The sequence below is a fragment of the Alteromonas sp. ABV4_150 genome (assembly GCF_056311745.1).
The window spans coordinates 3,632,787-3,690,457 of sequence record NZ_CM149971.1 but is presented as its reverse complement, the minus strand read 5'-3'; the positions used below and the strand labels follow the sequence as shown (position 1 = coordinate 3,690,457).

The window sequence follows — 57,671 nt, the reverse complement described above, 5'->3', positions numbered from 1 at the left end:
AAAATCATGCTCTTCAAATGACTGGTAAACATCCTTGTATTCATCAAGTATACTAGCTGTCAACGAATAGCTTCTATTGATAATCCGTTCTATATGCGAATAACATTTTTCAGCGTCTTCATTTTCTAGTAGCACATTTGTTTCTATATTTTCATAAATTCCACCGCGTGTAAGGTTTGAGGACCCAATAGAGCATTTGAATTGAGTTCCCTTTTTAAAAGCATAGATTTTTGAGTGTAACTCTTTACCTAAGAAGCGAACATCTACGTTCTTAAGAGCGCTTACTCGTAAAAGTGCTTCATATGAAGTTGGTGGTCTAAGCGAAACCACTAAAGTTACATTAACGTCGTTGTTATTCATAATGCTGATAAGTGAATCATCAGTAAAAAATGCGGTTACGATTTTAGCTTCTTCACACCACTCACTATTTTTAGTAATGTTTCTCGAGAATTCTAAGTTATCGAAAATTGAATTTGTGACTATCTTCATACCACCTCATTAAGTAAAGGCTTTTCTTAAGTCATTCAAACTACTGAAAAGGCAAGCAGCAAAGACAACCTAGAGAAACGACCTTAATGCAGAAATGTTACTTAACATGAAATGTTGGCTCTATCTCCTTTAAGTTGGAAGAGCGAAAAACTAGGTAAATAAATACGCAACGATGCCTGTCTTGTTAAGTAAGCTTAATTAGAGAGTTCATAAACATGCCTGTCTTGTTAAGTATTGTGCAATGTTCTAATGAAACCTAAAGCCATAAGCAGCGGCGCCATTAGCGACCGCTGCCTTTTTTGTTACGCCATTAGCTCCTGTGCTATCGATTCAAGCAACTTTGCTCTTTTAGCTAAAAATTCATGGTAGTCGACTTTATCAAAATCACTCGGAATCAAAGCACTTTTTAAATATTCTTCCCTTTTAGTGGTATCTATTTCAGCTCCATACTTTTTAGGGTCTTTATCTTTGATTGAGTTATTATCTGATCTTGTTAGAAAGCATATATTCGCAAGCGTATTAACTTTCTTCTTTTCTTCTCCTGAGCGCTCTAAATGTTTTTTCGGAAATATATGATGATATTCGTGTTTACTTCCTTTCTTTAGAACTTTATCCAAATCAATATTTGCCCCGCTAAGTAACGATTTTGGCTTTTGAGAGTTTAGTAAGAGAATGTGAATCTTTGAATTCGCATTGCCTGAGGAAAAATTTGAGTTTAAAAAGTCAAAACGGATTTCGTCTTTAGGAAATTTAAAGTCAAAATTCTCATCCGCCTTCAAACCTAACATATTTACGATATCTGTCGCCTGCCTCTCATTTACGTCAGATGAGAACCTACGGCTAAATAAGCATCGCCAAAACCATTTAATCAAGACATCTTTTTGTTTATTGGTATAGGAAACCCCATCAGCTTTTTCTGTTGCAAAAAATGTACTCAGAGGAACCAATAATCCTGGGAACGGAATCATCTTATAATGCTTTACTCCAATTTCTCTTTTCAAAAAATCAAGAGCTCCTAGAATCCCCCTCTCGATTTCATCAAAACGGGAACGTATTTCCTCCCCCTGTAAATCCAGTATATTTTTCGGAGTGGTCTCGCCAGTTATGACTCCAGAGCATATTCTTAGTTGGAGATCACGCTCTTTGCAGAAGTCTTCAAAACCATGATCTGCAATATTATCTTGAAGATCCTCAAATTTATTAACCAAATCGAAATCATCCGACCAACTCCAAGCCGCCAGTAACTCGAAAATATTCAGTTCTGTACCAGCTCTATTGATCCTTTCAAATACGATCGCCACCTTATTTCTGTCGTCAGTTTCGAAAATTTCGTTTGGTATCAAATACGTCCTAAATTTATCTTGGACTTCATCTAGCCTAACCACATCATCATCTGAAAGATTGGAAGTGGCTTTCCTATATGCCACAGAGTCAAAAAAGGTCTTTACAGGAAAATGTCTAGCTAAGTCTACCTCTGTATCATCTAGAGCTAAGAATAGCGACTCCTGAACGTTATCTTCTGCACGAATATCAAAATAGATATCGACCCATTCATCTGAGACAGGCTCTAATTCGGTTTGGAACACACTAAATAAGCTAGTAAGTCTCTGCTGACCATCAAGCACATAATTTACAGGATAGTTTTTTTGAGGTTCAGGAAGGTCAAAAAAGCCTAGTCTTTTTTCGGAATCGAGACGATTGTCGGTCTTCCACAATATAACAGTACCTATTGGAAATTCCTTGTAAATACTGTCAAGTAAAAAAGACACTTGATCAGGCTCCCAGACATAATCACGCTGGAAAGCCGGAATTCTAATATCTCCACTAGAAATTCGCTCTATGAGCTTTTTTATAGTAATTGGTTCACTCATTTCTAATCCTTAATTGGAGCTTAAACTCTGAGGCGGTAACGCCCCAAGCAGGGGCAATAACACGTAGGCTAAGATACAGAACGAAGTGACGGGAGCCTGCATGTTAGTGTCCCGCTGACTTGTTTTGTTAGGTTTTTGCTACAACTGTTTCTGCGTCTTTAACTTGCCTATAATCATCAGGTAAATCGAATATTTTATTGACTTCCTTTGAGGTGAGGCAATCACAAAATGACGTAATTCTAGCAAGTCGCTTCTTAAGATGGGCAATGTTTGCGTTTGTGATGTTTTCACCATCTCTCTCCCAAATCCCAATTGTGGTGGCTAATCCATTAACGGATACATCGAGTTGCCAAATCGCTTGATAGAATTTAATAACTCTAACAAGCTCCTCCTTAGTTAGATAGCTAGGCAACTCCTTTTGAACAGATGAATAGAAATTGTACGAGTCTATAAAATAGGAAATAGGAAAAGGAACTTTTTTCCCAACTTCAATAGTTTCTTCAACTAAAACTTTAGTTGCTCCCTTCTGTTCCTTTGCTCCCTCCAAATGAGATTTAATATCAACTAAAAGAGCAGCTCTAAAGCGAGTTCTCTTTATCCAGTGTGATACTGTAGATTTGACAACCCAAAGTAATAGACCGGCTACTAAAGCTAATAATAATTTCTCTGTCATAAATCCTCCTTGAAAACCTAACAGTTAATTTACTCGTGCCCAAGTTATCATACTAATCTAAACCACTTTCGGGTTCTTAACACTACTGTAAACCATAATCACCAAAAAGATAAAGAAATAATCGTAATGTCGTTTTTCATCCATTTATTAAAAACACCAAATCGGCATATAGATGCTTATGGTGTATTTCACGCAAGCCAAGCACAAAAAAGCCAGCTTGCGCTGGCTCTTCAATTAAAAAACAACAGTTACTTTTTCTGCCTAGCAGCCAACTTTTCCAACTGCTCATCGGTTGCAGCAATATGGAGCGCATTAAGATTGGCTAATATTAGCGAAAAATGAGCGTGAGCCAAACTTAATACGTCCCACACATAATTATCTTGTTAGCAATTGCTTTTGACTTTACCTGCAACTGATGACATTAAATCAGGCACAAACCTTTCACTAAACCCTGCAATAAAAGCAAAACAAACCAAAGCATATATATCATCTTTGAACGGCGCTAAAGCCAACTCAGAGTTAGCACAAAAAATAATAAACAAACCAAACACAATACCAATAAATATCCTCGATATCCCCTCACTATATAGGCCTAAAGGACTGGTGTAAGGGTCGATAGAAATTTTATTGTTTCTTTGCAACGATGAAACCATCGTACCTAAAATGCCGGCACTAGCTCCAGCAAAATACACAAGCCCACTATTGAAGTACAAATATCCAGATAAAAGTAAAATCAGCATGCTAATGGTAGTAAATAGACTGACATAGAATATTTTTATTTTAAGGTGGCTTTCTATTTTTGAGCTTATAAATTTTCTAGGCTTTTCAAATAGGTCGACATTGTCAGGTACTGTTTCTTGTCTAAAAGCACTAGATAGCGACGCGCTGAGCAACCTAGAAACTGATTTGCGTTGAGATTTAGGTAAAACAGATGTAGCAAGAGACTGTAATGCATTGAAATCTTCAACAGGCTTTCTCAAAGATTCAGGAAGTTTAGAGTGACTCCATTGAATTAGATCGTCCTTAACTCTGTATATCGTAAAACGAGGTCCTGTTGAAACAATCGATATTATTTCATCTTTGTGTTTTTCAATATAGCCTTCAACTTCATCAAATAAATCATCAGTGGGTTCATAATCCTTAGTGCTTAAAGATGTAGAAATTATGTCTGCCAACATTCGATTAACAACTGAAACTCTGTTAGAAGTTAGTGTACTCATAGCAAGGGTCATTATGCGTTTAGCTTCGGAAAGCACGTTATTTGCACTGTGACTTAATTTATCTATTTCCCAGCCAATTCCACCATTTTCACCCCAGAATAGTATATAATGGACTGAACTGGCATATATACCAAAAATCTCGGAACCACTTTTTGTAGTATCTCCAATACTGTAAAGGCGTTTGTCCTCAATTTTTTCTTCTAATGTATTTTTATCACTTTTTTGAGAGGTCAATTGAAACTCCTGAATTGACGTATGGCTGACGCCCTATTAACAGGCTATAAAATAGTTGGCTAAAATTAGCGACGAAGGAGTAAAAGCCAACTCTTACATGTCCGCTATTTAATGGCCTTGTTATGACGAAAATTTGTCAACAATAGCCTTACCAATAGCATTCGTTGTTGCAGAAATGCCAGCTTTAACTCCGTCTTCTTTATATGCTTCAACTGAATTTTTAGGGCGATTTAGTCCTTTCTCAGTTAATACTAAATCTAAGCGAGGAATACGATCTGGTTCCGATGAAAAAGTAATTAATCTATCTTTTTCTAATTGATTAAATGCTTCGGACATTATCTTTGCTCTAATATTTCTAGCATCGGAAGTATCTTCCCGCTCATAAAACCCTAGCTCATAGTCGTATAGCTTTATTTTATCCGGTTATGATTCATCAAGTTTACTTAGAATTAAGCCTACAGCTTGATTGTATAATTCTTTTTGATTCACAAAATATCCATTTTATCATCGAGTCAGAACACTCTGGGGCACTTCTCCTTTTTACTTCTCACTACTCTAAACCACAACCAACAGAAAAATAAAGAAAAACCGTACTGCCGTTTATCACCCACATATTAAAAATACCAAGTCTGCGCACAAAAGCTAATACTGCACTCCCCCCTCCAATAACAAAAAAGCCAGCATAAGCTGGCTTTCAAAACACAAAAACAAATTTCGTCCTAACTAAAAACTACTTCCCCTGCCTAGCAGCCAGCTTTTCCAACTGCTCATCAGTAGCAGGAAGCTGGTGCTTCTCTTTCCACTCTGAATACGGCATTTTGTATACCACTTCACGTGCGGCTTCGTAGTCAATATCAGCGCCCTGCTCGCTTGCAGCTGCTGAATACCATTTTGCCAAGCAGTTACGGCAGAAATCCGCCAAAATCATCAGGTCGATGTTCTGAACGTCTTTATTTGCGTCTAGGTGTTCTACTAAGCGGCGGAATACCGCGGCTTCTACTTCGGTCTGCGTTTGCTTATCCATTATCTAATACCTCTAAAAAAGCGTTTTTCGTTATGGCCTAAATGTATGGCTTAAACGTGTGGGTTAACAAGTAAAAATCCAACCCGTTATTACTTTTAAAACCTAAAACGAAAAAAGGGAGCCAAGCTCCCTTTCTACTTAAACATAACTAACTAGGTTTAAAACCTAATCGATATTACTCTGCGTCGTCAGACTTAGGCGCAGGCTTTTCTAGAAGCTCTTTAATGCTTAAACGTACACGGTTCTGGCGGTCGATTTCCATAACCTTAACGTCAACCATTTCACCTTCTTTAAGGTAGTCAGTAACCTTGTTTACACGCTCGTGAGCGATTTGTGAAATGTGAACAAGACCTTCTTTACCTGGAAGTACTTCTACGAACGCACCGAAGTCTACAATACGTGTAATCTTACCGTTGTAAGTCTTACCAACTTCAATTTCAGCCGTTACTTGCTCAATCTTGCCAATAGCGATGTCTGCTTTCGCACGCTCTGTCGCGAAGATTTTGATAGTACCGTCGTCTTCAATCTCGATGTTAGTGTCAGACTCTTCAGTAATTTGACGAATCATTGCGCCGCCTTTACCGATAACGTCACGAATCTTGTCTTGGTCAACCTTCATTGTGTAAATGCGTGGAGCAAATTCACTTAGCTCTTCACGGTGACCGCCAATTGCTTCGTCCATTACGTTAAGAATGTGCAAACGTGCTTCTTTTGCTTGTTTAAGCGCAATTTGCATGATTTCTTTAGTAATACCTTCAATCTTAATGTCCATTTGAAGTGCAGTAATACCGTCGGTAGTACCCGCTACTTTAAAGTCCATGTCACCAAGGTGATCTTCGTCACCAAGGATGTCTGAAAGTACAACAAAGTTGTCGTCGCTCTTAACTAGGCCCATTGCGATACCCGCAACAGACGCTTTAATTGGAACACCTGCATCCATAAGCGCTAGTGAAGTACCACATACAGACGCCATTGAAGATGAACCGTTTGATTCTGTGATTTCAGAAACCACACGTACAACGTACGGGAATTCTTCTTCACTTGGCATTACTGCTTGAATACCACGCTTCGCTAGACGACCGTGACCAATTTCACGACGCTTAGGCGAACCAATCATACCGGTTTCACCAACACAGTATGGAGGGAAGTTGTAGTGAAGCATGAAACGGCTGTCGCGCTTACCTTGAAGCTCGTCAATCATCTGTGCGTCACGCTCTGTACCTAAAGTAGCAGCAACAATTGCCTGCGTTTCACCACGGGTGAATAGTGCAGAACCGTGAGTACGGGGAAGAATGCCTGTTGCTACGTCTAGAGCACGAATCATTGCAGGCTCACGACCGTCGATACGTGGCGCGCCAGAAAGGATGCGTGAACGTACTACGTCAGACTCAAGATCGTGAAGAAGGTCTAGTACTTCTTTCTTGTCTTGCTCTTCGTCTTCAGCAAGGATAGCTTCTAGTGCTTTGTCAGTTGCTGCAGTTACTGCGTCTTTACGCTCTAACTTGTCAGAAATCTGGTAAGCCGCAGTCATTTCTGCTTCAGCTAGTGCTTTAACTTTATCTTTAAGTGCAGTGTTTTCTGCTTCTGGTGCCCAGTCCCACTTCTCAGTGCCAACTTCAGCAGCAAATTCATTAACTGCGTTAACCACAGTTTGAAGTTGCTCGTGACCGAACATAACCGCACCTAGCATAGTATCTTCAGAAAGCACGTCAGCTTCTGATTCAACCATAAGTACTGCACCTTCAGTACCCGCAACAACAAGGTCAAGCTGGCTTTCAGCTTGCTCTTCTGCGCGTGTATTTAGAATGTATTCGCCGTTGCTATAACCAACACGAGCCGCACCGATTGGGCCGTTGAAAGGAATACCTGAGATAGCAAGCGCTGCAGAAGTACCAATCATAGAGATGATGTCTGTAGGGATATCTGGGTTAGCAGACATTACAGTAACAACAACTTGTACTTCGTTTTTGAAGCCTTCTGGGAATAATGGGCGAATTGGGCGGTCGATAAGACGCGCTGTTAATGTTTCGCCTTCAGATGGACGACCTTCACGCTTGAAGAAACCACCTGGGATTTTACCCGCAGCATATGCTTTTTCTTGGTAGTTTACTGTTAGAGGGAAGAAGTCTTGATCTGGCTTGGCTTCTTTTTTACCAACTACTGTTACCAGTACAGACGTGTCGTCCATGCTCGCAAGAACCGCAGCTGTCGCCTGACGAGCAATTACACCCGTCTCTAGAGTTACAGTATGCTGTCCATACTGAAATGATTTAGTAATAGGAGTCACTATTTGTCCTTTAATTTCAATCTTTATTTTATCGCTTTTAAACGCGGCGCATAGTATAGCTTTGAAGTAGATGTAATGCCATTGCCAAATACAGCCCCGCGTGGAATTTATTTAGTGAATTTGCGAAAAATCGCTATCACCAATAGCACCATGACTATATGAAATATCTGTGAAATTTCAATTATTGACTATATTTTCATCATACTGACACAAAACAGCGTATGCTAGAACAAAAAGCGAACAAAGAAACAACCCGTAGATAATGCTATGAGCGATATACGGGCAATAAAGATTATTCATAACAAGAACGTCTAATATTAGTGTGCTAAGGAGATAACCATGTTGGTACTTCGACTTAATAAAGCAGGCATGCCACAAGAGTGGATAGATGTTGAACAAGCCGCAAAGCTTTACAGTCAGGACAAGGTGCTATTCGAGCTAGGCAGTGATGCCATAACCCTTAAAGGCGGCTGGAATCACGAAGGGCTGCAAAGCGAACTTACGCTATCAAGTATTATCGCTTGCGACGGCAAGGTAACAGATTTATCTGGCAAAGTTGCCCTTACCAACCGCTATTTATTTAGGCGCGACAGCTATTTGTGTATGTATTGCGGCAACAAGTTTACGCCTAAACAACTTACCCGAGACCATATTATCCCCCGTTCTCGCGGCGGAAAAGATATCTGGACGAATGTAGCCACCGCTTGTCAGCGATGTAATCATGCTAAAGCCGCTAAAACACCTGAAGAAGCGAATATGCCTTTGCTTGCTGTGCCGTTTAGGCCCAATGTTTACGAGCGCTTTTATTTAATGAACAGACGCATACTCGCAGATCAGATGGCATTTTTAGAAGGGCATTTTTCCCACCAGCGAGAATGGACGTGTAACGAATGAAATGTGGCGGATAAAGTACAACGAATGAATGGTAACAAATAGCATTGAGCGACCGGTAAATTCGAAAACAGGTCGCTCCTTTGTTGAGTGTTACAACCCTGTACTCGTTGTCGCTTGCTGTTCTGTAGTAGCTTGCGCTTGGAGATTGCTGTTACCAATCTCGCTTTGCTGTTGCATTAACATCGTCTGCTCTTCTTTTTGCGCTCTAAACCACAAGCTTAACCAGTCAGAGCACATCTTGTGTTCTAGCTCATGGGCTTCCGCTGTTGGGCAGAAAAGACTTACCTTTACCACTACTTTCGCCAGTTCATTAGTTTTAATCTCAACTTCTGGGTCTATACGAATAAATTCTTGTTCTAAATGCCGTTCAATTAAGCCTTTGTAACGCTCAGCTACATCGCGAAAGTATTCACAGTGCGCTTGAGCGCGGGCGTGAAAAGCGGGTATTAAGCTATAGGCATTTACCGTAGGTTCGTTAACAATTTCAAACGAGTGCAAACGGTAGCGGCGCATAAAGTTAAGGTTACGCACGGTTTGGGTAACTAGCTGACTGTTAGGTACGTAAACGTGCTTACCCGTGTAGTTGAAGCTTTCTGGGTCAACTTCTAGAAGCGCAGTTTTTGCCCAGTCCATTTCTACCACTTCACCAATGATATTATTCATTTGGATCCAGTCCCCTACCCTAAACGGCCTTGCGCCTAGGTAGTAAATAAAACCCATAAAGCATTGAATAAATTCTCGGGTGGCAAGCACTATGGCAACCATAAATGCGGCAATGGATATAGCGAGAGTTTGTATTTCAGAGCTCCACACCATCATCAATACAATGATGATAAAAGCGTTCCCTAACTGCTCTAAAATATTAATCTGGTTTCTTCTATCTTCCCCGCGCTGAGAACTGATCCGTCTTATCAGCAACAACACACCTTTTTTAGAGAAGTGCAATACAATTAAAAGTAGTAGTGATGTCAGCAGTTTATACTCATTGGCAAACGCAATAAGCTGATTCCATAACTGCGTGGGGTCTATCACAATCTCCATGTATGCTCCGTCTGTACTGGCGAGGGTAAATCTTTGAATAAAAATAAAAAAGCGCCGACGAATGTCAGCGCTTTTCATTATGAAGCATGTAAACCTGCGGCACAATGCCGACCAGTTGCAACAAGTATTATTTAGTCGCGAATTTGGCCTTCACCGTTCACTAAGTATTTCTCCGAAGTCAAAGACTCTAAGCCCATTGGACCGTACGCATGAAGCTTGGTTGTAGCGATACCAATTTCAGCACCTAGGCCAAGCTGGCTGCCGTCAGAGAAGCGTGAAGAAGCGTTAACCATTACCACACTTGCATCTACTGCGCGTTGGAATAGCTTACCTTTCTCAGCATCTTCAGTAACGATAACTTCTGTGTGGTTACTACCGAATTGAGCAATATGGTCTACCGCACCCTCGAAGTCATCAACAACGCGAATGGCGATTTCTAAACCAAGATACTCTTCACCGTAAGCGTCTTCTGAAATTACGTCAGCGCCGTCGAAATACTGGCTACCTTTTTCGTTTACGTGAACCGTTACACCTTTTTCTTTAAAGGCATCGGCCACTTTAGGTAAGAAATCACCCGCCACGGCTTGATGTACAACCAACCCTTCAAGTGCATTACACACACCAGTACGCTGAGTTTTACCGTTTAGAAGTATAGCCATGGCTTTTTCTAAATCAGCATCCTTATCTACATAAAGGTGGCACACACCTTTGAAGTGCTGGATAACCGGTACCTTAGCGTTATCAGTTACGTAGTTGATAAGGCCTTCACCACCACGTGGAATAATAACGTCGATGTAGTCGCGTTGTTCCATTAGCTCTTGCATTAATGCGCGGTCTGGGTTTGGTACAACGGTAACTAGCGCTTTAGGCAAGTTATGCTTTTCAAGCACGTCTTGCATAAGTTCAGCAATGGCTAAACTTGTATCAAGGGCTTCTTTACCGCCTCGTAAAATTACGGCATTGCCCGATTTGAAGCACAGCGCGCCTGCGTCGGCGGTAACATTAGGTCGTGCTTCATAAATCATGCACACAACGCCTAGCGGTATACGCATTTTTTTAATTTCAATTCCGTTAGGACGCGTACCAATAACACGCTCTTTGCCTACCGGATCGTCAAGCTCAACAATAACCTCAATGCCTTCAGCCATTGACTCGATGCGCTCATCGTTAAGGATTAAGCGGTCTATCATGGCTGCATCTAGATTATTTTCTTTAGCGCGCGCAACTTCCTTTTCGTTTACTTCAATAATTTTGCTTTTATTGGCACGAATTGCCGCGGCCATATCAGTTAACACCGCGTTTTTCTGGCTCTCACTTAGAATTGCCAGTGTACGTGCAGCTTTTTTCGCCTGTTGTGCTAACTCTGTAATAATACTCATTCTTTCTCCAGATTTGCTATGTGCTGATCAGAAATAATTGGCCCTGTTTTTTCCTCAAACTCGTGGGCGAATTCTTCACTTTCCTGATTCGCAATAAAATTCAATAAACAGCTACTGTAGTTCGACTTGGCTTTCACCAATTTAGTGCCGTCTTCTTTACGTACCAATATGGTGTCGCCTACCGAGAACTCACCTTTCACGTCTATAATTTCGCTACTTGTTAGTTGCTCTGCGTCAGTATGTAAAGAGTCGTCGAAGTCGCCTTCTACTATCACCTCACCTTGCGCATTTGACGTATGGCGCATCCAATGCACATTCTCTTGCATTGGCTTGGCGTGAGGTTTGAAATGCGTACCCGGGTTTTCACCTGCTAGCAGCATATTAAACGACAGTTCAGTAAAGCCGTTAATAATATATGTATCTATACCATGCGAAACAGCTTTCTCGGCCGCTTCAATTTTGGTGCGCATACCACCGGTGCCAACACCGCCTTTAACCGCACCACCAGCCATGTCATAAACGCTCTGATCGATGGTATCAACCGATTTAAGCAGTTTTGCGTCGTCATGTTCATGTGGGTTCTTGTCGTACAACCCATCAATGTCTGAACAGATGATCAGTGCATCAGCTTCAGCCGCCGACGCTACCATGGCCGATAAATTATCGTTGTCACCAACCTTCAATTTGTCGGTAGTTACAGTATCGTTTTCGTTCACGATAGGCAGAATGTTGTTGTCTAACAAACTGAATATAGTTTCACGAATACTTACGTAACGCTCTCTGTCTCTCAAATCAGCATGGGTAAGTAGCATCTGGGCAGACGGAAAATCGAACAGTCTGTCCCACGTGGCAATCATCTCGGTTTGACCCGCCGCTGCCATGGCTTTCTTAACCGCGATATCTGACTTTTCTTGCTCTGGAAACAGGTGCGCACCCGCTGCGACAGAACCGGAAGACACGAGTACAACCTGCGTACCGTTAGCTCTGCATCGCACGATAAATTGCGCAATGCTCAAAAGATAATGACTGCTACAACCTTGCTGGTTGGGCGATATTAGTGCACTACCTACTTTGATGACTACGCGTTTCCAATTAGGATGACTCATAATAAACTTTTTAACCTTAAGATTGTTGATTCGCTAATTCTTCACTGGCTTGCACAAACGTTTCTTGTACATTCGACGATGGGTTTTCGCTAAGGCGACTTACCATGTATAGCGTTAACGTACTCACCGCAAACCCTGGAATAATTTCATAAATAACGCTGCTTAACGTTTTACCGTCAGCTAAAACGGGCGCATAAATCCAAAACAGTACGGTTACCGCACCACTTATCATGCCCGCCATTGCCGCTTTCGCTGTCAGGTCCTTCTTATACAGACAAAACAGTACTAATGGACCAAATGCGGCGCCAAAACCGGCCCAAGCGTTACTTACTAAAGATAAAATTGTGTTCGACGCATCCATGGCTAACAGCAATGCAACTACAGCCACACCTGCTACACCATATCGCCCAATTGTTACCGTTTGCTTTTCACTTAACGATTTTTCAGGCGACTTTTTATTTACCATTACGCGGTAAATGTCTTCTGTTAACGAACTTGCGCTAACTAATAACTGCGACGAAATTGTACTCATGATGGCCGCCAAAATTGCCGCCATCAAAAATCCACTAATTAATGGGTGGAAAAGCAGCTGCGAGAAAATAATAAATATCGTCTCTGGGTCGTCGACTGCAAGGCCAAACTGGTTAGCATAAGCAATGCCTACAAAGCCCGTAGCCAATGCACCAATAATTGTCACTGTCATCCACGACATACCAATATTTCTTGCAGTTCCAATAGCTTTAACAGAGCGAATTGCCATAAACCGCACGATAATGTGTGGCTGGCCAAAATAACCTAAGCCCCATCCTAAACTTGAAAGCAAACCGACTATCGTTAGCGTTTCTAACGATTCTGAAAAATTCGGTACAGATTGATAAGCGGCGCTTGTCATTTGCGATACGCTATCAAACTCGGTAAATGCGACAATTGGCACTAAAACCAATGCCACAAACATAATGCACCCTTGCACAAAGTCTGTAAGGCTCACTGCTAAGAACCCACCCAAGAGTGTGTAAGACACCACAACACCTAGAGTGATAAACAAGCCCAGTTGATAATCGACCGAAAATGCACTTTCGAACAGCTTGCCGCCTGCTACTAAGCCTGCAGACGTATATAGCGTAAAGAACAGTACAATGATTACCGCCGAAACGATTCGTAAGCTTGAATTTGGCTTATTGAAGCGCTTGGCAAAGAATTCAGGCACAGTAAGTGAGTCATTAGCCACTTCGGTATAAACGCGAAGTTTAGGCGCTACTAGTAAATAGTTAGCTAAAGCACCAGCAACCAAGCCTATCGCGATATATACCGCGTCAAAACCGGTTAAATACATGGCGCCAGGAAGACCCATTAACATCCAACCTGACATGTCAGATGCACCCGCAGACAGTGCGGTAACTTGAGGGCTTACTTGTCGCCCTCCCAAAATGTAACCAGAAATATCACTGGTAGATTGTCGGTAAGCAAACAACCCTATCCCCAACATCGCTGTAAAATAGACGGCGAGTGATAGGTAACTTTCCATTGGCATAACGTTAGTTATTTCCTCTATTGCTCTTCGAAAACTCGTCAATGATTACGTGCTCTACACTCTTGCAGTAACCGAAGTTAGTACAATTATTTAAATCGAACAATAATCATTAGAGTTCTAACAATATAAGGATTTGATAAAAAATTTCAAGTTTAATTTTTAAACAACTTAGTTTAAACAGCATTAACGACCAAATTAACACCAATCATGTTTCACGGCAGTTTAAACAAAGAGATATAGATATTACCTATAAATATCAAACCCTTAAAAACCTAGCAAAAATCATGAAACAATTTAACTTGGTGCTAAATGCCGATTAAAACAACAACTTTACTATCAACTAAAACATTTTCATCAAAAATGCTTTGTTAGGCACACTCAGCTGAAATAACATCCAAAAGAAGCTTTTCTACAGGCAATAAGTTAGTTAATTGCGTGCAATCTTCTTTATTCAATAAACGCACTTTGTCGATAAGCTTTTCACATGCCTTTTTATCTTTTTGAACGGCAAATAGCTTCGGATGAATATAATATTTTCGACATACACTGGGAGTGTTACCAAGCTCTGCTGCCACAACCTTGCTTAATGTACTTTCCCATTTTTTGGTTTTCGAACTATTAACTTGATCGTAGACCTGGGGAAGGTTAGCCAGTGCAAAACGACTAGAGGCCCAGGTTCTAAAGTCTTTACAACTGAATTGCTCGCTAAGCTCTTTATGAATAAACTCATTGACGTCTTCACTGGTTACATCGTGCCAATGTCTATTATTATCCTGATAGCGAAACAGGCAATAACCTTGTTGTTGAGCGCAATCACAAATCAGCGAGGCAAGTTCAGGATCATTGACTCTTAAAGTTCTCGGCTTGCCGTGCTTCCCCGTGTAGGCTAGCTCAACGCTATCGTCATATTGCATTTGAATATGCTTGCGCCGCAAGGTCGTTAACCCGTACGTGTCATTTTCTTTACTGTATTGGGCGTTACCTACCCTGGCGCCTGTGTAATCGAGCAGAAGGCACACAAGCGCGCACGCTCTCTCCTGGGTCCAGGAAGGCTGTGAAATCAAAGAAAGGCAGTGCTCTCGAAATTTAGACAGTGCCTGGCCGAAGGCAAGCAGTCGCTCAAATTTTTCGACTTGCTGCTGTTCGTGCCATCTGTCATGGTAAATATACTGTTTACGTCCTTTTTCATCATAGCCAACGGCTTGAATACTCGCCTTGCTATCTCGGCTGATGAGTGTGTCTCGCCAATTCGGCGGAATAACAAGCTTTTTGATACGTTTAATCACGCGTTCGCCCGTTACTTTTTTGCCGCTGCTATAACGATAGTAAAACCGTTTGTTCCCGCAAGGTATACGCTTTATTGTCAGGTGACTATCGTCGGAATACATGTTGCAATAGCCTTTAGTCCTTTTCATTTTTACTTACTCCTTTCCCGTACTTTGCTTAAACGCTATCAGTTAGATAGCTTTAAGGGCACGCGTTGAGGGCGGCTTCGCTTCAATACTGACATGTCGCGGTGGTCCATTCCCCTCGAACGACAGCGTTTGTGTATAGGTAGAATTTACAGCTGAAATGATGGATTTGATCACTTCGCCCGATAACCTTTTATCGGCTCATTTTTCCATCAGCAGTAGCGTCCAACCTACCCTGTAACAATTTTTCACATCCTGTGTAAAATAATCGCAGTATTAACGAGAGTCCTTGCCAGAAAAGGCGGAAGAAGCTCCGTCGCTCTCGATATTTGTCATAGATAGCCCCACCTTTTATTAACTAAACCATATGTAAAAAACGTGAAATATACATATTAAACAGTCAGTTAATAAGCTCATTTTACAAATTAAACTAAAGTACTGGCTATTCTCATACACCAGCGGAATACAAATTGAATAGATAAATTTAAATAGCATTTACCTACAGATATTTGTGACAGGCATCTTCAAACAGTTTCTTGAGAGGTTTATGTGAAGCCGATTGCCGGTAAGCACTTAGTTTAGCTAATGACGTGGATTTAATTAGAGAGTCCAAGAAAGAAGTCGAGGATCTAAAAATGAGTATTCAGAAATCAAACAAAGTTGATTCAGAAAGCGCTAAAAGTAATGAGCATGAGAACTTCAGGGCCAATGTCGTCTCTAACGACAAGCTACAAGTAGCCGCAGTATTCAGTTCAAAGAAAGAAATGGAAGAAGCGTTAGTAATGGTGCAAGACCAAACTTCAGTTGAGTCATCTCAAATCGAGATAATTGAAGCAGGTGACCCGAATATGAGCGAAAAACTTGAACGTAGCAGTGCGTCGATAGGAAAAAGTATGTGGTCTTCACACCTTCTACTTGGCTCAGTAGGGCTTATTATGGGCTTAGTTGCCGCTTTTTTATTAACGCAGTTCGGCCCTGCTCTTACGCAGCAAAACCCTTTATTTACTTATATTGCGCTAATAAGCCCGGGTCTTTTTATTGGGCTATTTATCGCCGGACTAATAGGCTTGCGCCCAGATAGAAATGAAGTGATACAAACTGTACGCCATGCGATTCGCTACGGCAAAGTAGCCTTGGTGATCAATCTTAAGAAGTCTCAATCTTCGTCAACAGTGTCGCAAGTGTTGATACAACATAGTGATAGTGTGGTTGAATCAATTCGATAGTAAGATTAATTACATTACATGCAGCATTGCATAAACACATAATGTGTTAGAGTGGTGAGCTATCGAGCTAACTGCTCCAATAAGAATCAAGGGCAATACGTCACATTTTGTGTCTATTGCCCTTTGGTATTTGGTCAGTGGTAATTTGAAAGAGAGACTAGGCACCAATTGTATGGATTTGATATTTTTTGATTTAGACGGGACCTTGTTAAACAAGTCTTCAGAAATTTCTTCTTTCACAAGAGATACCTTGAACTTATTGAGCGAGAGGGACATTGCCTTCACAGTAGCAACAGGGCGTACCATGCATTCAGCACAATTTGTGCTACAGGGTCAATCCTTTGTACTTCCGCATATTTACAATAATGGCGTAGCCATTTGGGACCCAAGCGGAAATGCGCTAACACTGGAAAACCTACTCGCGCCTAGTGAAGCCAATCTTATTATTGAGTACGCGGTTAAGAATAACATTACGCCTTTCATTAACACGGTAAATTTGGATAGCCCTGACCACGAACACGTGATCTATCACTCTGCGCCAAAGCATCAGGTGGAATTTGATTTAATCGAAAAATACTTTTCGCGCACAAAAGCGCGCTTAGCTTCCATTGAAGCATTACCTGCCAATGCACACATAACTAATATCAGTATGATCGGCGATGCGGCACTTGTCTATGATATGTACCAGCAACTAAATATGCATGAGCAATTAATAGCGTATTCAGGGCCTGCGATTGAGGGTGATGAATATCGTTGGATGGATGTTCACCATAATCTCGCCAACAAAGGCAGCGCTGTTGAGTTATTGCGAAATCAATTAGACGCGAGCAACGTCATTGTTTTTGGTGATAGCGACAACGACTTGAGCATGTTTAAGCTTGCTGATGAAGCCTATGCACCTTCAAACGCCAAACCTTATATTAAAGATGCTGCTACTTCTGTAATAGGGCATCATGATGAAGATGGAATCGCCCGCTTCTTGAGAGAGCGATTCTCGCTTTAATCATACCGCTATTCGCGTTCCACAAATTATTGGTGGCCCGATATATGTTGACCGGCTAACGGGCTACCAATCAATGGGCTCTCTGTCTTTCAAAAATTTGCCGTTCGGGCCGCCCTCTTCCATTGTTGCAAGCCAAATTACCGTATCTGCACCCTCTTCAGGTGTTTTTGGTGCGTCGCTGCCTCCCATTCGGGTATGTACCCAGCCTGGCGTCATACTGTTTATCGTTACATCAATCTTTTTGCCCTCTGCAGCTTTATCGACTTCGGCAGCCATTTTCACGGTTAGGGCGTTAATGGCGGCTTTGGTTACTGCGTAGCATAAAGGACCTTTTAAACCTTCGGCAAAGCTACCGTAACTAGAACTTACGTTGATAATGCGCCCAAAACCTCGCTCAATCATTTGCGGTAAGGTTTGTTGAATAAGCGTTAATGGCGCGTTCACGTTTACCTGTACGGATTTTGCTAAGCTCTCACTATTTACCTCTTTCCAATCGGTGTCATCTAATATGCCTGCATTGTTTATTAGAATATCGATAGGGCCATAAACAGCTTCCGCTCGAACAAACGCATCTACGATCGCCGTTTCATTATCAAGGGGCATTTCAATAACATGTAAATCCCCTCCTACTAAATCCTTTTTAGCTTCAAGACCTGACTCTTCATCTCGACATCCCATCAATACCTTATAACCTTTAGACAGCATTCCTTTTATTATTTCAAGGCCGATACCTCGATTGCCACCAGTTACTAATACGTTTTTCGTCATGCCAATACACTCCTTGCATTTACGCTTGGGCTTGTTTTGCCTCAAAACGATTGGATAAATAAAAACACAGCGGGAAAATTACGCTCCACACTAACGCGATGAAAATATAAGAAAGCATCATGCTGGCCCCTAACTCTACAGCACCAAAATTGGCACCGGCGATATAGCTAAGTGGGGCAAAAATTGCACCAGCAATTGCAGCAATAACCATTCGGCCATTAAAGGCGGTTAAACTGTGATACAAAGTACCTGCAAACGCAGCCCAAAGAAGACTAAGCCAAATGGGAATCGGCCAAAAGCCCACCAACACATCTGTTTGATTGAAAATGAATAGACCGCTTAATGTAAGTAAGGCATCGACTACAGTGCCTAGTAGAAAAACTGCACTCATAAGCTTTATGTCTTCGACGCGTTTAGGAGAAAAAGCAATCCAAACCAAAAGCAGGCCTAATACCGGAAGCACTGCACTGTTTTGAAACAGAATCACCAACCACCATATCGCTTGAAACCAAACGAAATTAGCAACTTTGAGTACTACCGTTTTATTCATTACATACACTCATATTTTCCATACAAAAATATACGCTTACTGCCTAGCGATAGTTCAAATTACAGGCCTTAAAAGTAAACGAAAACAAATGGGTGTAAGTATAAATGCCTAAGCTATTTGCTTTTTCTAATTACAAAGGATGTGTTCGTCGTGAAAATGGTAAAGTATTACATACTTGCAGCATTGTTAGCGCTGGTGTTAACGGTAACAGTGCCTGTGCTATTGCTCAAAATTGTATTTGGATGGATTGCTTTTTCGCTTATTGCGGTAAGCAGTGCCTATTTGCTCAATTACCCAAGTTTATTTCGCAAACGGGAAGATGGATCGATTCCATTCTACATTCGCTGGATTTTTGTTCCATTTCTGCTGGGCTCGTGGCTTTATAACGAGTATGCACGTAGAACAGACAAAGTACCTCCACTTCAAAAAATTGAATCAAACCTTTTTCTCGCTTGCCGCATGTCTGGGCAGCATGTTGATTTACTTAACGAGAATAATATTGATGCGATCCTCGACGTAACTGCAGAATTTGACGGCTTGGATTGGACAGCGTATCAAGAAGATTTTAGATACCTAAACGTGCCTGTCTTAGACCATACCAGCCCTACTCCAGAGCAACTTGTTCTTGCTATCAATTGGCTCAATCAACAGATATCTGAAAACAAAAATGTTGTTGTGCATTGCGCACTTGGTCGAGGACGTTCGGTGCTAGTGGTGGCAGCTTATCTTCTGGCAAAAAACCCAGATTTAAGTGTAGATGATGCTATGCGACAGATTAATCAAATACGTCAAACGGCAAGGCTGAATAAACGCCAGTTAGCATCACTGCAAAAGGTCAGAGATGGCGGCCTACTCTCTTTACAGAAGAACTTAACGTTAATTGTCAACCCGGTTGCCGGCGGCGGTAAGTGGGAACAGTACCGTGGTGAGGTACTTGCAAGGCTAAATGAAAAATTCAAGGTAACGGTAAAAGAAACCACACCAGAAATAGACGGCAAGGCACTTGCTGAACAGGCTAAAGATGAGAAGGCACAAATCGTCATTGCCTGCGGTGGAGATGGTACGTTAACTGAGGTGGCATCAGCGCTAGTTGATACTGACATCACAATGGGAATTATCCCATTTGGTACGGCAAATGCGCTGAGTCAAGTACTCCACGGATATATTAGCAAAGTTATGCCTATTAGCACGGCATGCGACATTATAATAAATGGCGACACGTTAAAGATTGATACCGCAACTTGTAACGACAAAGTCATGTTGCTAGTAGCAGCTGTCGGATTTGAAGAGAAAATGATTTCTGCCGCTGACAGAGAAGAAAAAAACGTGGGGGGTCAATTCGCCTATTTAAAAGGACTGTGGAATGCCATCTCTAACAACGAAAATATGACTTTTGAAGTAGCTAAGGATGACGCCCCCTCTGAAACATTGGAAACACCTAGCTTTGTTATAGCCAATGCTGCACCCATGACAACCGCATTGGCACAGGGAGCAGAGGAGCCAGATATTACTGATGGAAAGCTAGATCTTACCTGGTTATTACCCCAGCCAAGCTCTGACAGACAGTTTGCATCACTCGCGGAACTGGTTTTAAGCCCCGCAGAAGCGAAAAAGCAATCAGACTCCATACGCCACGAGCGAGCAGCTCGTATCACATTAACATTTGATAAGCCCACTGCTTATGCTGTGGATGGTGAAATCTATGAAGGGAGTAAACTTGTTATAGAAACCGTCCCAAGGAGTCTTACCGTACTCACCAACTTTGAAAATAAGGATTAATTGAGACATGGCTCAAACAAGTAATTTTGAAGAAATTTTTACGTTTCTAAATGAGAAGTTTTCAAATGAAACCGAGTACCTTCAAGCTGTACGTGAAGTCCTGGAAGATATTGTTCCCATCTACAATGCAAATGAAGACTACAAAACCTTCGATATAGTCAGACGCATTTGTATGCCCGAGCGAGTGATTTATTTCACTATCTCGTGGATGAACAGCGAAGGAAATATTGAGGTTAACCAAGGGTGGCGTGTGCAGCACAACTCGGCAATGGGGCCGTACAAAGGTGGCCTGCGTTTTCACCCTACCGTGAACCTGTCGGTGTTAAAGTTTCTAGCCTTCGAGCAATGTTTTAAAAATGCACTAACTGGCCTTCCTATGGGTGGCGGTAAAGGCGGTTCAGACTTCAATCCTAAAGGCCGAACAAACCGAGACATTATGCTGTTTTGCCAAGCATTTATGCGGGAACTACAGCGGCATATAGGAGCTAACACCGATGTACCCGCTGGCGATATCAACGTGGGTGCCCGTGAAATTGGTTATCTATATGGAGAATACCGCAGGTTAAACAATAGGTTTGAGGGCGTATTAACTGGCAAAGGCCTAGAGTTTGGCGGCAGCTATGTACGCACAGAAGCGACAGGTTTTGGTTTAATATACTTTCTAGAAGCCGTCTGTCAGCACCAAGACACGCAAATTGAAGGTCAGACTATAGCTGTATCAGGCGCAGGTAATGTCGCGCTGCACGCTGCACTCAAAGCGGTGGAAAAAGGGGGTAAGGTTATCTCCCTTTCCAATAGTCGAGGACTTCTACACAACGAAGATGGGCTAACTGATACAGCTATAAAATGGGCAATAGATAACCACGCAAATCGTGATAATATCCTTGAAGATATGGCTGACGAGAACCTGGGCAAGTGGGTAGCCAATAAAAAACCATGGCATTTAGCGTGTGATATTGCCCTTCCTTGCGCAACTCAGAACGAGCTGCTTGAAGAAGATGCGAAGGCATTGCTCGATAATGGCTGCCAAATGGTACTAGAGGGTGCAAATATGCCATGTACAAACGATGCTCAAGCACGCTTTTTAGATGCCAAAATAGTTTATGTACCGGGTAAAGCATCAAACGCTGGCGGTGTTGCTTTATCAGGCTTAGAAATGAGCCAAAATGCAATGTTCAATCAACGGGACGCTAGTACGCTGGATGATCAATTGTTTTCTATTATGGAGAGTATCCATCAGCGCTGTGTTGCAGAAGGACAAGCCAACAGTGGTGATACTAACTACGTTAACTATATGAAAGGCGCTAACATAGCATCGTTTAGGCGACTTGCTGACGCCATGGTCGCGCAAGGCGTATAACCCTCCCTTTATTACAGCTTGTCGATAAGTTTACGGTAACGCCGCCGTGAATTTATCGGCAACCTCAGTGTAAAACTTGCTCTCCACTTTTGGCAAAACTTGCCTACTTTGCATCCTCAACACCAATAAAGTAAGTAAATTCATTAAGTTAGATACGTAAGATTCATGGAATAAAATTCGCATTGCTAAAAGCCTCATACACTTTTAAATTTACAAAAGGAATTTCCCATGAAAATTTTTGAAGCACTACGTCAAGACCATGAAAAGCAACGTTTACTGTTAAAGATTTTGGCTGAAACTAGCGGTAACACTGCTGCCCGTCGTGAATACTATGAAGAGTTAAAAACACAGCTTGAAAGTCATGCTATTGCAGAAGAGCGTCATTTCTATACCCATCTTTTAAAGAAAGATTCGACAGTAGATTTAACCCGTCACGGTATTGCAGAACACCATGAAATTGACGAGTTACTTGAAAAGCTAGATGAAACTGACATGAGTTCACCCGCTTGGTTGCGTCATTTAAAAAGCCTGCAAGAAAAAGTTGAGCACCACCTTGCCGACGAAGAACAGGAGTTTTTCCAAGTTGCAGGCAGTGTTCTAAATGAACGCCAAAAAACACAGCTTGCTGATGAATATCAAAAAGAGATGAAACAAGAATTAGATGAAGAAAAAGTTACTGCATAGTTTACAAAAATGAAGCGCGCTCTGCGCTTCATTCATTTTTTAACAAAGCATAAAAAAACCAGCTTATAACGCTGGTTTTTTTGTATCCGATTTCTCTTAGTTACAACGCCTTACGCACTTTAGCCGTCCAGCTAAAGTGCCTAGATTAACTACTTTTTAGCAATGATATAAATAGCGTGGATAACACCCGGGAAATAACCAAGAATAGTTAGCAGAATATTAATCCAGAAATGTGCTCCTAGGCCAACTTGTAAAAATACGCCGAGTGGTGGAAGTAAAATTGATAAAAGTATACGAATGATGTCCATAATAAATTCCTTGTTTTTGAAGTAATTTCACAACTCATTAGGCAAAATACTCACACACGGTGATAAATTTAGGCCTGCGGAGCGTTTTTTAACGTCTCACTATTGTTTTTTGCATGAACAATGCCAAGCTGCGTGAACAAGGCCAAGTCAGCGAGGTATGTCTATATGCACAACACTAAAGCATTGCGTACACTAAAAAATAAACTTTTCCATATGATAAAGCTATTCACCGAAAGGCGTATTTTGAAGCCAATCTTCAAGGTCTGAACGGTTCAGCGGACGGCTTATATAATAGCCTTGTGCAATATCGCATCCCCAATCTTTCAAGATCTTTAGAGACGCAACGTCTTCCACGCCTTCAGCCACCACTTTCAAATTGAAAACGCTTGCTAAACTAAGCACGGTGTGAACAATTTGCTGATCGTTCTCATCGCTAGCCAGAGCAAGTATAAAGCTTTTATCAATTTTGATAGTTTTAACAGGTAGGTTTTTTAAATAGGCCAATGACGAATAGCCAGTACCAAAATCATCAATAGCGAAGTGAAAGCCTCGAGCAGTCAATTCGCTCAGGTTTTCAATTGCCAGCGACGCATCAGCAACTAAATCGCTTTCGGTAATTTCGAGTTCTAAAGCTTCAGGTGATAGTCCCTTTTGAGTAAGCAATGCCACGAGCTTGCTCAGTAACACCTTATTTTGAATGTCTTGCGTAGACAGATTCATTGCAACGGTAAACTGATAACCTTTCGACCTAAAGTAAGATAAGTCAGTAATGGTTTGCTTCATTACCCACATCGTTACCTGTTCAATCAAACCTGCCTGCTCAGCGATGGTAATGAACTCGTCTGGTGGAACAAAACCAAGAGTACTGCTATTCCAGCGGATCAACGCCTCCATGCTACAAACTTTCATAGTTTGTAAGTCAACCTTTGGCTGATAGACCATAGACAGTTCGTTTTGCTGACTAGCAAGTACCCGTTTCAACTCCGTTGTAATTGAAAGGCGACGGTTATACTTGTCTTCTAGGTCGGTTCGATACCGTACAAACCAACTACCGCTATGAATCGCTTCATCGGTTACTATATTCATCTTTCTGAAAAGCTCTTCAGACGAAGAAGCATCTTGAGGGCACTCAATAATTGCCATGGCTACTTTTACGGGAATAGCAATAAGGTTACTCTCGACAGGTTGTTCGAGTATATGTTTTAGGGTTTCTAGCTGGTCATCATTCAGCGACTCATGTGAAATATACAGTATCTCGCCGCCTGCTAGTCGTGCAGATATTCCGGGCCAGCGCTGCAAACGTTGAGCAAGAGCCTTCAACGTATTATCACCATTTGAGTAACCATATAAGTCGTTTATGGTTCTAAACCCAATAACGGTTATCGCTACAACTTGAACGGCTCGCCCTTGGCTAAGCTCAGACTCAAAATAAGTTTCAACATAGTTACGATTAAAAAGCCCAGTTAACACATCGTGCTCTGCTTGGTAGCGTATGTGCTTTTCACGGCTTTTAATACTCGCTTGCATGCTGTCTACCGCATTAGCAAGCTCAGTTATTTCTTTAAGTTTAGCCGGTGCTTCAAGAGTTGCCCCATAGCTTCCTGATGCCACCCTGTTTACTGCTTTTACCAATTTAGATACAGGCTCGCTTACATTTCTTGCCAATAACAGAGAAAGGCCCATGGCGATAAGAATTGCTAACAGGCAAAAAGCCAATATGGTTATTTGAATACGCGTGAATGCGTTGAAATAAGAGGTTGTATCTACAGCTAATGTAATGGCAACAGGCAAATTCTGCTCAGACCCGATACTGACTTGGCGAGCAAAATAAGTTAATTCGTTTTTGAAGGTTACGTCTATCCAAGATGGATCTTGTTCAGATGATAGTATTCTTTGCGCTTCGGTCTTATCTAATGTCGCTTTTATTACCTCGCCTGTACCTATCTCAGAAATGATGATTTCTGCATCGACAAGTTGCTTAAACTGCTCAAGTAGCGCGGTGTCAAATTCGACACCAATCAACATGTAATATCTAAGTGTAGGAATTTCTACACGAAGTAGGTTCAGCTGAACTAGATTATTATTTACAACAAAAAAGCCGCTGTCTCGCCCTTGTGCGACAAGCGACAAACTGCTTTCTACATCCTGACCAACTTCGAATAAGTCTGTGTGGGTTGCAACAACCTTATGGTCCAGGCTTACTAAGGCGATAATTTGTGTATTGAGGCGATCAGCATAACTCGTAAATGCAGCTTCAATAGATGGAATATTCTCGGTTCCAACGGCACGTCTGAAATCAAAGGAACGAGATAGAACTTTTGAAACACTTTTAATGACAGCTTGCCTGTCGGCAACGACTTTATCAAAAACTTTTTCAGCTAAAAGAATATCGTGATCAATATTTTGGACAACAAGAGTGTTCGCGGAACGCCAAACAGCGCCAATAATCAGAAGTGATGCTATTACAATCCCTATTAACAAGGTTTGGAATAAAGTCTGACTTAGTGTCTTTTGCACTATAGTGCCCCGTAAAGATCGTTATAATTTTAACGCAGTCGAAATAAATGTCGAAGTTAAGAATAGCTGATTAATAATAATAGGGACAGGTATAACATGCTGTAAATTTTAGATTTTAACGCTTTGTTACAAATACTCTGTACTCGACACATATTCGCTAAACATTGATTGGCACAATGGGCAGACTACAAAAAGCAAAAAGCCAGCATAACGCTGGCTTTTATTATTAATTGGTGCGGAAAGCGGGACTTGAACCCGCACGAGCTATGCTCACCACCCCCTCAAGATGGCGTGTCTACCAATTCCACCACTTCCGCGAAATTTTTATATTATTAGTTTGAACCTTCAGAGCCATCAGCTGCTGGAACATCAGAAGCATCAACTGCTGGCACATCAGAAGCATCTGCTTCAACCGCTGGTACGTCGCTTTGCGCCGCGTCTTCAATAACAGGCACATCTTGGTCAGCCGGAAGCTGTACTGGCTCTTCAACAGCCGCTGGAACTTCTAGGTTGTTCCACTCGTCTTCAACACTTTCACGATTTGCAGTCATTGCGCCTAAGCTGAGGCTAATAAAGAAAAACAGACCAGCTAAAATACCGGTGGTACGCGTCATAAAGTTACCTGAACCCGATGAACCAAATACTGTATTTGAACCACCTGAGCCAAATGAAGCGCCCATATCTGCACCTTTACCCTGTTGGATCAACACGAAACCAATAAGTAAAAGCGCTACAATTAGGTATGCTACTAAAAGCACTTCGTAAATCATAAATACCTCGTCAGTTTGCCGCTTGGCAAATTGAAATAAAATCTTCAGCTTTTAAACTGGCTCCGCCAATTAAACCGCCATCTACATCTTTCTGTGCAAATAGGGTTTCAGCATTATCTGGCTTTACACTACCACCGTACAAAATACGAAGGCCTTGAGCCAATTGTGCGTCCACTTTATTAAAGTAGCCGCGAATAAATTCGTGTACTTCTTGTGCTTGCTCAGGGCTGGCTGTTTTACCAGTTCCAATTGCCCAAATCGGCTCGTAAGCTATAACTGTTTTGCTTAGTTCATCCACAGACATTGCATTAACAAGAGCGTCTAACTGTTCACCGACAAACGAATCTACGTTATCAGCCTCTCTCACTTCAAGTGGCTCACCAACACAAATGATGGGTACGACACCTGAAGAAACACATTGCTTTGCCTTTAATGCAACAAGTTCGCTTGACTCGCCTTGGTCTTCACGTCTTTCAGAGTGCCCAACAATTGCGTATTCACAAGCTGCTTCTTTAAGCATTTCAACTGACAACTCACCAGTGTGAGCGCCGTTATTAAGATGACTTACGTTTTGAGCACCAATGGCAAACGAATGGGTTTCAAATGCGTGTAAAAGAAGTGAAGGAGCGCAAATTACGATTTCCGAATCAGCTTTTACATTCGCCAGCTTTTGATTAAATTCAGCAACTAATGCCAAATTTCCGTTCATTTTCCAGTTGCCAGCCACGAATGGCTTTCTTACATTTTCACTCACAACGCAGACCTTAGCCCTGTCTTTAAAGCGGGCGTGATATTAACTATTTAATTGAAAAGATACAAGCACAAAAAGCAAAATTTCCTGCTACGCCAACTAATTGGCGAGATTACGAACAGTTTCTGCAATATGCTCAGCCCATTTATGAGATTGTGCATCGTCGTTGGACTCTACCATTACTCGAATTAACGGTTCAGTACCACTCTTACGCAGAAGTACCCTACCCGTCTTGCCCAACGCAGACTCTGCTTCTTTCTTTGCGTTTTGTACGTCTTGGTGTGAGAGGTAATCCACCTCTTGGTTGGCGTAACGCACGTTAACCAATGTTTGTGGATACATATCAAAACCGCTCGATAAATCATGCAGATCCATATGCGAACGCAGCATTGCGGCAAGCACCTGAAGTCCGGCTACTATACCATCTCCAGTAGAGCTCATATTTAGGTTAAGAACGTGCCCTGAATTTTCACCGCCAATGGACCAGCCTTTTTGCTGAAGAAGTTCCATTACGTATCGGTCACCGACGTTACTTCTAGCAAATGGAACGCCCAACTTCGATAGTGCGTTTTCAAGGCCAAGATTACTCATCAATGTACCCACTACGCCGCCCTGCATCTTGCCATTTTTAAGCGCGTCTCGAGCAATAATGTAAACAATCTGGTCTCCGTCTAAAACATTACCAAGGTGGTCTACCATCATAATGCGATCGCCGTCGCCATCTAGGGCAAAGCCAAGGTCAGCGCCAGTTTCTTTAACTTTATTGACTATCGCATCCATTGAGGTTGCGCCAACACCGTCATTAATATTTAAACCATTCGGCGTGGTACCCAGTTCAACTACTGTTGCTCCTAACTCGCGAAGTACGTTTGGCGCTATGTGGTACGTAGCACCGTGTGCGCAATCTACTACTATTTTAATACCCGTTAACGATAACTCTGACGGGAATGTGCCTTTACAAAATTCAATGTAACGGCCAGCTGCATCATCAATTCTGGTTGCCTTACCTAGCTTGTCAGACGCTACGCAGGTCATTGGGCGCTCTAACATGTCTTCAATAGCAAGCTCAATATCGTCATCAAGCTTAAAACCTTGTGCAGAGAAAAACTTAATTCCGTTATCGTAAAAAGGATTATGAGAGGCACTGATTACAATACCCGCTTCAGAGCGAAACGTTTTAGTTAGATACGCAATGGCTGGTGTAGGCATAGGACCTAGCAAGCCAATGTTGATGCCTGCTGCCGATAAACCTGCTTCTAGAGAGGACTCTAACATGTAGCCAGAAATTCGTGTGTCCTTACCGATAAGTACCTTATTCGTGCCACGGCCCGCCAGTACTTTACCCGCTGCCCACCCTAATTTGGTTACAAACTCAGGGTTGATATTACTCTCGCCGACTTTTCCACGTATACCATCGGTACCAAAATATTTGCGCTGGGTCATTATTATTCCTTATTTAATCGTATTCAGCATTTTCACGATATTGACAGCATCCGCTGTTTCTTTAACGTCGTGAACGCGAATAATCTGTGCGCCCATTTGTGCGACAATTGTAGCGAGGCTTATGCTTCCCGCCAAGCGCTCATCAACTTTTCTGTTAAGCAAATTTCCTATCATCGATTTACGCGACATTCCAACCAACACGGGATAACCTAACGACATGATACGTGGAAGATGTTTAACCAAGGCATAATTGTGCTCTAGTGATTTACCAAATCCGTAGCCTGGGTCGAACAATATGGTTTCTTTAGGAATGCCGGCCTGCTCACATGCCCCAGCGCGTTCCATTAAGAAGTGACCTACTTCCTTAATTAAATCGTTATATTCAGGGTTGTTTTGCATAGTTCGAGGCTGTCCTTTCATATGCATTAAGCACACAGGGACATTAGTACTGGCGGCGGCCTCAAGTGCACCTGGCTCTTGCAAAGCACGTACATCGTTTATCAACCCTGCTCCGGCTTTTACCGCTTCGCGCATTACCTCTGCTTTACTAGTATCAATGGATATTACGCACTCGCTCCTTTTAGCGACAGCTTCAATAACAGGTATTGTACGGTCAAGCTCTTCTTGCAGTGACACATCCGGGGCGCCAGGTCGCGTTGATTCACCGCCGATGTCGATAAAGGTTGCGCCCTCTTCAAGCATACCAAGCGCGTGTTCAACGGCCTGCGTCACACCGGCATGTTTGCCGCCGTCAGAGAATGAGTCAGGTGTTACATTTAATATGCCCATCACATGTGACTGTGATAAATCGATGAAGTGCTTTCCAAACTGCATGAATTACTCGCATTATTGTTCTTTAAAGATGAAGCTATAAAGCAAACTGATTTTAACCCACGGAGATAGCAATAAGAATTAGGTTAAAATCAACCTGCTCTAACAAAAAACGCCAGCTGAACTGGCGTTTTTTAATTAGTGTAGAGGCTTAGCTTGGAATATCGCCCGGCTTGCCTACAGACGGTTTATCAACACCATCGTTTTTAATTTCACCTTCGCGAACTGGTGCACCACCGCTTGGCTTATCGCCACCAGACGGCTTGCTATCATCCCAGTCGGCAGGTGGACGAACATCAGTGCGGTTCATCAGATCATCGATTTGCTTAGCATCAATGGTTTCGTACTTCATCAGTGCGTCTTTCATTGAGTGTAAGATATCAATGTTGTCTTCAAGGATTTTTTGAGCGCGTTCGTAGTTGCTGTCAATCAATGACTTGATTTCGGCATCAATAGCACGTGCTGTGTCATCAGACATATTCGTTGCCTTAGACATAGACTTACCTAGGAACACTTCACCTTCGTCTTCAGCATAAAGCATTGGACCCATTTTGCTCGACAAGCCCCACTGAGTCACCATCTTACGTGCAATTTCAGTTGCGCGCTCGATGTCGTTAGACGCACCCGTTGTTACTTTGTCGTCGCCGTAAATGATGGCTTCAGCAATACGCCCACCAAACAAGCTAGAAATCATGCTTTCTAAGTGTTGTTTAGAATGACTTACACGGTCTTGTTCAGGCAAATACATGGTCACACCCAACGCGCGACCGCGTGGAATGATCGATACTTTGTAAACCGGATCGTGCTCTGGCACTAAGCGACCAACAATGGCGTGACCTGCTTCGTGATACGCTGTCATTTCTTTTTCAGGCTCAGACATCACCATAGACTTACGTTCAGAGCCCATCATGATTTTGTCTTTCGCTTTTTCAAACTCTTCCATTGAAACCAAACGTTTGTTACCACGAGCAGCAAACAATGCAGCTTCATTTACTAGGTTCGCCAAATCGGCACCTGAGAAACCTGGTGTACCACGAGCAATGACAGAAGGTTCTACGTTGTCGGCAACAGGTACTTTGCGAATGTGAACCTTAAGAATTTGTTCACGACCGCGGATGTCAGGAAGACCAACCACTACTTGACGGTCAAAGCGACCTGGACGAAGTAACGCAGGATCTAGTACGTCAGGGCGGTTAGTTGCCGCAATAACGATAATACCTTCATGACCTTCAAAACCGTCCATTTCAACTAGCATTTGGTTAAGTGTTTGTTCACGCTCATCGTGACCACCACCTAAACCTGCACCACGTTGACGGCCTACCGCGTCAATTTCGTCGATAAAGATGATGCACGGCGCTGCTTTCTTGGCTTGTTCGAACATATCACGAACACGCGATGCACCCACACCCACAAACATTTCAACGAAGTCAGAACCCGATATGGTGAAAAACGGCACTTTTGCTTCGCCGGCAATCGCCTTCGCTAATAGTGTTTTACCTGTACCTGGAGGACCTACCATTAGTACGCCCTTCGGGATCTTACCACCAAGTTTCTGAAACTTAGATGGGTCGCGAAGGAAGTCTACCAGTTCAGACACGTCTTCTTTAGCTTCATCACAGCCTGCTACGTCAGCAAATGTTGTCTTGATTTGGTCTTCACCAAGTAAGCGAGCTTTGCTCTTACCAAAAGACATAGCGCCACGGCCGCCACCACCTTGCATTTGACGCATGAAGAATATCCACACACCGATAAGCAACAACATGGGGAACCATGAAATGAAAATTGACGTTAGAAGAGACTGCTCTTCCGGTGGTTCACCGTACACTCTTACGTCGTTCTTAACTAAGTCAGATACTAACTTGTCATCGAAGTAAGGTACGAATGTTTGGAAAGTTTCGCCTGAACGCTTTGTACCGCGAATTTCGCCACTATTATTAATGCGAACTTCACGAATATTTCCCTGTTCTGCTTCTCTCAAAAACGTTGTGTAGTCAGTTTGTGAACGAGACGATTCACTCGGTGAAAAGCTCTGAAAAACCGACATTAAAACAACGGCGATGACTAACCATAAGATTAAATTTTTTGCCATATCGCTCAATGCTACTAACCTCTATAAACCCGAATTGCTTGTATATTCAACAAGTTGTTTATTGAATAAACGCCACAACTCGCAACGAAAACCGCTTAACCCAAAGCGTACTACACTTTATACCCACAAGCCACCAAATACACCTCACGAGAACGTGATCTGGACGAGTCAGGCTTACGCGTCTTTATGGTTGTGAAAGATTGTTTAAGTGCGTTCATGAACTCAACAAAACCTTCACCTTGGAACACCTTAATGACAAAAGAACCTCCAGGCTTCAAAACTTGGTGACACATATCTAGCGCTAGTTCGCAAAGGTACATAGAGCGAGATTGGTCGACCGAAGCATTACCTGCAAGGTTCGGTGCCATATCAGACAACACAATATCTACGGTGTTCCCACCGATTCTGTTCAATAGTGCGTCGAGAACCGCGTCCTCTCTGAAATCACCTTGCAGAAAGTCTACGCCAACTATTGGGTCCATGGGCAAAATATCGCACGCGATAACTTGACCATTGTCGCCAACAAGCTGTGCAGCAAGCTGAGACCAGCCCCCTGGCGCAGCACCAAGGTCTACAAGTGTCATTCCTGGCTTTATAAGCTTATCTTTTTTCTGGATTTCTTCCAGTTTATAAATAGCTCGCGAACGCCAACCTTCCTTATTTGCTTTTTGCACATAATGGTCGTTAACGTGTTCTTGTAGCCAGCGTTTACTGCTGGCGGAGTGTTTCTTTTTTGTCATTCCAGTACAATGTCATTAGGATTGTAGAGAAGATGGCGTTAGAATACGTTATTTCAAGCTTAAACTAACAGATTAATTGTAAGAAATATTACTAGATGAAACTTTCAAATAAACAGAAACAATTCCTTAAAGGTCTTGCACACCCGTTAAAACCTGTTGTGCAACTAGGTGGGAATGGCCTAACGGAAGGTGTGGTTGCGGAAATTGACAACGCACTTAGTCACCATGAATTAATTAAAGTTAAGGTGCCAACTGATGATCGCGAAGAAAAAGCGCTTATCATGGACGCCATTGTACGTGAAACCAACTCAGTTAAGCTTCAGGTAATTGGCCACACGCTTATTATTTATCGCCAAAGCGAAGACTGTAAAATTCAGTTGCCAAAATAACTGAATTAAAGGTGCCGTTCCCTTTCGGCACCATAGTTTTTCTTCTTACTTCCCGTTAACATCACGTTAATAACAGTGAACAAATAGGGTTTAAGGGAAAACTATGACGCTAAACAATCTTACCGCCATTGTTACTGGTGGTTGCTCTGGACTTGGTCATGCTACCGCGATTGCGCTTCGCGAAGCGGGTGCCAACGTCAGCCTTTTCGACCTAAATGACGAACTTGGCGCGCAACGCGTTGAAGAATTAGGTAACGACAACACACTTTTCACCAAAACCGATGTTCGTGATGAAGCCTCTGTTCAAGCGGCTATCGACGCAACCACTGACAGGTTTGGTGTTATTTCACTGGTGGTCAACTGCGCAGGTATTGCTCCCGCAAAGCGTTTACTTGATAGAGAAGGCAACCCTGCCCCACTTGGCGATTTCCAGAAAACTATCGATATTAACTTAGTGGGAAGCTTTAATGTGTCTCGTTTAGTGGCTGCCACTATGGCTAAACAGTCGCCGATAACTGAAGAAGGTGAACGCGGTCTTATTATCAATACTGCTTCAGTCGCAGGTTACGAAGGTCAAATAGGTCAAACTGCCTATGCCGCTAGTAAAGCCGGAATTATTGGCCTAACCCTACCAATGGCTAGAGATTTAGCCCCCTTAGGCATTCGCGTAAATACCATAGCGCCTGGTGTAATGGGTACGCCAATGCTGCTTGCTATGCCAGAAAAGGTGCAAGATGCGCTGTCTGCCAACGTACAGTTTCCTAAGCGATTAGGGCTGCCCGAAGAGTTTGCTAAGTTGGTTATACATATGGCAAATAACAGCTATTTAAATGGTGAAACAATCCGCTTGGATGGCGGTTTGCGTATGCCGCCTAAATAAATACTGGGCGTATTATCAATTGGGGAGCGCATGCTCCCTTTTTTGTATTTTATAACCAAAAGGAAGACAAAGAATTAAAGACGTTTAGAGCCTTATAAAACCTTTCTCTTTATCAAATATCCGCGTGTGCGCTCTTTGATTGTCTTTTGCTGAATATAGTGCTTTATCGGCTTTTAATAATTGCGCAGCAATAACGTCTGACTCTTTCAGTTCATCTTGCTCTAGTACCGCACCACCAATGCTTACAGTTAATGGATTACCATTTGGAAGTACAATGGTCTCGATTGCATTGTGTAGCCTGTCGCTGAAAGACTTGATGGATTCAACATTCGCGTTATATAGAACAATCAAAAACTCTTCTCCGCCCCATCTAGCAACCACATCCGTTTCACGCACTTGTTCAAGGAGTAGTTTGGAAAGCGCTACCAATACCTTATCTCCCTCATCATGCCCGAAAGTGTCGTTAATATTTTTAAAAAAATCGATATCTAAGAGCAAAAATGATAAGGGTAAAAAAGCCTGGGAAGATTGCTTTATTAGTACGTTTATGTCGTCTTTCGCTGCTCGCCGATTCAGTAGTGGCGTTAGCGAGTCTTTGCGACTAACTGCTGTTAATTCTTCCGTCTTTTTTTCAAGCAGATCTCTTGCTTCTAGCAATTCCTGATAAAGTTTATCTCGCTCTTCGGCTACATAAATAGCCCAGTACACAATGTTGTCTGACAACGTTAAATTCGCCACTGCGGGAACACGCCTTTTCCCTTCAGAAATCAACGTAATTTGAACTTCTAAGTACTTTCCGTTAGCGAGAATGATGGGTTTTATATAGCTTTCATAAAAAATTAAGCTGGCTTTAGACACAATATTGGCAATTTTCGCCTCAACGGGCTTTTTCAAACCAAGGTAGTCGTACGCAAACGGGTTCAACCAGATAATTTTAGTAGTTTCAATATCTGACTTTATTAGTAAACAGGGAAAATCTTCCCCTACCCCCTCCTTCAACTGACAAACTCCCTTACGATTGAAGATACAATGGCGGGATTCGTCATATGCAAACAATGTCCGTGTGCATCAACAATTTTTAGCTGGGAGCTTGGAATTATTTGATTCATGTAGTCTCCCACTGCGGTGGAAGCTAAATTGTCGTGTTTGCTTTGTACGATGAGTGTGGGAAGGGTAAGCTTAGAAAGCATAGCCCTGTCGTCAGCGAAAAACGTAGCTTTAGCAAACGGTTTTGCAAACTTGGGATCAGTGGAGCAGAAACTGGTCTCGAGTTCTTGCGTTAGTGCTGCATCGCTGTCTTGCCCCATCACAAGAGGTGCCAAGTAGTTCGCCCACCCTACATAGTTTTTGTCCATTAAATTAATTAATTCTTCTAAATCTTCCTTGTCGAAGCCACCTTCATATTCAGGAGGAAAATTAAGAAAACAGGGAGAGGGGCATATCATAGCAAGCTTTGAAAAAATATGAGGAGACTGAATGGCCGCATGCATGCCAATCATGCTGCTTACAGAGTGACCAACAAAGATTACATCTTCTAAGCTAAGTTCCTCGCAGATATCTAGTACGTCTTGCGCGTAACCTTTCAGCGTTGAATAACGCTGTTTGTTATAAGCTGAATAGTCAGAAGAACCGCACCCCACATAATCGAATAGAATCACTTTATATTGATTATCGAGATACGGCAGCAGGTGACGCCACATTTTCTGATCACAGCCAAAACCGTGAGCCAGCAATATTACCTTATCGCCAGAACCATGAATCGTGACATTATTTCTTGCCTCTACACTATGAGAAGGTTGCATAGTATCGCCTCAAAATCTTTTACGTTTGCGAAATAAGTATAGCGAACAAGGCGACAATTATGGTCGCCGTTACTCATTTAGTTGTTGTAAACGTAGTACGATTATCTGAAAGGAAAGGTTATTATTTCATTTATTCTCCATCACCACCGTTCACGATAAGCGCGATATTGTATAAACGGTTCACAGCGTAATAGTTGATAGAGTTTTTCGGGTAGCGTCCTTTGCTGCTGATTTTACCCGCTTCTTGCTCCATCAATATAGTAAGCGCGTCATCGACGGTTTCAACGGTGTAAATGTGAAACAGCCCCTTTTTCACCGCATCGATAACAGTGGCGTCTAACACCAAATTAATCGCATTCGATTTAGGAATAATCACACCCTGAGTTCCAGTGAGGCCGCGATGCTGGCACAAGTCAAAGAAGCCTTCTATCTTCTCGTTCACACCGCCCACCGCTTGCACTTCACCATATTGGTTTATGGAACCCGTGATGGCCAAGGTTTGTAAGCAAGGGATTTCAGTCAGCGCAGAGATAAGCGCAACGAGTTCTCCAAGGGATGCACTATCGCCGTCTATGTGACCGTATGACTGCTCCAGCGCGATATTCGCTGAGAGCGTTAGCGGGAAATGCTGCGCATACTTGTTGCCTAAATAACCGTTGAGCAACATAACGCCTTTGGAATGTATAGGTTGTCCAAGCTCTACTTCCCGCTCAATATCAACCACACCACTAGCCCCCGCAAAAACAGTAGACGTAATGCGAGCAGGTGTACCAAATGCGGTATCGCCAATGTCTAACACCGTTAATCCGTTTACTTTGCCCACCGCTTTACCTTCAGTGGCAATGAGCACGTGCCCTTCTTTAATATCGTTTAGAAGGGTTTGACTAACGCGGCCAGTACGACGCTTCTTGGCACTTAATGCTGTTTTTAAATGATCAAGTTCTAGCGTGTCGGCATTAGATTTCTGACAGAAATAATAGGCTTCATTAACTAGTTCGATGACTTCAGCGAAGTGCGCAGATAGCTTTTCTTTGTGTTCAGCCATTCTTAACGAGTACTCAACTAGCCTGCACATCGCGTTAGCGGTAATGCCTTTAAGTCCTAACTGAATGAGGTGCGCACGTACTTTGCCCACGAAATCAAAAAGCGCCTGTCTGGTGACGGGAATTTCCAAATCAAAATCCACCAACACTCTAAACAGTTCATCAAACTCATCATCATAATCTTGCAGCGTGTAATATAAATCGCGCGAACCTAACAAAACGATTTTCACATTTAAGTCGATAGGCTGCGGGTTTAGCGTGATGTTATTTACCATACCCACGTCTTGCTGCGGTAAGTCCATACGTAAGCGCTGAGATTTAATAGCAAGCTTCAGAGTATCCCACACGAACGGCTGTTCTATTAACTGGTCTACATCTAATAAAAGGTAGCCGCCATTTGCACGGTGCAGCGCACCGGATTGTATCATTCGATAATTGGTAAAAACGCTTCCGTGAACGTTGGTGTATTCGATTTTACCAAACAAGTTTTGATAGGTAGGGTTTGGCTCGTAGATAACGGGGGCCGCATCGTCCAGTTTGTTCGATACAAGAACATTAGGAAGAAACTGCTCTTCTAAGAATATCTTCTTATCGAAATCGTCACTCTTTTCCTCTTTCTGCTCTTCGCCACGAATAACCAAGATAGCGTTAACCAAAGCCGGTTTAAGCTGCTTTAGATATTTAATGACTCCAAGCTCAGACGCGTATTTATGCTCAAGTACTTTAATAAGTGGCTTAATAACGTGCTCTGCGGTCATTTTGTCAAGCTCACGCAGACGCTCTGAGTTTTCGCGCTTCCATGTAGGTAAACTCAACAAACTTTCACTCAGCCTGTTTTCTAAATCGTCGATAAGCGTGTAGAAGCCTTCACGTTGCTCATCTGTAAGCGATGCAAAATCAGTATCTCTAATTGGCTTGCCGTTAATGATAGGTGAAAACGAAATTGAGCCACCCTCTTCATAAAGCGCAACGTCGTTGGCTTGTGCATAACGCTCTACAGCATCAATAGCTGCATCGTACTTTTGCTCAAACTCTCTGGAGATAGAGGTACGGCGGCGCTGGTAGCCAGGGTTGTCAAATGCGATAGGCAGTGAATCCAAGACATCATCGATAAGTGCAGCCATATCTTTTTGAAACGCCTTGCCACCACTTGGCGGAAATTTTAGCGCTACGGGTTGGCGTTCATCGTCGAAATTATTGATATAACACCAATCGTCGGGTGCACAAAGCTGTGCAACTTGACGCTCAATGTAATCTTTTACCAGAGTAAATCGGCCTGTGGCAGGTTCACCCATCACGTATAGGTTATAACCTTTGGTGTTAATTCCTAAACCAAATGTGAGCGCTTCCCGTGCTCGCTCTTGCCCAATAAAAGTCGCATTTAGCGCTTCACTGTCTTTCAAGGCACTATTTATCGCACGGCGATTTATGGTGGGTGATAGCGCGTCTACATTTAACGCATAAATATTAGTGTCTACAGACATGCTTGTTCTATTTTCGTTTCTTTACTTAAGTGAAACCCTAATTAACAGCACTGTCAAACGGTTAACTCTTATAACCTAGCTTTACGCTGTTAATTGCACAACAAACAACCAGCTTGGCGACTTAATGTATTAATTAGCATATAACGAGCAGGCGCTAAGGCTTCTAATCATATTGATACATGGGGAAACAAGGTGTAGCTTTTTAATGGCAGTAAGTGCGATAGATAGTGAAATTAAGATTTCCTAGCAGCCAACACGAATAATAAAAACCAAAGGTTAGAACAATGACGACAATAACGAGAGCTAGTAAAGCCGTTCTTTTTTCGAGTCTAGTGGGCGCTATATTTTCTCCATCTTGTCTCGCTAAGATAAACTATGCAGACAATTCTGGGTTTTCTATCACTAACGAAAGTGAAAGCGCGGCCCCTATCGAAGCCGTGTATTCTCACTTTGTTCAACGCGTTGATATGTGGTGGCCAAAAGATCATACCTGGTGGAAGGGTACGCTTAGCATTGATGAACAAGCCGGAGGTTGCTTTTGCGAAGTCAAGGGAGCAGCAAGTGCAGCACACATGCAAATAAGCTATGTTGTGCCTAACGAAAAAGTAGTAATGACAGGCGGATTAGGACCGCTTCAAGAAATGGGCTTAACGGGTGCGCTCACTTGGGAATTCAGCGCGTTAGAAGAAAGTGAGCCCAAAAATGAAAATACAAAACGCGAATTCTCACCGAAGACAAAAGTTACCCTTACCTATCACGCCTCTGGAAATATCCACTTCAACGGTAAAAGAGCATCTAGCGAGGACGCAGCCAATTTGGTTAAGGTCGTCGACAAAGTGCAGGCACAGCAGCTAAATGCATTAACTGCTTTTAGTGACAGACAGCTTAACGAAATGGTAAAAGACAATGCCAAGCGATAATAGAGGACTTATATAGGTCACTATGTATATTTTACGCGAGAGTTTAGGCAGTTCATCATTGTTATCTAGCTCAAACTGTTTCATTAATGCTCACTTTTCATGCAAGCAGAAATAAATATTGCCTAGTTCAGTGTTAAGCTATTGAGGCATGGCTTAGCGCTGGGTTATTCTATTGGGCTATATGTATGTAAAGTGGGAACATCCCACGTGCGGTTAAATGGCAATAATGCAAGAAAAATTACAAACACTCTTGCAACTCGTTTGCCTTATGCCGCCCCATAAACGTTTTAACTTTTTAATGCGGAAGCCTAAGTTTCATGGCCGATAATCAGTACAATCCGAAAGACATTGAACAGCGTGTTCAGCAATACTGGGAAGATAACCAATCTTTTAAAGCAAACGACGATGTAGACAAAGAAAAATTCTACTGCCTGTCGATGTTCCCCTATCCTAGTGGCCGACTTCACATGGGTCACGTGCGCAATTACACCATTGGAGACGTAATTAGCCGTTTCCAGCGCATGCAGGGTAAAAATGTATTGCAGCCTATGGGTTGGGATGCTTTTGGTCTTCCGGCTGAAAATGCAGCAATTAACAACAACACTGCACCGGCTAAATGGACATACTCAAATATTGATTACATGAAAAACCAGCTTCGCTCGTTGGGTTTTGGTTACGACTGGGATCGCGAAGTAACAACGTGTAAATCAGATTACTATCGCTGGGAGCAATGGTTCTTCACACGTCTTTACGAAAAAGGTCTTGTTTACAAGAAAAACTCTACTGTGAACTGGGACCCGGTAGACCAAACTGTTTTAGCTAACGAGCAGGTAATAGACGGTCGTGGATGGCGCTCTGGTGCACTGGTTGAGCAAAAAGAGATCCCACAGTGGTTTATTAAAATTACTGACTACGCTGAAGAGCTTTTACAAGATTTAGAACAGCTTGAAGAATGGCCGGATCAAGTACGCGCCATGCAAGCGAACTGGATTGGCCGTTCTGAAGGCGTGGAAATTACGTTTGACCTAGCATCAGCGGTTAACGATATTGCCGATTTAACGGTATACACCACCCGTCCGGATACCTTCTACGGCGTAACTTACGTAGCAGTAGCGGCGCAGCACCCATTAGCTGAGTTTGCAGCGCAGTCTAATCCAGATTTAGCAGCTTTTATTGAAGAGTGTAAGAACACCAAGGTTGCAGAAGCTGAATTAGCGACTATGGAGAAGAAAGGCTTTGCCACTGGCTTTGAAGTTATCCATCCTTTAACTGGTGAAAAGCTTCCAATTTGGGTCGCTAACTTTGTATTGATGGACTACGGTTCAGGCGCAGTTATGGCGGTACCAGGACACGACCAACGCGATTGGGAATTTGCGACTAAATACAACTTACCTATTCAACAAGTTATTGCGCCAAACGCAGGTGATGAAGATAAGTGCGACCTTAGCGCCTCGGCATTTACTGAAAAAGGCAGCTTGATCAATTCAGATAAGTTCGACGGTCTTGAGTTCGATGCCGCATTTAATGGTATTGCTGATGAACTTGAAGGCAAAGGCTGTGGTAAGCGAAAAGTTAACTACCGTCTACGTGACTGGGGCGTAAGCCGTCAGCGTTACTGGGGCGCACCTATTCCAATGCTTAATTTGGAAAACGGTGAGTCTGTTCCGGTTCCTGCTGACCAACTACCGGTTGTATTACCTGAAGACGTAGAAATGAATGGCGTAACCTCGCCAATTAAAGCTGACCCTGAGTGGGCTAAGACCACATACAATGGTGAAGCTGCGTTACGTGAAACTGACACCTTTGATACCTTTATGGAGTCATCTTGGTATTACGCACGTTACGCAAGTGCTACCAACAACGATGCCATGCTTGACCCGACTTCAGCCAACTACTGGCTACCGGTAGACCAATATATCGGTGGGATCGAGCACGCCATCTTGCACTTGCTTTACTCGCGTTTCTTCCACAAATTACTGCGCGACGAAGGCTTGGTGAACTCTGACGAGCCATTTAAGCGGTTGCTGTGTCAGGGCATGGTATTAGCCGACTCTTACTACCGTGAAGACGCGTCTGGTAAGAAAACTTGGTTCTCGCCTACTGAAGTAAGCACAGAGAAAGATGACAAAGGCCGCATTGTTAAAGCGTGGCTGACAGCCGATGGCGAAGAAGTTATTCATGGCGGCATGACCAAAATGTCTAAGTCGAAGAATAACGGTATCGATCCGCAAGAAGTTATCGACTTATACGGTGCCGATACAGTCCGTCTATTCACTATGTTTGCAGCGCCACCAGAGCAGACCCTAGAGTGGGTTGATTCTGGCGTTGAAGGTGCAAACCGTTTCCTACGTCGTATTTGGAAGCTTGTTACCGAGCATGTGGAAAAAGGCGCGCCAGAAGCTATTGACGTTAAATCACTGTCGAAAGACCAGCAGGCACTTCGCCGTGAAGTACACAAGACTATTGAAAAAGTGTCTGATGACTTGGGTCGTCGCCAAACCTTCAATACTGCGGTTGCTGCAGTGATGGAGCTACTGAACCACCTGCAAAAAGCGCCACAAGAAAACGCTCAGGACATCGCTATTATGCGCGAAGCCTGTGAGTCTATCTTATTGCTGCTTAACCCTATTACTCCGCACATCGCTCACGAGCTTTGGAAAGTACTAGGCCACAGTGAAGATATCGATTCAGCACCATGGCCAGAGGCAGATAAAGCGGCTTTGGTTGAAGACGAGAAGCTTATTATTGTTCAGGTGAACGGTAAAGTTCGCGCGAAAATGACTATTGCAGCTGATGCAAGCAAAGAAACAATTGAAGCGTCAGCGAAAGAGCAGCCTAACGTTCAACAATTCATCGAAGGTAAAACCATTCGCAAAGTGATTGTTGTTCCTGGCAAGCTTGTCAACATTGTAGCTAACTAGGTCAGATGGTGATGAAAAAGCACTTACAATTTGTAGTCGCTGTGTTGGCTACCGTTTGGGTAACAGGCTGTGGTTTTCATTTGCGGAGCAGCCCTAGCCTACCTGACGACATTAACACGGTTGCCATTGAAAGTGCCCGAGCACACGCGCCCCTTGCGCGTGCGCTCGATAAACGCCTTAACGTTTATGGTTTATCCAGTGTTAACGTGGATGAAACAACCCGCTCTAATCAACACGTAAATATTTACTTGCTACCTGAGAAATTAGAGCGTCAATTGCTATCAGTTTACCCTTCGGGACAAGTTGCCGAGTACGAGCTTATATATGTCGTTCGTTATCGTGTTCAATTTCCCGGTAAAGAAGCGGTAATGGCCCAATTTGAAGTCGTACGTGACTATCAAGACGATCCGGACCAAGTGTTAGCAAAGTCTCGTGAGCTTGAACTAATGTTAAGCGAAATGCGCAACGAGGCGGCAGATATTATGATTCGACGTCTTTCTAGTCAGGCAGCGGCTGCGCCGAACACTTCATCAATATAAACCCAATAGATATCAGAATTTTTAATGCAAATTTATCCAAACCAATTTAGCCAAGATATTTCGAAGGCATTAAGGCCATGCTACTTGGTGTTTGGAGACGAACCTCAGCAAAAGTTTGATGTTATTGAGCAAGTTCGCGCTAAAGCAAAAGCCAATGGTTTTGAAGAACGCACTGTGCTTGTTGCTGAAACAGGTTTCAACTGGAACCAGTTAATTGAAGCCACACAAAGCATGTCGCTTTTTTCTAGCCAGCAGTTTATTGAATTAGAGCTACCCACAGGAAAGCCCGGTACTGAAGGCAGTAAAATGCTGCAAGAAGTGGCGGCGTCTTTAAACCCCGATATTCTGTTGCTCGTTCACGGTCCTAAAATAGGTAAAGACGTACAGCGCGGCAAATGGTTTAAAGTACTTGATGAACTGGGTGTATCGGTACTTTGCTATCCACTGGAAGGCAAGCAGCTAAACGCATGGTTGAATCAACAGCTTAAAGCCCACCAGCTTTCCGTGACCGCGACAGGCGCCAAAATGATTGCCGATTTTTGTGAAGGCAACATGCTGGCAGCCAAGCAAGAGATTGACAAACTCGCTCTGCTCTATCCGCAACAGTCTATCTCAGATGAGCAAATTGAGCAGGCTATGGTGGACCAATCGCGCTTTAACGTGTTCCAGTTGGTTGACGTGATGCTTAGCGGTGACAGCACTCGCTGTATCAAAATGCTGTATCGATTAGAAAGCGAAGGTCTAGAGCCAAACATTATTATCTGGGCGCTTGTGCGTGAATGGGAACAGCTATGGAAGCTAAAACTAGCTCAGCAAAGCGGCACGCCTATACAGTGGCAAAAGTTTGGTATATGGCGCAATAGGCAAGGCTTTTATCAAAGTGCATTAAATCGTTTGAGCCTTGCACAGCTCGAAGACATACAAAACGCGCTTACGCAAGCTGACCATGCATTTAAACAAAATGTAATTGCCCGGCCCTATGTTGAAATGTGTCACCTTTGCATGATGTTCATGGGCATAGATCTTCGCGAAATTCCGCTGTTGCAAGCTTAAAGCCCCAATTAAGATATGGACAAGGTAAATAAACAAGTGAGTCAATCACGCTCTTCTCAATCAAACCAACATGTAAAAGCTATCCTAGGCGGCACTTTTAATCCCCCTCATAAAGGTCATATTGGTGCTGCACTGAAAGCAGCTGATGAAGTGGGTATTGAGCATGTTCACCTAATGCCGTGCAAATTAGCCCCCCATAAGTCGGTAGGCGTTTCAGAAACCCACCGGGTAAGAATGATTGAACTTTGTGCCCAAAACAATGACAGACTTATTCCAGAGTTAATTGAACTGATGCTTCCGTCACCCTCTTATACGGTAAAAACACTGCGAGCGTTGAAAGAAAAAAGCAATGATACAATCTGTTTTTTCATTGGCGCAGATTCACTGTATAATCTGGATAAATGGTACGAGTGGGATGACCTGCTCGATTACTGTCACTTAGTGGTTATGCGCAGAGACGACGAAGAATTTTCGCCTCCCCCTGCGATACAAGCTTGGTTAGATCGTCATGTGACTAACGATAAAAGTGTTATTCACACGAAGCCTTCAGGCCATGTAGTGTTGACCAACACACCACTGTATAGTGTTTCATCTACTGAAATTCGTGACGTATTAGCAGATGCTGCCACGTCTGACGAAGCGAATGCGCCAAACGCTTTAAAGGCTACTTCTGCCGAGCCTTGGCTAGAAGAAAGCGTATTAGCCTACATAAACGAACATCAGTTATATAAAAGTTAAGTAAGTGAGGAAAGCTCTTGGAGAGTCAACAGCTCAAACAGTTTGTTAAAGATAAAATTGACGACATGAAAGGCCGTGATGTTATCGAACTAGACGTTCGCGGCAAATCAACAATTACAGATACCATGATCATTTGTTCGGGTAACTCTAAACGCCACGTATCTTCTATTGCTGAAAACGTAATGGTTGAAGCAAAAAATGCCGGCCATGCTCCTGGGAGTGTAGAAGGTAAAGAAACAGGTGAATGGGTTCTAGTGGATTTTGGTGATGTTATCTTGCACGTTATGCAGGACGAAACCCGTGACTTCTATCAGTTAGAAAAACTGTGGGCGCAATAATTTAAGCGCCGGCTAGAAATACATAGCTACACGGTCGATAAAGGCCATACCTCATTAGCGTATGGCCTTTATTGTATAAAAGAAAAACTCATTCCTGCGGTAAGGGTATATCAAGTGCGTATACAAATTGTGGCGGTCGGAACAAAGATGCCAGCCTGGGTTAACACAGGCGTTGAAGAATTTATTCGTCGGTTCCCCAGCGATATGCCGGTGTCATTTACTGAAATTCCTGCAGGTAAACGGGGTAAGAACGCCGATATAAAGCGTATTTTAGAGAAAGAAGGCGAGCAAATGCTGGCTGCTATTCCTAAAGGAAACCGCATTGTTACCTTAGAAGTAACGGGTAAGCCTTGGGACACCCCTACACTGGCTAAACAACTCGACAATTGGAAAATGGACGGGCGCGATGTAAGCCTTCTTATCGGCGGGCCTGAAGGATTGGCGCCTGAGTGTATTGCGGCGTCTGAGCAAAAATGGTCCTTATCGGCCCTCACGCTTCCCCACCCTCTTGTTCGAATTATCCTTACCGAAAGCCTGTACCGCGCATGGTCGGTCACGCAAAATCACCCGTACCACCGTGAATAAGAAATCGCTACACTAATGCAAAGGAAGTCAATGCCTCGAAAACGACAAGCAATTCGCGATCATTCAGCTGAGGCGAACTTGTTCGCTCGCCGCGCGACTATCGCTTTTATTATCGTTGTAGCCATGCTGGGCATTGTGCTAAACAACCTTTACTCTTTACAGGTTACCCAATTTGAAGATTACCAAACCCGCTCTAACGGTAATCGAATAAAAGTTTTACCCATAGCGCCCAACCGCGGTCTTATTTACGACCGAAATGGTGTACTTTTAGCGGAAAACCGCCCGGTTTTTAGCTTAGAAGTCATTCCCGAACAGGTCGATGATATTGACCAGACCCTTGCTGACCTTACCAAATTAATGGACATCACAAGCGATGAGTTAGAACGCTTTCAGTCCACGCTTAAGGGTACCCGCAGATTTAAACCCGTTGCCCTTCGCACACAATTAAGTGAAGAGGAAGTGGCGCTTTTTTCTGCCAGTAAGCACAAGTTTCCTGGCGTACAAATTGAAGCCCGTCTAGCTAGACATTATCCGTACAAAGAAACCCTTACCCACGCGCTCGGTTACGTAGCACGTATTAATAAACGCGACTTGCAAAAGCTTGTTGAAGCAGGACAAGAAGATAATTATGCAGCGACTCATGATATTGGCAAGTTAGGCATTGAGAAATACCACGAAGAACTACTGCACGGCAAAGTTGGTTATCAGCAGGTTGAAGTAAACAATCAGGGCCGCATCATTCGGGTGTTGAGTGTTGAACCGCCAACGCCGGGCAAAGATATAGTGCTTAACCTAGACCTTGAGCTTCAGTTAGAGGCTCAGCGAATAATAGAAGGTATGCGCGGCGCAGTAGTTGTAACCGATGTTAAAACCGGTGGTGTTCTAGCCCTATATTCTAACCCTAGCTATGACCCAAATTTATTCGTGCACGGTATCAGCAGTAAAAATTATTCTGCGCTGTTGAATTCTCCAGACCGGCCACTCATTAACCGCGCAACTCAAGGACAGTATCCCCCGGCCTCTACCGTTAAACCCCACTTAGGTTTGATCGGTCTCGAAGAAGGCGTCATCACGAAAGACTACACTATAAACGATACAGGTCGCTATAAACTACCTAATGTTTCCCATGTGTGGCGTGATTGGCGTCGTTGGGGTCACGGCAAAGTCAATGTATCAAAAGCCATAGAAGTCTCTTGTGACACCTACTATTACGAATTGGCTTATAAATTAGGCATCGATAAAATTAGCGAGTCCATGTATGAATTTGGCTTCGGCGATTTTACCGGCATTGATTTGTACGAAGAGTCTGACGCAAATATGCCAAGCCGCGGCTGGAAACGCGCTCGGTTTAATCAACCCTGGTACATTGGCGACACCATACCTGTTGGTATAGGCCAAAGTTACTGGACCACTACCCCAGTGCAGTTAAACACATCAGTCAACACTCTGATTAATGCTGGCGAACGCTATATACCGCAGATAATTCGCGGCTATATGAACCCGGATAGTTCTGTCGACTTGATCCCGCTAAAATCACTTCGGCCTATAGAGATTAAAAACCGTGAAAATTTAGACGTGGTATTAAACGCTATGCGTGATGTGGTAAGCGGCGAAGAAGGCGGAGCGCGTCACGCGTTTGCCGATACGCCATACGATTCTGCGGGTAAAACAGGAACCGCACAGCTATTTACTGTTGGGCAAAATGAAAAATACGACGCCAGTAAGATAGATGAACGCCTTCGCGATAACGCTATGTATGTGGGCTTTGCCCCTTTTGACGACCCAGAGATATCGGTAACCGTTGTTCTTGAAAATGTAGGCGGTGGTAGTAAGAACGCTGCCCCAGTTGCACGTCAAATTATGGATTTCTATTTCAGAGACCGTGTCTTTGAAGCTGTAAAAGCTGACTCGGCAAAGAGTGACAATAAATTAGGGACAAACTAGTGAAACGAACCACCATAAACCCTAATAAAATAAGTTTTCTTCAACGCATTCATATTGACGGCTGGCTGTTCGTCGGCTTACTTGTATTGAGTTGTGTTGGACTGTTTACGCTATATTCAGCATCCGGCCAAGACATGGAGCAAATGGAGCGTCAGTTTATCAGACTGGGGTTTAGCTTTATCGTTATGTTCGGTTTAGCCCAAGTTCCCTTGGGCGTGTTCAGGTTTTTCTCGACCTATGCATTTGGAGCAGGTCTGCTCATGCTTGTTGCCGTATTGCTATTTGGTGATATGGGTAAAGGCGCACAGCGCTGGCTCGATTTAGGGTTTATTCGATTTCAGCCTTCTGAATTAATGAAGCTTGCCGTACCTATGATGGTAGCGTGGTATATCAGTAAATTCACTATGCCACCTCGCACGACTCACATTATTGTTGGATTTGGCCTAGTGGTGGTGCCTACCATTCTTATTGCTAAACAGCCCGATTTAGGCACTTCACTGCTCATTGCGAGTTCGGGAATCTTTGCCATATTTCTAGCAGGTATGAGCTGGCGACTTATTTCAATAGTAGGCGGGCTTATTGGCGCGTTCGCACCTGTCATGTGGTTTTTCTTAATGAAAGATTATCAAAAACAACGAGTTCTTACCTTTTTGAACCCAGAAAGCGATCCCCTCGGTTCTGGCTACCACATTATCCAATCTAAAATTGCCATTGGTTCTGGCGGTGTCGACGGTAAAGGCTGGCTGCAGGGTACCCAGTCGCAGCTGGAGTTTTTGCCAGAACGACACACAGATTTCATCTTTTCTGTTTTCAGTGAAGAGTTTGGCCTTAACGGTGTGATGTGCCTTATGGCTATTTACATCTTTATCATCTTACGCGGACTTATTATCTCTAGCCGTGCACAAGACGCCTATGCCAAATTACTAGGCGGCAGTATCACGCTGACCTTTTTTGTTTATGTGTTTGTTAATATGGGCATGGTGTCAGGGTTGCTCCCTGTGGTTGGCGTCCCCTTGCCATTAATCAGTTTTGGTGGCACTTCTATGGTGACATTAATGGCAGGTTTTGGCATTCTTATGGCCATTGCTACTCAAAAACGTTTAATGTCTAGATAACTCGTATGTTGCAGCGCCTTTTTTCTACATTTGATTTTGTTTATGAGAGCTTTTCTAAAGCAAGCTTGGCGAACGCAAGCTTCCCAAGCCAACGCATTCTTGGTTACGCTACGGCTACTTTTTTCATCTTCGTTTTAGCAGGATGTCAAAGCGCACCATCTCAATCTAGCCGATACACTCAACAGCAAGATTCTGCACCAAGACACGTTGCAAAAAAGCCTGAAACATTAGACGCGGTACCGAAATACGAAGCCTACCGTATGTTCAACAGCAGGCCATATAAAGTATTGGGCAAACATTATACGCCAATGAATAGCGGCAAAGGCTACGAGGAAGTAGGTTATGCCAGTTGGTACGGTCAAAAGTTTCATGGCCATTTAACCTCAAATGGTGAAACTTATAACATGTTCGCTATGAGCGCCGCTCATAAAACGTTGCCGCTTCCATCTTACGTACGTGTTACTAATTTGGAAAACAATAAACAAGCCATAGTTCGCGTTAACGATCGCGGCCCATTTCACGATAACCGAATCATAGACTTATCTTACGCTGCCGCTGTGAAACTTGGCTATCACAGTAAAGGCACTGCAAAAGTTAAATTGGAAGTTATCCATTTTGACGAACAAAATAATGTCACCGTAGGTAATAACCCAACGGTGACCTACGATGAATACTTAGGCATAGCTGTAAACCCTTCTCCTGAGATAGCCAGTACGTCGCCTAAGCCTCCTCTTGACCCAGCGCCAGCTGATAAAACAGCAAGTAAACCAAGCAGCAATACCGTTTCCGATGCTGTCTATATACAAGTTGCAGCGCTCTCAAATGCCGAAAAAGCAAAATCTATATCTAACGTACTGTCAGCTTTGTATCAAGTTCCCGCTCACCTGCCGGTAACTAATAATATTTACAAGCTCCAGCTTGGGCCTATTCACGATGAAGCCGTCGTGGCTGAGGTACTCGAGCAATTAAAGCAAAATGGTTACCCTAATGCTTATGCGATTACTCAAACGCTATAAGTTTCGGTAGCAATTATTAATAACCCAGACCGTTTTATCTGTCTTTGTTCAAGCCCACAAGATGTTGTTCACAACAATATGTACAACAGGGGTTAATTAACCTTATCTGATTACCCGCTTATAAAATCAGCGATATTGTGGCAGCTTTGTGTCATTCAGCAGGCAATATCACGGTTTCTTCGTCTTATCCCTACTATCCCGTAAACTTTTTTGATAAAACCTAGTCTTATAGACAGCCTTTCGTTAAGATCTCGTATTGCCCCACAAAGATATGGGTAAATAGTCAGAGTTCGGTTACGAACTGGATAAAAGCTAAAATTGGGTAGCCATGTTTTGAGGTATTCGCTTCGCGGTTATCGCAATAACAGGGTAAGCTTTAACTTACACGGAAAAACGGTCAAAGAAATTAGAACCATGCTCAGAATAATTCAACGCGCTAAACCGTCAATACTATCATTTGCCTTTGTGGTGTTGGGGACATTACTACAAACGGCTAACGCTGCAGTAATTACTCCTCCGGCCCCCACTGTAGCTGCAGAAGGTTTTTTACTTACCGACTATGAAACCGGTAACGTTATTGCTTCAAAAAACGCAGATATGCAGCTTGCGCCAGCAAGCTTAACCAAAATCATGACTATTTATGTCATTGGTAAAGAGCTTCAAGCAGGCAACATTAGTCTGGACGATGAAGTTACTATTTCTGAGAACGCATGGGCAAAAAAATTCCCAGATTCATCAAAAATGTTCATTGAAGTAGGTACACAGGTTTCTGTAAGTGACTTGCTTCGTGGAATCGTCGTACAGTCAGGTAACGATGCCTGTGTAGCAATGGCTGAACACGTAGCGGGCTCTGAGTCTGCGTTTGCTAGCATGATGAATGCTCACTCAGCGTCACTCGGTATGACAAGTTCAAACTGGGTAAACGCCCACGGCTTGCACGACCCAGATCATTACACTACACCACGTGACATGGCCATTTTGTCTCGCGCGCTTATTGCTGAGACACCAGAAATGTACAAAATTTACAGCGAAAAAGAGTTTACTTATAACGGCATCAAGCAATACAACCGCAATAGCCTGTTATGGGATAAAAGCTTGAACGTTGACGGCATCAAGACTGGCCATACGTCAGACGCAGGTTACAGCCTTATCACATCAGCGGAGCAAGGCGGAATGCGCCTTATCTCTGTAGTTATGGGTACTGACAGCGAACGTGCACGTAAAGTTGAAAACAAAAAGCTGCTTAAATACGGCTTCCGTTTTTACGAAACACTTACTCCATATGAAGCTGGCCATAGTTTTGTGGCACATCGTATATACATGGGTGATAGAGAAACTGTAGACCTTGGAATCAACCAATCTACCCCCATTACTATTCCACGCGGTCAGGCGGCAAACTTAGAAGCTAACTTTGAGCTTGACGATAAGCTAGAAGCACCACTTGCAAAAGGACAGGTTGTTGGGAAACTCTACCTACAACTAGATGGTGAAGATGTAGCAAGTTACCCCTTGGTGACACTTCAAGAAGTCAAAGAAGGCAGCTTCTTTAACCGCGCTAAAGACTACATTATGCTTCAGCTAGGTTTTGACGACGAGTAAGTTACTATACTGAAAACGTTAAAAAGCTAGTTGTGAAGCGGCCAGATTTGTTACAATCTGGCCGTTTTTTTATATGATATTTTAAGTACCAAGGATATCGCATGGATACCCGTTTCGACGAACTACTAGATTTTCCAACGAACCAAACCTTTAAAGTAATGGGCGTTGCCCACGAAGACCTACCACAACAGGTAGTGGGCTGTCTTCAGCAGCATGCGCCTGGCGACTATTCACCCACAGTAAAACCAAGCAGTAAAGGTACTTACCACTCGGTGTCTGTGAGCGTACGAGTTACCAGTAAAGAGCATATGGAAACCATTTACACTGAATTAGCTAAGTTAGAGCTTGTAAGGGTTGTACTTTAAGTGAATGAGCAGTCGACAGTGACTACCGTAGATGGCGTTATTGTACGCCAACTAGGTCGTCAGCCTTATGCCCCAATCTTTGAGGCGATGAAACGCTTTACTGATGAGCGCGATCAGAATACGCCAGATGAAATATGGCTTGTAGAGCATGATGCGGTATTTACACAAGGGCAAGCGGGTAAAGCTGAGCATATTTTGATGCCTGGTGATATTCCTGTTGTTCAGGTTGACCGTGGCGGTCAAGTCACCTATCACGGCCCAGGCCAGCAAGTCATTTATCTAATGCTTAACATAAAGCGCCGTAAACTAGGCGTACGTCATTTGGTCACTGCTATGGAAGAAGCAGTGGTCGGACTACTTGCCAAGTATGACGTAAAGGCCTACCCAAAGCCCGATGCGCCTGGGGTGTACGTTGACGAGAAGAAGGTCTGTTCGCTAGGTTTAAGAATACGTAATGGCTGCTCGTTTCACGGTTTGGCTTTAAATGTTAATATGGACCTATCACCGTTTCAGCGTATCAACCCATGTGGTTACGCCGGTATGGAAATGATCGATACCGCGCGCCTTAATGGTCCAACGACACTTGAAACCGCTGGTAAGGAATTAACGCAGTTGTTGCTAGAAGCGCTTTCCCTTGCACAGCCAACATACAAAGAAGGTTTTGATGAGTAACGCACGACCTCAAGCGGGGGTAAAACTTCGCGATGATGAAAAAGTAAAACACATACCCGTCACCATTATTCCTACAGAAAAGGAAGAAATGCTGCGCAAGCCCGAGTGGATCAAAATCAAACTTCCTCGTACCACCGAGAAGATTGACCATATCAAGAAAACCCTGCGCAAAAACAATCTTCACTCTGTGTGTGAAGAAGCAAGCTGCCCTAACCTAGCAGAATGTTTTAATCACGGTACCGCCACCTTCATGATTTTAGGTGACATTTGTACTCGTCGATGCCCTTTCTGCGATGTAGCCCATGGTAAGCCGCTTCCGCCTAGCGCTGAAGAACCTGAAAAGCTGGCTAAAACCATCGCTGAAATGAACCTGCGTTATGTAGTTATCACCTCAGTTGACCGCGATGACCTTCGCGACGGCGGTGCTCAGCATTTCGTAGACTGCATTAACGCAATTCGCGAACACAGCCCTTCGACAACCATTGAAGTGTTAGTCCCTGATTTCCGTGGACGTATGGACCGTGCGCTTGAGATTTTCAAAAACGGCGTACCCGACGTATTTAACCACAACCTTGAAACTATTCCGCGCTTATACCGCGAGTGTCGTCCAGGTGCAAACTATCAGTGGTCATTGGACTTACTTAAAAAGTTCAAAGCACAGCACCCAGATGTTATGACTAAGTCAGGCCTTATGATGGGTATGGGTGAAGAAAACGAAGAGATTCAAGGCGTACTTGATGACTTACGTGCTCATGATGTAGATATGCTTACTTTAGGTCAATACCTTCAGCCAAGCCGTCACCACTACCCGGTTAAACGTTATGTTCACCCGAAAGAGTTCGATGCTCTAGGTGACTATGCTAAAGAGATTGGCTTTACCCATGCAGCATGCGGCCCAATGGTTCGCTCTAGCTACCACGCTGACCAACAGGCAGCGGGCAAAGAAGTGAAATAAGACTAAGTTAAGTAAGACTAAGGAAAGAGTTCTAGTTAATTCATAACTTGCCTATTTAGCTTATGCACCAAGCCGAACACGTTAACTAAAAATAGCTTCACAAAGCGGTGGTCTTCACCGCTTTTTTTATGCCCCCTATTTATGGGTGACAAACCTGTAGGTATTGTTAGAATGCCCTCAAAATACGCAGTCCCTTTATTAAGGGCTTTGAAGGGTAAGAGCATTTTCATGCGCAAACATATTTATATTGCCTATACAGGCGGAACAATTGGCATGAAGCCATCTAAACAGGGCTACGTTCCAGCCGCTGGCTTCCTGTCAGACACGCTTAAAAATATGCCAGAGTTTCATCGCTCTGAAATGCCCCTTTTCACGCTCCACGAATACGACAATCTCATTGATTCATCAGATATGGATCCAACGGATTGGCAGCGTATTGCCGATGATATCGCCGATAACTATGACAAGTATGACGGTTTCATCATATTGCATGGCACCGACACGATGGCTTACACCGCCTCAGCACTGAGCTTCATGTTAGAAGACTTGTCAAAGCCAGTGATAGTAACTGGGTCACAAATTCCTTTAGCTGAACTTCGTTCAGACGGGCAAGTTAACCTGCTTAATGCATTGTTTGTAGCTGCAAACTTTCCTATCGCTGAGGTCGGGCTTTTCTTTAATAACCGGCTGTTACGCGGTAACCGAAGCCGCAAAGTGGATGCAGACGGATTTAGCGCATTTGACTCGCCTAACTTCCCTCCTCTATTAGAGGCAGGCATAAATATTCGGCTTAAAGCGGGAGAATTAGCAAAAGTCCCCGCTCATAACTTAACCGTATCTAATGTGTCGGCACAGCCTATTGGCATGGTAAGTTTATACCCAGGCATTGCCCCTGAGGTAATTAAAAATACCCTGCAACAGCCTGTAAATGCTTTAATCCTACTAAGCTACGGCGTGGGGAATGCGCCTCAGAACCCCGAGCTTATTGCGCAGCTTAAATACGCTAAATCCCGTGAAATACCTGTTTTAAACTGCACCCAATGTATGCGTGGTCGCGTGAATATGGGTGGTTATGCAACAGGACACGGTTTACAGGAAGTAGGCGTTTTGTCCGGTAGCGATATGACCCCTGAAGCCGCCCTTGCCAAACTGCACTATTTATTAAGTAAAGGGCTTCCTTTTGAAGAAGTGTGCAATTTGCTAACAAAAAATCTGCGTGGCGAATTAAGCGACTAATCTTCCTAAGAAGATTAATGCCGAAGGTTTTACTTAAACTTAGCACTAATGCCAAGTTAGAAAGATTTTAAAGAATAAAGGTTTAAAAAGTGACAACAAACTATTCAGGTATGCTGAAAAAAATGCGTACCTCTGCAGACGAAAATAACAAAGTTAATTACACGCTGCCTATCGGCGATGCACTGTTAGATATCAATGAGCTTATTGGTAAAGAGGTGTCCGTTACTTTTTCCGGTGAGATTAATTGTGTTCACTGTAACCGTAAAACGAAGAAGAGTTTTAACCAAGGGTATTGCTATCCCTGTCTAATTTCACTTGCTCAATGTGATAGCTGTATTATCAAACCAGAAAAGTGCCACTACCACGAAGGTACGTGTAGAGAGCCTCAATGGGGTGAAGAACATTGCTTTAGCGAACACTTTGTTTACTTAGCAAATACCGGCACCGTAAAAGTAGGCATTACCCGGCAAGTCACAGATGGTGTATCTACACGATGGATGGACCAAGGTGCAACCCAGGCTACCGTCATGTTGCGCGTGCCTGACAGGCTGACTAGCGGTTTAGTTGAAACCTTATGCAAAGACCATATTGCTGACAAAACCAATTGGCGCACCATGCTCAAAGGAAAGCCCGATGAGGTCGACCTAGAGCAGGTTAAATCAGAGTTGATGAGCAAAATTGAAAATGATTTAGAAGCGCTAAAGCAAGAGAAAGGGCTTCAGGCTGTTTCCGAAGTTACTACGCCAATTCACGACATTCACTACCCTGTAGAAGAATACCCAGTGAAAATAAAATCTTTGAATCTTGATAAAGACCCGTCCTTTAGCGGCGTATTGCAGGGCGTTAAAGGTCAGTATTGGATGCTAGACGGTGACCGCGTTATCAATATTAGAAAGTTTGCTGGCTACAACGTAGAACTATCGTTTTAGAATGCTTGTCAGGTCTGTTGTTATTTATTGATAACAACAGACCTGTATTTGAAACAACTCGTTATTTAGGTCAGATTTCGGCATGATTTAGCGAGAAAGCCAACACCTACTGCCAAAATTCGAAGTAGTCATCACTATTTCTCTGCGGCTTAGGCGCAGGTTCAAATGCTGGCGTGCCCAAATATAAAAACCCGACGAGTTCATCATCTTTACTTAAACCTAAACCGTTTCTTACTGTTTCACAATGTGCATAGCTGCCGGTGCGCCACATTCCGTTAAAACCTTGCGCCACCGCTGCCATCTGCATAGCCATCACACCACAGCTAGCAGAGGCAATTTGTTCAACGCGCGGTACTTTTTCGTGCTCAGTGTGCTTGGCAATTGCAACGATAATCATAGGAGCACGGTGAGGTAGCTGAACGGCACGCTCGATTTCCTTCTGCGATTTCTCATTTTCAATAGCAGACTGTTCATAAAGTGCACCAAGTTTATCAAGCCCTTTCCCAGTACATACAATAAAACGCCACGGTGTAAGGCAAGCGTGATCTGGTGCTCGAAGGGCTGCCTGCATGATATTCTCCAGAGCATCACCGCTAGGCGCAGGTGCCTCTAATCGAGGCTGAGAACTTCTATTGAGTAATAATGTTAATGCGTCCATTTACGTCCCTACTTTTCACTCATATGGTTGTTGGCTCATATGGTTGTTGGCCCACATGCTAGCGCGTAACTAAAATGGTATGACTAAGTTAAAAAGCATACCCGTACTATGTGGTAGATCCTACGGCTGATAAATAAAAAAGACCAGAAAATTCCGGCCTTTTCACGTGAATATCCCAAGAGTGGGTAATCGTAAAATTAGTTCTTTTTGCGACTGAACATTTTACTAAAATAGTAGTCCACGCTGAAAAAGCGCCCGCCGCCATAAATAAATAAAACGAACAACATGGCGAAATACGTAGCTGCGAACTCAATGCCATTATTGAGTACGACAAAATTACCGCTTGAGCTTAGCCAGTCGTAATGACCATGCTCTTGTAACAGCGACTTAGCGGCCGACAGTTTTTCTGGCGCAGCCATAATGCTCTCATTTAATAAAATAGTACCGTCAGCTAACCATGATGAAGCGTCAGCTATGGCTAGCCAGCCATTTTCAGCATGTACGCTTACCATGGCGACGATCATTGTTATCATAAGCGGTATACTCACCAACCGGGTTAACGCGCCAAACAACAACAAAATGCCCCCTACCAACTCGGCGGCGGTAGCAAGGAATGCCATCACTAAAGGCATGGGTAATCCAAGCCCGTAATCATCGTTCCCAAACCAGTCGACTATACTGTCGAAACTAGATGCTTTGTTCCAGCCAGCCTGTATCATCACTGGAGCTAAATATATACGTAGTAAAAGTAATGGGATTCCGTCAGCTAGCTGTAGACGTGCAACAAATTGTTGATAGAGGTGTGTCATTGTTTTATCCAATAGGTGTGCTTAGAAAATAAGAACGGCACTATATGAAAAAAATTTCACCTAACAAAAATAAGTCATCTTCTTTCTCTCGGATAATGCGAAAAGGCCAAGAGAAGGCAAACTACTCATGCTGATGAGTGAAGAAGATCATCAGCGCATAGCCAAGCTAATTAGCAAGTGGCTGGCCCAGGATGAGGCAAAACGATAACACGTGCTCAGCAGCGTCGTCCGCACTGTGATTTTGTGCACGGCGACACAAAAGGCATAAGCACTTACAAAAAATTACAATTAAGTTAGCGATCTTACTCGATTTAGGTAACATAATAGAGTGCAGTACATTGGGCTTGATACACCTGTTTCGTCTTGCTCTGATTAGTTAATTCATAAAAGGTAGTGATAAAAATGGCAGCCAAAGGAAATTGGACAAAATCCTTGTTTATTGGCTTGTGGACGGTGCTTAACTTCACCCGCAAACTTTTCTTTAATTTGATATTCATTGTTATTTTTGTTGGATTGATTATCGCCATTGCCGGTCAGGACGATGAGCCGTTGTCAGTGAATAAAGATAGCGCGCTCTTCCTAACGCTTAACGGTAAGCTAGTCATTGAAAAGGAAAGTATTGACCCGTTTGAACAGTTTTTGCAGGAATCGCTTGGCAGTGAGCCTGAAAACCCAGAAGTGCTTGTTCGCGATGTTGTAAAAGTCCTGGAGAATGCCGAGAAAGACCGACGTATAAAAGCCCTAGTGCTTGATCTTCACGGGCTAACAGGTGGCGGTTTAGATAAACTGCGCAGTGTTGCGAACGCTATCGACGCATTTAAGGAATCAGGAAAGCCGGTATACGCCATCGGCGATTACTTCTCGCAAGACCAATACTATTTAGCAGCTCACGCAGACAACATCTATTTAAACCCAATGGGCGGATTAATGTTTGAGGGCTACGGGCGCTACGGCATGTACTTTAAAGACATGCTAGAAAAACTAAAAGTAACAACCCATATCTTCCGTGTAGGAACGTACAAGTCTGCTGTTGAGCCTATCATGCGAAACGATATGTCTGAAGAAGCTAAAGAAGCTGAAAAGCAATGGTTAGACGGCTATTGGGCACAATATAAAGCAGACGTTGCAACCGCTCGCGGTATCGATGAAGCAAATTTCGATGAAACTCTTCAAGGCCTTTTGGCAAAATTTGAAGCGGCAGGTGGTGACTTTGCTCGGTATGCCCTAGAGAACAACTGGGTTGATGCATTGAAAACTCGCGAGGAAGTGAGATTAGAATTAACCGAGTTAGTGGGCGAAGGTGATAATAACCATGGCGTGAACCTCACTACATTCAAATCGTACCTAAAAGTTGTTAATCCACCTATGCCTGTTATTGAGTCAGACATGGATAAAGTGGCTATTGTTGTTGCTAAAGGAACTATTTTAGACGGCAATCAAAAAGCAGGCTCGATAGGCGGAGACAGTACCGCTCGCCTATTGAGAAAAGCGCGCTTAGATGACAACGTGAAAGCTGTTGTACTTCAAATAGACTCGCCCGGTGGCAGTGCGTTTGCCTCTGAAATCATTCGCCAGGAAGTTCTACAGCTTCAGCAAGCCGGTAAGCCTGTTATCGCGTCTATGAGCACTTACGCAGCATCTGGTGGTTATTGGATAGCGGCAAGTACTGACAAAATAATTGCAAGCCCAAGTACTATTACA

Annotated in this window: 52 protein-coding genes and 1 tRNA gene (2 of these 53 cut by a window edge); 25 read left to right on the top strand and 28 right to left on the bottom strand. The window is 43.2% G+C overall.

Annotated features, from left to right (window positions below; genetic code table 11):
• The 7 genes from ACYX4M_RS15980 to pnp form a co-directional block, all read right to left on the bottom strand.
• A protein-coding gene (locus ACYX4M_RS15980) for a phospholipase D family protein (RefSeq protein ID WP_476080858.1) crosses the window boundary here: on the bottom strand, positions 1 to 489 show its 5' end (the start). Its footprint begins 651 nt before the window's first position; 489 of the gene's 1,140 nt are visible here — the first part of the coding sequence; the start codon lies at positions 487 to 489; its stop codon lies off the left edge, out of view.
• Positions 490 to 791: 302 nt separating this feature from the next.
• The gene (locus ACYX4M_RS15975) at positions 792 to 2,360 is read right to left on the bottom strand and encodes a GmrSD restriction endonuclease domain-containing protein (protein ID WP_476080857.1); all 1,569 of its coding nucleotides are present in this window, start codon (positions 2,358 to 2,360) and stop codon (positions 792 to 794) included.
• A 127-nt stretch (positions 2,361 to 2,487) separates the two neighbouring features.
• Complete coding sequence (locus tag ACYX4M_RS15970; protein WP_476080856.1) at positions 2,488 to 3,033, bottom strand: hypothetical protein; 546 nt, start codon at positions 3,031 to 3,033, stop codon at positions 2,488 to 2,490.
• 383 nt (positions 3,034 to 3,416) lie between these two features.
• Positions 3,417 to 4,487 carry a hypothetical protein gene (locus ACYX4M_RS15965; protein ID WP_476080855.1) on the bottom strand — a complete coding sequence of 357 codons (1,071 nt, stop codon included), beginning with the start codon at positions 4,485 to 4,487 and terminating at the stop codon, positions 3,417 to 3,419.
• 120 nt (positions 4,488 to 4,607) lie between these two features.
• Positions 4,608 to 4,823 carry a hypothetical protein gene (locus ACYX4M_RS15960; RefSeq protein ID WP_476080854.1) on the bottom strand — a complete coding sequence of 72 codons (216 nt, stop codon included), beginning with the start codon at positions 4,821 to 4,823 and terminating at the stop codon, positions 4,608 to 4,610.
• Between the two features lie 394 nt (positions 4,824 to 5,217).
• Positions 5,218 to 5,511, bottom strand: a complete 294-nt coding sequence (locus tag ACYX4M_RS15955) for a DUF1244 domain-containing protein (protein WP_012518312.1) — start codon at positions 5,509 to 5,511, stop codon at positions 5,218 to 5,220.
• Between the two features lie 175 nt (positions 5,512 to 5,686).
• Complete coding sequence (gene pnp / locus ACYX4M_RS15950; protein WP_476080853.1) at positions 5,687 to 7,798, bottom strand: polyribonucleotide nucleotidyltransferase; 2,112 nt, start codon at positions 7,796 to 7,798, stop codon at positions 5,687 to 5,689.
• 339 nt (positions 7,799 to 8,137) lie between these two features.
• On the opposite strand from pnp, the gene ACYX4M_RS15945 reads away from it, so the two are divergent.
• Entirely contained in the window at positions 8,138 to 8,692 is a 555-nt protein-coding gene (locus ACYX4M_RS15945) for an HNH endonuclease (protein ID WP_269916549.1), read from the top strand.
• Positions 8,693 to 8,782: 90 nt separating this feature from the next.
• On the opposite strand, the gene ACYX4M_RS15940 is transcribed toward ACYX4M_RS15945, so the two are convergent.
• From ACYX4M_RS15940 to ACYX4M_RS15920, 5 genes are all read right to left on the bottom strand, one after another.
• Positions 8,783 to 9,733, bottom strand: a complete 951-nt coding sequence (locus tag ACYX4M_RS15940) for a mechanosensitive ion channel family protein (protein WP_476080852.1) — start codon at positions 9,731 to 9,733, stop codon at positions 8,783 to 8,785.
• 131 nt (positions 9,734 to 9,864) lie between these two features.
• A complete protein-coding gene (locus ACYX4M_RS15935; RefSeq protein WP_476080851.1) occupies positions 9,865 to 11,112 on the bottom strand; it encodes a glutamate-5-semialdehyde dehydrogenase in 1,248 nt (415 codons plus the stop codon).
• A complete protein-coding gene (proB, locus tag ACYX4M_RS15930) occupies positions 11,109 to 12,218 on the bottom strand; it encodes a glutamate 5-kinase (protein WP_474806981.1) in 1,110 nt (369 codons plus the stop codon). The genes ACYX4M_RS15935 and proB overlap by 4 nt, the downstream gene beginning before the upstream one ends.
• 16 nt (positions 12,219 to 12,234) lie before the next feature.
• The gene (putP, locus tag ACYX4M_RS15925; protein ID WP_476080850.1) at positions 12,235 to 13,749 is read right to left on the bottom strand and encodes a sodium/proline symporter PutP; all 1,515 of its coding nucleotides are present in this window, start codon (positions 13,747 to 13,749) and stop codon (positions 12,235 to 12,237) included.
• A 368-nt stretch (positions 13,750 to 14,117) separates the two neighbouring features.
• Complete coding sequence (locus tag ACYX4M_RS15920) at positions 14,118 to 15,164, bottom strand: DNA topoisomerase IB (RefSeq protein WP_476080849.1); 1,047 nt, start codon at positions 15,162 to 15,164, stop codon at positions 14,118 to 14,120.
• Between the two features lie 632 nt (positions 15,165 to 15,796).
• Here ACYX4M_RS15920 and ACYX4M_RS15915 point away from each other — a divergent pair.
• Both ACYX4M_RS15915 and ACYX4M_RS15910 read left to right on the top strand, forming a co-directional pair.
• Positions 15,797 to 16,387, top strand: a complete 591-nt coding sequence (locus ACYX4M_RS15915) for a hypothetical protein (RefSeq protein WP_476080848.1) — start codon at positions 15,797 to 15,799, stop codon at positions 16,385 to 16,387.
• A gap of 172 nt (positions 16,388 to 16,559) precedes the next feature.
• Positions 16,560 to 17,390: an HAD family hydrolase gene (locus ACYX4M_RS15910; protein ID WP_476080847.1), complete on the top strand. Its 831-nt coding sequence runs from the start codon at positions 16,560 to 16,562 to the stop codon at positions 17,388 to 17,390.
• A gap of 63 nt (positions 17,391 to 17,453) precedes the next feature.
• Here the strand turns inward: ACYX4M_RS15910 and ACYX4M_RS15905 are convergent, their stop codons facing one another.
• Positions 17,454 to 18,158 (bottom strand): SDR family NAD(P)-dependent oxidoreductase, encoded by a 705-nt coding sequence (locus tag ACYX4M_RS15905; protein WP_476080846.1) that lies wholly within the window; start codon positions 18,156 to 18,158, stop codon positions 17,454 to 17,456.
• A 19-nt stretch (positions 18,159 to 18,177) separates the two neighbouring features.
• Positions 18,178 to 18,708 carry a DUF2878 domain-containing protein gene (locus ACYX4M_RS15900; RefSeq protein WP_476080845.1) on the bottom strand — a complete coding sequence of 177 codons (531 nt, stop codon included), beginning with the start codon at positions 18,706 to 18,708 and terminating at the stop codon, positions 18,178 to 18,180.
• Positions 18,709 to 18,858: 150 nt separating this feature from the next.
• Here ACYX4M_RS15900 and ACYX4M_RS15895 point away from each other — a divergent pair, with 150 nt between their 5' ends.
• From ACYX4M_RS15895 to ACYX4M_RS15885, 3 genes are all read left to right on the top strand, one after another.
• Positions 18,859 to 20,487 carry a diacylglycerol kinase family protein gene (locus ACYX4M_RS15895; protein WP_476080844.1) on the top strand — a complete coding sequence of 543 codons (1,629 nt, stop codon included), beginning with the start codon at positions 18,859 to 18,861 and terminating at the stop codon, positions 20,485 to 20,487.
• A gap of 7 nt (positions 20,488 to 20,494) precedes the next feature.
• Positions 20,495 to 21,847, top strand: coding sequence for an NADP-specific glutamate dehydrogenase (gene gdhA, locus ACYX4M_RS15890; protein ID WP_476080843.1), 1,353 nt, complete (start codon positions 20,495 to 20,497; stop codon positions 21,845 to 21,847).
• Positions 21,848 to 22,075: 228 nt separating this feature from the next.
• Positions 22,076 to 22,531 carry a hemerythrin domain-containing protein gene (locus ACYX4M_RS15885; protein ID WP_476080842.1) on the top strand — a complete coding sequence of 152 codons (456 nt, stop codon included), beginning with the start codon at positions 22,076 to 22,078 and terminating at the stop codon, positions 22,529 to 22,531.
• Between the two features lie 149 nt (positions 22,532 to 22,680).
• Here the strand turns inward: ACYX4M_RS15885 and ACYX4M_RS15880 are convergent, their stop codons facing one another.
• The 9 genes from ACYX4M_RS15880 to rlmE form a co-directional block, all read right to left on the bottom strand.
• Positions 22,681 to 22,839, bottom strand: coding sequence for a YqaE/Pmp3 family membrane protein (locus tag ACYX4M_RS15880; RefSeq protein ID WP_015067141.1), 159 nt, complete (start codon positions 22,837 to 22,839; stop codon positions 22,681 to 22,683).
• A gap of 222 nt (positions 22,840 to 23,061) precedes the next feature.
• A complete protein-coding gene (locus ACYX4M_RS15875) occupies positions 23,062 to 25,356 on the bottom strand; it encodes a putative bifunctional diguanylate cyclase/phosphodiesterase (RefSeq protein WP_476080841.1) in 2,295 nt (764 codons plus the stop codon).
• A 231-nt stretch (positions 25,357 to 25,587) separates the two neighbouring features.
• Positions 25,588 to 25,673: transfer RNA gene (locus ACYX4M_RS15870), tRNA-Leu, on the bottom strand.
• Between the two features lie 15 nt (positions 25,674 to 25,688).
• Entirely contained in the window at positions 25,689 to 26,126 is a 438-nt protein-coding gene (gene secG, locus ACYX4M_RS15865) for a preprotein translocase subunit SecG (protein ID WP_476080840.1), read from the bottom strand.
• Positions 26,127 to 26,136: 10 nt separating this feature from the next.
• Positions 26,137 to 26,880: a triose-phosphate isomerase gene (gene tpiA / locus ACYX4M_RS15860; protein ID WP_476080839.1), complete on the bottom strand. Its 744-nt coding sequence runs from the start codon at positions 26,878 to 26,880 to the stop codon at positions 26,137 to 26,139.
• A 96-nt stretch (positions 26,881 to 26,976) separates the two neighbouring features.
• Entirely contained in the window at positions 26,977 to 28,320 is a 1,344-nt protein-coding gene (glmM, locus tag ACYX4M_RS15855) for a phosphoglucosamine mutase (RefSeq protein ID WP_476080838.1), read from the bottom strand.
• Between the two features lie 9 nt (positions 28,321 to 28,329).
• The gene (gene folP / locus ACYX4M_RS15850) at positions 28,330 to 29,154 is read right to left on the bottom strand and encodes a dihydropteroate synthase (RefSeq protein ID WP_476080837.1); all 825 of its coding nucleotides are present in this window, start codon (positions 29,152 to 29,154) and stop codon (positions 28,330 to 28,332) included.
• Positions 29,155 to 29,302: 148 nt separating this feature from the next.
• Positions 29,303 to 31,249, bottom strand: a complete 1,947-nt coding sequence (gene ftsH, locus ACYX4M_RS15845; protein ID WP_179983328.1) for an ATP-dependent zinc metalloprotease FtsH — start codon at positions 31,247 to 31,249, stop codon at positions 29,303 to 29,305.
• A gap of 101 nt (positions 31,250 to 31,350) precedes the next feature.
• On the bottom strand, positions 31,351 to 31,980 hold the full coding sequence (gene rlmE, locus ACYX4M_RS15840) for a 23S rRNA (uridine(2552)-2'-O)-methyltransferase RlmE (protein ID WP_014949364.1): 630 nt from the start codon (positions 31,978 to 31,980) through the stop codon (positions 31,351 to 31,353).
• Between the two features lie 95 nt (positions 31,981 to 32,075).
• On the opposite strand from rlmE, the gene yhbY reads away from it, so the two are divergent.
• Both yhbY and ACYX4M_RS15830 read left to right on the top strand, forming a co-directional pair.
• The gene (gene yhbY, locus ACYX4M_RS15835) at positions 32,076 to 32,369 is read left to right on the top strand and encodes a ribosome assembly RNA-binding protein YhbY (protein ID WP_014949363.1); all 294 of its coding nucleotides are present in this window, start codon (positions 32,076 to 32,078) and stop codon (positions 32,367 to 32,369) included.
• 103 nt (positions 32,370 to 32,472) lie between these two features.
• Positions 32,473 to 33,249 carry a 3-hydroxyacyl-CoA dehydrogenase gene (locus ACYX4M_RS15830; RefSeq protein WP_476080836.1) on the top strand — a complete coding sequence of 259 codons (777 nt, stop codon included), beginning with the start codon at positions 32,473 to 32,475 and terminating at the stop codon, positions 33,247 to 33,249.
• An 84-nt stretch (positions 33,250 to 33,333) separates the two neighbouring features.
• Here ACYX4M_RS15830 and ACYX4M_RS15825 read toward each other — a convergent pair whose 3' ends face one another.
• The 3 genes from ACYX4M_RS15825 to ACYX4M_RS15815 form a co-directional block, all read right to left on the bottom strand.
• Positions 33,334 to 34,248: a GGDEF domain-containing protein gene (locus ACYX4M_RS15825; RefSeq protein WP_476080835.1), complete on the bottom strand. Its 915-nt coding sequence runs from the start codon at positions 34,246 to 34,248 to the stop codon at positions 33,334 to 33,336.
• A complete protein-coding gene (locus ACYX4M_RS15820; RefSeq protein ID WP_476080834.1) occupies positions 34,245 to 35,051 on the bottom strand; it encodes an alpha/beta fold hydrolase in 807 nt (268 codons plus the stop codon). Before ACYX4M_RS15820 ends, ACYX4M_RS15825 begins: the two co-directional genes overlap by 4 nt.
• 130 nt (positions 35,052 to 35,181) lie before the next feature.
• Entirely contained in the window at positions 35,182 to 37,578 is a 2,397-nt protein-coding gene (locus ACYX4M_RS15815) for a Lon protease family protein (protein WP_476080833.1), read from the bottom strand.
• 284 nt (positions 37,579 to 37,862) lie between these two features.
• Here ACYX4M_RS15815 and ACYX4M_RS15810 point away from each other — a divergent pair, with 284 nt between their 5' ends.
• From ACYX4M_RS15810 to ACYX4M_RS15735, 16 genes are all read left to right on the top strand, one after another.
• Positions 37,863 to 38,498 (top strand): SRPBCC family protein, encoded by a 636-nt coding sequence (locus tag ACYX4M_RS15810; protein WP_476080832.1) that lies wholly within the window; start codon positions 37,863 to 37,865, stop codon positions 38,496 to 38,498.
• 317 nt (positions 38,499 to 38,815) lie between these two features.
• A complete protein-coding gene (leuS, locus tag ACYX4M_RS15805) occupies positions 38,816 to 41,419 on the top strand; it encodes a leucine--tRNA ligase (RefSeq protein WP_476080831.1) in 2,604 nt (867 codons plus the stop codon).
• Positions 41,420 to 41,430: 11 nt separating this feature from the next.
• The gene (locus ACYX4M_RS15800; RefSeq protein WP_476080830.1) at positions 41,431 to 41,958 is read left to right on the top strand and encodes an LPS-assembly lipoprotein LptE; all 528 of its coding nucleotides are present in this window, start codon (positions 41,431 to 41,433) and stop codon (positions 41,956 to 41,958) included.
• Positions 41,959 to 41,982: 24 nt separating this feature from the next.
• Positions 41,983 to 43,011, top strand: a complete 1,029-nt coding sequence (gene holA / locus ACYX4M_RS15795) for a DNA polymerase III subunit delta (RefSeq protein ID WP_476080829.1) — start codon at positions 41,983 to 41,985, stop codon at positions 43,009 to 43,011.
• Between the two features lie 36 nt (positions 43,012 to 43,047).
• Positions 43,048 to 43,749 carry a nicotinate (nicotinamide) nucleotide adenylyltransferase gene (gene nadD, locus ACYX4M_RS15790; RefSeq protein ID WP_476080828.1) on the top strand — a complete coding sequence of 234 codons (702 nt, stop codon included), beginning with the start codon at positions 43,048 to 43,050 and terminating at the stop codon, positions 43,747 to 43,749.
• Between the two features lie 17 nt (positions 43,750 to 43,766).
• The gene (gene rsfS, locus ACYX4M_RS15785) at positions 43,767 to 44,087 is read left to right on the top strand and encodes a ribosome silencing factor (RefSeq protein ID WP_118495087.1); all 321 of its coding nucleotides are present in this window, start codon (positions 43,767 to 43,769) and stop codon (positions 44,085 to 44,087) included.
• Between the two features lie 114 nt (positions 44,088 to 44,201).
• A complete protein-coding gene (gene rlmH / locus ACYX4M_RS15780; RefSeq protein ID WP_476080827.1) occupies positions 44,202 to 44,672 on the top strand; it encodes a 23S rRNA (pseudouridine(1915)-N(3))-methyltransferase RlmH in 471 nt (156 codons plus the stop codon).
• A gap of 30 nt (positions 44,673 to 44,702) precedes the next feature.
• The gene (gene mrdA, locus ACYX4M_RS15775) at positions 44,703 to 46,616 is read left to right on the top strand and encodes a penicillin-binding protein 2 (RefSeq protein ID WP_476080826.1); all 1,914 of its coding nucleotides are present in this window, start codon (positions 44,703 to 44,705) and stop codon (positions 46,614 to 46,616) included.
• Positions 46,616 to 47,731, top strand: coding sequence for a rod shape-determining protein RodA (gene rodA, locus ACYX4M_RS15770; protein ID WP_476080825.1), 1,116 nt, complete (start codon positions 46,616 to 46,618; stop codon positions 47,729 to 47,731). Before mrdA ends, rodA begins: the two co-directional genes overlap by 1 nt.
• A gap of 5 nt (positions 47,732 to 47,736) precedes the next feature.
• Entirely contained in the window at positions 47,737 to 48,747 is a 1,011-nt protein-coding gene (locus ACYX4M_RS15765) for a septal ring lytic transglycosylase RlpA family protein (protein ID WP_476080824.1), read from the top strand.
• Positions 48,748 to 49,161: 414 nt separating this feature from the next.
• Complete coding sequence (locus tag ACYX4M_RS15760; protein ID WP_476080823.1) at positions 49,162 to 50,346, top strand: serine hydrolase; 1,185 nt, start codon at positions 49,162 to 49,164, stop codon at positions 50,344 to 50,346.
• Positions 50,347 to 50,447: 101 nt separating this feature from the next.
• Entirely contained in the window at positions 50,448 to 50,711 is a 264-nt protein-coding gene (gene ybeD, locus ACYX4M_RS15755) for a DUF493 family protein YbeD (RefSeq protein ID WP_118495092.1), read from the top strand.
• Between the two features lie 18 nt (positions 50,712 to 50,729).
• On the top strand, positions 50,730 to 51,383 hold the full coding sequence (gene lipB / locus ACYX4M_RS15750) for a lipoyl(octanoyl) transferase LipB (RefSeq protein ID WP_474872928.1): 654 nt from the start codon (positions 50,730 to 50,732) through the stop codon (positions 51,381 to 51,383).
• A complete protein-coding gene (lipA, locus tag ACYX4M_RS15745) occupies positions 51,376 to 52,338 on the top strand; it encodes a lipoyl synthase (protein WP_179983312.1) in 963 nt (320 codons plus the stop codon). Before lipB ends, lipA begins: the two co-directional genes overlap by 8 nt.
• Before the next feature lie 228 nt (positions 52,339 to 52,566).
• Positions 52,567 to 53,574, top strand: a complete 1,008-nt coding sequence (ansA, locus tag ACYX4M_RS15740) for an asparaginase (protein WP_476080822.1) — start codon at positions 52,567 to 52,569, stop codon at positions 53,572 to 53,574.
• A gap of 89 nt (positions 53,575 to 53,663) precedes the next feature.
• Positions 53,664 to 54,503 (top strand): DUF2797 domain-containing protein, encoded by an 840-nt coding sequence (locus ACYX4M_RS15735; protein ID WP_476080821.1) that lies wholly within the window; start codon positions 53,664 to 53,666, stop codon positions 54,501 to 54,503.
• A gap of 106 nt (positions 54,504 to 54,609) precedes the next feature.
• Here the strand turns inward: ACYX4M_RS15735 and ACYX4M_RS15730 are convergent, their stop codons facing one another.
• Complete coding sequence (locus ACYX4M_RS15730) at positions 54,610 to 55,161, bottom strand: NAD(P)H nitroreductase (protein ID WP_334058373.1); 552 nt, start codon at positions 55,159 to 55,161, stop codon at positions 54,610 to 54,612.
• Positions 55,162 to 55,358: 197 nt separating this feature from the next.
• Complete coding sequence (locus tag ACYX4M_RS15725) at positions 55,359 to 55,970, bottom strand: HvfX family Cu-binding RiPP maturation protein (protein ID WP_476080820.1); 612 nt, start codon at positions 55,968 to 55,970, stop codon at positions 55,359 to 55,361.
• Between the two features lie 402 nt (positions 55,971 to 56,372).
• Here ACYX4M_RS15725 and sppA point away from each other — a divergent pair, with 402 nt between their 5' ends.
• Positions 56,373 to 57,671, top strand: partial view of a signal peptide peptidase SppA gene (gene sppA / locus ACYX4M_RS15720; protein ID WP_476080819.1) — the 5' portion only. Its footprint extends 567 nt past the window's final position; 1,299 of the gene's 1,866 nt are visible here — the first part of the coding sequence; it begins with the start codon at positions 56,373 to 56,375; its stop codon lies off the right edge, out of view.

What these genes read in the sequence shown, in the direction of transcription:
- ACYX4M_RS15800 (WP_476080830.1), top strand. Translation starts at nt 41,431, where the DNA reads ATGAAAAAGCACTTACAATTTGTAGTCGCTGTGTTGGCTACCGTTTGG.
- ACYX4M_RS15955 (WP_012518312.1), bottom strand. Translation starts at nt 5,511, where the DNA reads ATGGATAAGCAAACGCAGACCGAAGTAGAAGCCGCGGTATTCCGCCGC.
- secG (WP_476080840.1), bottom strand. Translation starts at nt 26,126, where the DNA reads ATGATTTACGAAGTGCTTTTAGTAGCATACCTAATTGTAGCGCTTTTA.
- folP (WP_476080837.1), bottom strand. Translation starts at nt 29,154, where the DNA reads ATGCAGTTTGGAAAGCACTTCATCGATTTATCACAGTCACATGTGATG.
- ACYX4M_RS15885 (WP_476080842.1), top strand. Translation starts at nt 22,076, where the DNA reads ATGAAAATTTTTGAAGCACTACGTCAAGACCATGAAAAGCAACGTTTA.
- ACYX4M_RS15725 (WP_476080820.1), bottom strand. Translation starts at nt 55,970, where the DNA reads ATGACACACCTCTATCAACAATTTGTTGCACGTCTACAGCTAGCTGAC.
- rlmE (WP_014949364.1), bottom strand. Translation starts at nt 31,980, where the DNA reads ATGACAAAAAAGAAACACTCCGCCAGCAGTAAACGCTGGCTACAAGAA.
- ACYX4M_RS15970 (WP_476080856.1), bottom strand. Translation starts at nt 3,033, where the DNA reads ATGACAGAGAAATTATTATTAGCTTTAGTAGCCGGTCTATTACTTTGG.
- ACYX4M_RS15975 (WP_476080857.1), bottom strand. Translation starts at nt 2,360, where the DNA reads ATGAGTGAACCAATTACTATAAAAAAGCTCATAGAGCGAATTTCTAGT.
- ACYX4M_RS15935 (WP_476080851.1), bottom strand. Translation starts at nt 11,112, where the DNA reads ATGAGTATTATTACAGAGTTAGCACAACAGGCGAAAAAAGCTGCACGT.
- ansA (WP_476080822.1), top strand. Translation starts at nt 52,567, where the DNA reads ATGCGCAAACATATTTATATTGCCTATACAGGCGGAACAATTGGCATG.
- mrdA (WP_476080826.1), top strand. Translation starts at nt 44,703, where the DNA reads ATGCCTCGAAAACGACAAGCAATTCGCGATCATTCAGCTGAGGCGAAC.
- ybeD (WP_118495092.1), top strand. Translation starts at nt 50,448, where the DNA reads ATGGATACCCGTTTCGACGAACTACTAGATTTTCCAACGAACCAAACC.
- ACYX4M_RS15945 (WP_269916549.1), top strand. Translation starts at nt 8,138, where the DNA reads ATGTTGGTACTTCGACTTAATAAAGCAGGCATGCCACAAGAGTGGATA.
- ACYX4M_RS15960 (WP_476080854.1), bottom strand. Translation starts at nt 4,823, where the DNA reads ATGTCCGAAGCATTTAATCAATTAGAAAAAGATAGATTAATTACTTTT.
- ACYX4M_RS15910 (WP_476080847.1), top strand. Translation starts at nt 16,560, where the DNA reads ATGGATTTGATATTTTTTGATTTAGACGGGACCTTGTTAAACAAGTCT.
- ACYX4M_RS15830 (WP_476080836.1), top strand. Translation starts at nt 32,473, where the DNA reads ATGACGCTAAACAATCTTACCGCCATTGTTACTGGTGGTTGCTCTGGA.
- ACYX4M_RS15815 (WP_476080833.1), bottom strand. Translation starts at nt 37,578, where the DNA reads ATGTCTGTAGACACTAATATTTATGCGTTAAATGTAGACGCGCTATCA.
- lipA (WP_179983312.1), top strand. Translation starts at nt 51,376, where the DNA reads ATGAGTAACGCACGACCTCAAGCGGGGGTAAAACTTCGCGATGATGAA.
- ACYX4M_RS15915 (WP_476080848.1), top strand. Translation starts at nt 15,797, where the DNA reads ATGAGTATTCAGAAATCAAACAAAGTTGATTCAGAAAGCGCTAAAAGT.
- ACYX4M_RS15920 (WP_476080849.1), bottom strand. Translation starts at nt 15,164, where the DNA reads ATGAAAAGGACTAAAGGCTATTGCAACATGTATTCCGACGATAGTCAC.
- holA (WP_476080829.1), top strand. Translation starts at nt 41,983, where the DNA reads ATGCAAATTTATCCAAACCAATTTAGCCAAGATATTTCGAAGGCATTA.
- ACYX4M_RS15900 (WP_476080845.1), bottom strand. Translation starts at nt 18,708, where the DNA reads ATGAATAAAACGGTAGTACTCAAAGTTGCTAATTTCGTTTGGTTTCAA.
- proB (WP_474806981.1), bottom strand. Translation starts at nt 12,218, where the DNA reads ATGAGTCATCCTAATTGGAAACGCGTAGTCATCAAAGTAGGTAGTGCA.
- gdhA (WP_476080843.1), top strand. Translation starts at nt 20,495, where the DNA reads ATGGCTCAAACAAGTAATTTTGAAGAAATTTTTACGTTTCTAAATGAG.
- ACYX4M_RS15765 (WP_476080824.1), top strand. Translation starts at nt 47,737, where the DNA reads ATGTTGCAGCGCCTTTTTTCTACATTTGATTTTGTTTATGAGAGCTTT.
- ACYX4M_RS15760 (WP_476080823.1), top strand. Translation starts at nt 49,162, where the DNA reads ATGCTCAGAATAATTCAACGCGCTAAACCGTCAATACTATCATTTGCC.
- ACYX4M_RS15820 (WP_476080834.1), bottom strand. Translation starts at nt 35,051, where the DNA reads ATGCAACCTTCTCATAGTGTAGAGGCAAGAAATAATGTCACGATTCAT.
- yhbY (WP_014949363.1), top strand. Translation starts at nt 32,076, where the DNA reads ATGAAACTTTCAAATAAACAGAAACAATTCCTTAAAGGTCTTGCACAC.
- ACYX4M_RS15880 (WP_015067141.1), bottom strand. Translation starts at nt 22,839, where the DNA reads ATGGACATCATTCGTATACTTTTATCAATTTTACTTCCACCACTCGGC.
- ACYX4M_RS15905 (WP_476080846.1), bottom strand. Translation starts at nt 18,158, where the DNA reads ATGACGAAAAACGTATTAGTAACTGGTGGCAATCGAGGTATCGGCCTT.
- ACYX4M_RS15810 (WP_476080832.1), top strand. Translation starts at nt 37,863, where the DNA reads ATGACGACAATAACGAGAGCTAGTAAAGCCGTTCTTTTTTCGAGTCTA.
- putP (WP_476080850.1), bottom strand. Translation starts at nt 13,749, where the DNA reads ATGCCAATGGAAAGTTACCTATCACTCGCCGTCTATTTTACAGCGATG.
- leuS (WP_476080831.1), top strand. Translation starts at nt 38,816, where the DNA reads ATGGCCGATAATCAGTACAATCCGAAAGACATTGAACAGCGTGTTCAG.
- glmM (WP_476080838.1), bottom strand. Translation starts at nt 28,320, where the DNA reads ATGACCCAGCGCAAATATTTTGGTACCGATGGTATACGTGGAAAAGTC.
- ACYX4M_RS15730 (WP_334058373.1), bottom strand. Translation starts at nt 55,161, where the DNA reads ATGGACGCATTAACATTATTACTCAATAGAAGTTCTCAGCCTCGATTA.
- ACYX4M_RS15940 (WP_476080852.1), bottom strand. Translation starts at nt 9,733, where the DNA reads ATGGAGATTGTGATAGACCCCACGCAGTTATGGAATCAGCTTATTGCG.